43 protein-coding genes are annotated in these 57,243 nt (G+C 72.7%); 17 read left to right on the top strand and 26 right to left on the bottom strand.

Going from position 1 to position 57,243, the window contains the following annotated elements:
- Positions 1 to 79: 79 nt before the first annotated feature.
- The 3 genes from ABZS66_RS26680 to ABZS66_RS26670 are packed head-to-tail and all read right to left on the bottom strand — an operon-like array spanning position 80 to position 4,121.
- Positions 80 to 1,324 (bottom strand): FAD-dependent oxidoreductase, encoded by a 1,245-nt coding sequence (locus tag ABZS66_RS26680; protein ID WP_354762151.1) that lies wholly within the window; start codon positions 1,322 to 1,324, stop codon positions 80 to 82.
- Positions 1,321 to 2,697, bottom strand: a complete 1,377-nt coding sequence (locus tag ABZS66_RS26675; protein ID WP_354762149.1) for an NAD(P)/FAD-dependent oxidoreductase — start codon at positions 2,695 to 2,697, stop codon at positions 1,321 to 1,323. The genes ABZS66_RS26680 and ABZS66_RS26675 overlap by 4 nt, the downstream gene beginning before the upstream one ends.
- Positions 2,694 to 4,121 (bottom strand): FGGY family carbohydrate kinase, encoded by a 1,428-nt coding sequence (locus ABZS66_RS26670; protein ID WP_354762147.1) that lies wholly within the window; start codon positions 4,119 to 4,121, stop codon positions 2,694 to 2,696. The genes ABZS66_RS26675 and ABZS66_RS26670 overlap by 4 nt, the downstream gene beginning before the upstream one ends.
- A gap of 60 nt (positions 4,122 to 4,181) precedes the next feature.
- On the opposite strand from ABZS66_RS26670, the gene ABZS66_RS26665 reads away from it, so the two are divergent.
- Positions 4,182 to 4,904 carry a GntR family transcriptional regulator gene (locus ABZS66_RS26665; protein WP_354762146.1) on the top strand — a complete coding sequence of 241 codons (723 nt, stop codon included), beginning with the start codon at positions 4,182 to 4,184 and terminating at the stop codon, positions 4,902 to 4,904.
- Positions 4,905 to 4,906: 2 nt separating this feature from the next.
- On the opposite strand, the gene ABZS66_RS26660 is transcribed toward ABZS66_RS26665, so the two are convergent.
- A complete protein-coding gene (locus ABZS66_RS26660) occupies positions 4,907 to 10,180 on the bottom strand; it encodes a hypothetical protein (RefSeq protein WP_354762144.1) in 5,274 nt (1,757 codons plus the stop codon).
- 512 nt (positions 10,181 to 10,692) lie between these two features.
- Here ABZS66_RS26660 and ABZS66_RS26655 point away from each other — a divergent pair.
- On the top strand, positions 10,693 to 12,015 hold the full coding sequence (locus ABZS66_RS26655; protein ID WP_354762142.1) for a ricin-type beta-trefoil lectin domain protein: 1,323 nt from the start codon (positions 10,693 to 10,695) through the stop codon (positions 12,013 to 12,015).
- Between the two features lie 96 nt (positions 12,016 to 12,111).
- On the opposite strand, the gene ABZS66_RS26650 is transcribed toward ABZS66_RS26655, so the two are convergent.
- Positions 12,112 to 12,561, bottom strand: coding sequence for a hypothetical protein (locus ABZS66_RS26650; RefSeq protein ID WP_354762140.1), 450 nt, complete (start codon positions 12,559 to 12,561; stop codon positions 12,112 to 12,114).
- Between the two features lie 80 nt (positions 12,562 to 12,641).
- On the opposite strand from ABZS66_RS26650, the gene ABZS66_RS26645 reads away from it, so the two are divergent.
- Both ABZS66_RS26645 and ABZS66_RS26640 read left to right on the top strand, forming a co-directional pair.
- Positions 12,642 to 13,691, top strand: coding sequence for an LLM class flavin-dependent oxidoreductase (locus tag ABZS66_RS26645; RefSeq protein WP_354762138.1), 1,050 nt, complete (start codon positions 12,642 to 12,644; stop codon positions 13,689 to 13,691).
- Positions 13,688 to 15,001, top strand: coding sequence for an NtaA/DmoA family FMN-dependent monooxygenase (locus tag ABZS66_RS26640; protein ID WP_354762136.1), 1,314 nt, complete (start codon positions 13,688 to 13,690; stop codon positions 14,999 to 15,001). Before ABZS66_RS26645 ends, ABZS66_RS26640 begins: the two co-directional genes overlap by 4 nt.
- Here the strand turns inward: ABZS66_RS26640 and ABZS66_RS26635 are convergent.
- Genes ABZS66_RS26635 through ABZS66_RS26625 form a run of 3 tightly spaced genes read right to left on the bottom strand, consistent with a single transcriptional unit; the run spans position 14,994 to position 18,735 of the window.
- Complete coding sequence (locus tag ABZS66_RS26635; protein ID WP_354762134.1) at positions 14,994 to 16,397, bottom strand: AMP-binding protein; 1,404 nt, start codon at positions 16,395 to 16,397, stop codon at positions 14,994 to 14,996. The genes ABZS66_RS26640 and ABZS66_RS26635 overlap by 8 nt on opposite strands.
- Positions 16,394 to 17,218: an enoyl-CoA hydratase gene (locus ABZS66_RS26630; protein ID WP_354762157.1), complete on the bottom strand. Its 825-nt coding sequence runs from the start codon at positions 17,216 to 17,218 to the stop codon at positions 16,394 to 16,396. The genes ABZS66_RS26635 and ABZS66_RS26630 overlap by 4 nt, the downstream gene beginning before the upstream one ends.
- A complete protein-coding gene (locus tag ABZS66_RS26625) occupies positions 17,218 to 18,735 on the bottom strand; it encodes a carboxylesterase family protein (protein WP_354762132.1) in 1,518 nt (505 codons plus the stop codon). Before ABZS66_RS26625 ends, ABZS66_RS26630 begins: the two co-directional genes overlap by 1 nt.
- A 138-nt stretch (positions 18,736 to 18,873) precedes the next feature.
- On the opposite strand from ABZS66_RS26625, the gene ABZS66_RS26620 reads away from it, so the two are divergent.
- The 3 genes from ABZS66_RS26620 (at position 18,874) to ABZS66_RS26610 (ending at position 20,352) form a co-directional block, all read left to right on the top strand.
- A complete protein-coding gene (locus ABZS66_RS26620) occupies positions 18,874 to 19,467 on the top strand; it encodes a QsdR family transcriptional regulator (RefSeq protein WP_354762130.1) in 594 nt (197 codons plus the stop codon).
- A 224-nt stretch (positions 19,468 to 19,691) separates the two neighbouring features.
- Complete coding sequence (locus ABZS66_RS26615) at positions 19,692 to 20,033, top strand: nuclear transport factor 2 family protein (protein WP_354762155.1); 342 nt, start codon at positions 19,692 to 19,694, stop codon at positions 20,031 to 20,033.
- Positions 20,034 to 20,118: 85 nt separating this feature from the next.
- Positions 20,119 to 20,352, top strand: coding sequence for a hypothetical protein (locus tag ABZS66_RS26610; protein WP_354762128.1), 234 nt, complete (start codon positions 20,119 to 20,121; stop codon positions 20,350 to 20,352).
- A 147-nt stretch (positions 20,353 to 20,499) separates the two neighbouring features.
- Here ABZS66_RS26610 and ABZS66_RS26605 read toward each other — a convergent pair whose 3' ends face one another.
- From ABZS66_RS26605 to ABZS66_RS26590, 4 genes are all read right to left on the bottom strand, one after another.
- A complete protein-coding gene (locus ABZS66_RS26605; protein WP_354762126.1) occupies positions 20,500 to 21,003 on the bottom strand; it encodes an SMI1/KNR4 family protein in 504 nt (167 codons plus the stop codon).
- A gap of 138 nt (positions 21,004 to 21,141) precedes the next feature.
- Complete coding sequence (locus ABZS66_RS26600) at positions 21,142 to 21,729, bottom strand: hypothetical protein (protein WP_354762124.1); 588 nt, start codon at positions 21,727 to 21,729, stop codon at positions 21,142 to 21,144.
- A gap of 131 nt (positions 21,730 to 21,860) precedes the next feature.
- Positions 21,861 to 22,805 (bottom strand): hypothetical protein, encoded by a 945-nt coding sequence (locus ABZS66_RS26595; RefSeq protein WP_354762122.1) that lies wholly within the window; start codon positions 22,803 to 22,805, stop codon positions 21,861 to 21,863.
- A 35-nt stretch (positions 22,806 to 22,840) separates the two neighbouring features.
- On the bottom strand, positions 22,841 to 23,161 hold the full coding sequence (locus tag ABZS66_RS26590) for a hypothetical protein (protein WP_354762120.1): 321 nt from the start codon (positions 23,159 to 23,161) through the stop codon (positions 22,841 to 22,843).
- Positions 23,162 to 23,298: 137 nt separating this feature from the next.
- Between ABZS66_RS26590 and ABZS66_RS26585 the strand changes: the two genes are divergently transcribed.
- Both ABZS66_RS26585 and ABZS66_RS26580 read left to right on the top strand, forming a co-directional pair.
- Positions 23,299 to 23,610 (top strand): hypothetical protein, encoded by a 312-nt coding sequence (locus tag ABZS66_RS26585; protein WP_354762118.1) that lies wholly within the window; start codon positions 23,299 to 23,301, stop codon positions 23,608 to 23,610.
- A 124-nt stretch (positions 23,611 to 23,734) separates the two neighbouring features.
- Positions 23,735 to 24,547 carry a hypothetical protein gene (locus tag ABZS66_RS26580; protein WP_354762116.1) on the top strand — a complete coding sequence of 271 codons (813 nt, stop codon included), beginning with the start codon at positions 23,735 to 23,737 and terminating at the stop codon, positions 24,545 to 24,547.
- A gap of 56 nt (positions 24,548 to 24,603) precedes the next feature.
- Here the strand turns inward: ABZS66_RS26580 and ABZS66_RS26575 are convergent, their stop codons facing one another.
- The 3 genes from ABZS66_RS26575 to ABZS66_RS26565 form a co-directional block, all read right to left on the bottom strand.
- Positions 24,604 to 25,452, bottom strand: a complete 849-nt coding sequence (locus ABZS66_RS26575) for a hypothetical protein (protein ID WP_354762114.1) — start codon at positions 25,450 to 25,452, stop codon at positions 24,604 to 24,606.
- Positions 25,453 to 25,537: 85 nt separating this feature from the next.
- On the bottom strand, positions 25,538 to 28,384 hold the full coding sequence (locus ABZS66_RS26570) for a TIGR03767 family metallophosphoesterase (RefSeq protein ID WP_354762112.1): 2,847 nt from the start codon (positions 28,382 to 28,384) through the stop codon (positions 25,538 to 25,540).
- A gap of 120 nt (positions 28,385 to 28,504) precedes the next feature.
- Positions 28,505 to 30,073 carry an HD domain-containing phosphohydrolase gene (locus ABZS66_RS26565; RefSeq protein ID WP_354762111.1) on the bottom strand — a complete coding sequence of 523 codons (1,569 nt, stop codon included), beginning with the start codon at positions 30,071 to 30,073 and terminating at the stop codon, positions 28,505 to 28,507.
- Between the two features lie 40 nt (positions 30,074 to 30,113).
- On the opposite strand from ABZS66_RS26565, the gene ABZS66_RS26560 reads away from it, so the two are divergent.
- Positions 30,114 to 31,205 (top strand): NADAR family protein, encoded by a 1,092-nt coding sequence (locus tag ABZS66_RS26560; protein ID WP_354762109.1) that lies wholly within the window; start codon positions 30,114 to 30,116, stop codon positions 31,203 to 31,205.
- Between the two features lie 38 nt (positions 31,206 to 31,243).
- On the opposite strand, the gene ABZS66_RS26555 is transcribed toward ABZS66_RS26560, so the two are convergent.
- Positions 31,244 to 33,952, bottom strand: a complete 2,709-nt coding sequence (locus tag ABZS66_RS26555) for a putative Ig domain-containing protein (RefSeq protein ID WP_354762107.1) — start codon at positions 33,950 to 33,952, stop codon at positions 31,244 to 31,246.
- Between the two features lie 197 nt (positions 33,953 to 34,149).
- On the opposite strand from ABZS66_RS26555, the gene ABZS66_RS26550 reads away from it, so the two are divergent.
- From ABZS66_RS26550 to ABZS66_RS26540, 3 genes are all read left to right on the top strand, one after another.
- The gene (locus tag ABZS66_RS26550) at positions 34,150 to 34,305 is read left to right on the top strand and encodes a hypothetical protein (RefSeq protein WP_354762105.1); all 156 of its coding nucleotides are present in this window, start codon (positions 34,150 to 34,152) and stop codon (positions 34,303 to 34,305) included.
- A 66-nt stretch (positions 34,306 to 34,371) separates the two neighbouring features.
- Positions 34,372 to 38,376, top strand: a complete 4,005-nt coding sequence (locus ABZS66_RS26545; RefSeq protein ID WP_354762103.1) for an RHS repeat-associated core domain-containing protein — start codon at positions 34,372 to 34,374, stop codon at positions 38,374 to 38,376.
- 130 nt (positions 38,377 to 38,506) lie between these two features.
- Entirely contained in the window at positions 38,507 to 39,583 is a 1,077-nt protein-coding gene (locus ABZS66_RS26540) for a hypothetical protein (RefSeq protein ID WP_354762101.1), read from the top strand.
- 48 nt (positions 39,584 to 39,631) lie between these two features.
- Here ABZS66_RS26540 and ABZS66_RS26535 read toward each other — a convergent pair whose 3' ends face one another.
- The gene (locus ABZS66_RS26535) at positions 39,632 to 40,915 is read right to left on the bottom strand and encodes a phosphatase PAP2 family protein (RefSeq protein WP_354762099.1); all 1,284 of its coding nucleotides are present in this window, start codon (positions 40,913 to 40,915) and stop codon (positions 39,632 to 39,634) included.
- 172 nt (positions 40,916 to 41,087) lie between these two features.
- Positions 41,088 to 41,939 carry a helix-turn-helix transcriptional regulator gene (locus ABZS66_RS26530; protein WP_354762153.1) on the bottom strand — a complete coding sequence of 284 codons (852 nt, stop codon included), beginning with the start codon at positions 41,937 to 41,939 and terminating at the stop codon, positions 41,088 to 41,090.
- A gap of 119 nt (positions 41,940 to 42,058) precedes the next feature.
- Between ABZS66_RS26530 and ABZS66_RS26525 the strand changes: the two genes are divergently transcribed.
- A complete protein-coding gene (locus ABZS66_RS26525; protein WP_354762097.1) occupies positions 42,059 to 43,006 on the top strand; it encodes an SDR family oxidoreductase in 948 nt (315 codons plus the stop codon).
- Here the strand turns inward: ABZS66_RS26525 and ABZS66_RS26520 are convergent.
- Positions 42,975 to 43,778: a helix-turn-helix transcriptional regulator gene (locus ABZS66_RS26520; protein WP_354762095.1), complete on the bottom strand. Its 804-nt coding sequence runs from the start codon at positions 43,776 to 43,778 to the stop codon at positions 42,975 to 42,977. The two genes, ABZS66_RS26525 and ABZS66_RS26520, sit on opposite strands and share 32 nt — an antisense overlap.
- A gap of 80 nt (positions 43,779 to 43,858) precedes the next feature.
- Here ABZS66_RS26520 and ABZS66_RS26515 point away from each other — a divergent pair, with 80 nt between their 5' ends.
- Positions 43,859 to 44,275, top strand: coding sequence for a nuclear transport factor 2 family protein (locus ABZS66_RS26515; RefSeq protein ID WP_354762093.1), 417 nt, complete (start codon positions 43,859 to 43,861; stop codon positions 44,273 to 44,275).
- 129 nt (positions 44,276 to 44,404) lie between these two features.
- Here ABZS66_RS26515 and ABZS66_RS26510 read toward each other — a convergent pair whose 3' ends face one another.
- The 6 genes from ABZS66_RS26510 to ABZS66_RS26485 form a co-directional block, all read right to left on the bottom strand.
- The gene (locus tag ABZS66_RS26510; RefSeq protein WP_354762091.1) at positions 44,405 to 44,725 is read right to left on the bottom strand and encodes a PepSY domain-containing protein; all 321 of its coding nucleotides are present in this window, start codon (positions 44,723 to 44,725) and stop codon (positions 44,405 to 44,407) included.
- A 49-nt stretch (positions 44,726 to 44,774) separates the two neighbouring features.
- Entirely contained in the window at positions 44,775 to 46,118 is a 1,344-nt protein-coding gene (locus ABZS66_RS26505) for a HAMP domain-containing sensor histidine kinase (RefSeq protein ID WP_354762089.1), read from the bottom strand.
- Positions 46,108 to 46,785 (bottom strand): response regulator transcription factor, encoded by a 678-nt coding sequence (locus ABZS66_RS26500; protein ID WP_354762087.1) that lies wholly within the window; start codon positions 46,783 to 46,785, stop codon positions 46,108 to 46,110. The genes ABZS66_RS26505 and ABZS66_RS26500 overlap by 11 nt, the downstream gene beginning before the upstream one ends.
- Positions 46,786 to 46,832: 47 nt before the next feature.
- Positions 46,833 to 47,456 carry a hypothetical protein gene (locus ABZS66_RS26495; RefSeq protein ID WP_354762085.1) on the bottom strand — a complete coding sequence of 208 codons (624 nt, stop codon included), beginning with the start codon at positions 47,454 to 47,456 and terminating at the stop codon, positions 46,833 to 46,835.
- A 92-nt stretch (positions 47,457 to 47,548) separates the two neighbouring features.
- Positions 47,549 to 50,536, bottom strand: coding sequence for a glycosyl hydrolase (locus ABZS66_RS26490; protein WP_354762083.1), 2,988 nt, complete (start codon positions 50,534 to 50,536; stop codon positions 47,549 to 47,551).
- A 26-nt stretch (positions 50,537 to 50,562) separates the two neighbouring features.
- Complete coding sequence (locus ABZS66_RS26485; RefSeq protein ID WP_354762081.1) at positions 50,563 to 53,340, bottom strand: family 78 glycoside hydrolase catalytic domain; 2,778 nt, start codon at positions 53,338 to 53,340, stop codon at positions 50,563 to 50,565.
- A gap of 321 nt (positions 53,341 to 53,661) precedes the next feature.
- Here ABZS66_RS26485 and ABZS66_RS26480 point away from each other — a divergent pair, with 321 nt between their 5' ends.
- Positions 53,662 to 54,561 carry a LysR family transcriptional regulator gene (locus ABZS66_RS26480; RefSeq protein ID WP_354762079.1) on the top strand — a complete coding sequence of 300 codons (900 nt, stop codon included), beginning with the start codon at positions 53,662 to 53,664 and terminating at the stop codon, positions 54,559 to 54,561.
- On the opposite strand, the gene ABZS66_RS26475 is transcribed toward ABZS66_RS26480, so the two are convergent.
- Positions 54,528 to 55,757 carry an MFS transporter gene (locus ABZS66_RS26475; RefSeq protein ID WP_354762077.1) on the bottom strand — a complete coding sequence of 410 codons (1,230 nt, stop codon included), beginning with the start codon at positions 55,755 to 55,757 and terminating at the stop codon, positions 54,528 to 54,530. The genes ABZS66_RS26480 and ABZS66_RS26475 overlap by 34 nt on opposite strands.
- 82 nt (positions 55,758 to 55,839) lie before the next feature.
- On the opposite strand from ABZS66_RS26475, the gene ABZS66_RS26470 reads away from it, so the two are divergent.
- Positions 55,840 to 57,048 carry a hypothetical protein gene (locus ABZS66_RS26470; RefSeq protein ID WP_354762075.1) on the top strand — a complete coding sequence of 403 codons (1,209 nt, stop codon included), beginning with the start codon at positions 55,840 to 55,842 and terminating at the stop codon, positions 57,046 to 57,048.
- Positions 57,049 to 57,243: the final 195 nt, after the last annotated feature.

Raw genomic sequence — 57,243 nt, 5'->3', positions numbered from 1 at the left:
ACCTGGCCGCCGTCCGCGAGATCCTGCCGGCGGGTGGCTTCGGCGCCCGCTACCAGGAGGCCGCCCTGCCGACCTGGGTCTAGACGCTCAGCCCGAGGTGCACCGGGCCGTCGCCGGGGCGCGCCGCCCGCACCACCGAGAACGGGATCCGCAAGGCGCGGCCCGGTGCCGCGGGCCAGGCCAGGCGGGCCGAGCCGATGCGCCGGCCGTCCTGGTGGGCGGTCACCCCGGGGAAGCGGTGGAACTCGTCCGTCCAGGCCAGGAGCCGGCCGCGGGCGGGTGCCGGGCCGCCCGGGCGGAGCAGCTGCGGCGCCACCCAGCGCAGGGGTGCATCGGCGACGAGCTCGATCGGCGGGCCGGGCGGCGCGGCGGTGCCGGACAGGTGAGCTAGGACCGCGGCGGCGACGTGCCGGCCGTCGAGGGCGGCCACGTCGGCGGTGTCGACCGGGTGCAGGAGGTTCCCGGCGGCGAAGACCCCGGGCCGGCTGGTGGCCAGCGCCGTGTCCACCTGGGGCCCGAGCGTGGCCGGGTCGAGGGCGAGGCCGGCCAGCCGGGCCAGCTCGTGGTCGGGGATCCAGTCGGCGGTCGTGATCACGGTGTCGCATGCGACGCGGGAACGCCGGCCGGTGCGCAGGTCCTCGACGTCGACGGCGGTGACCCGGTCGCGGCCGTGGATGGCGACGACGCGGGTGCGGGTGCGGACCGGCACGCGCAGCGCGAGCCGGCCGGGCAGGTGGAACGCCGCATACGCCTCGGGCCTCGGGAACTCGCTCGTCATCAGTACCGTGCGGCAGCCCGCCGCGCGCAACGTGAGCACGGCCGACCAGCTGACGAGCTCGGCGCCGACCACGACCGCCCGGGTGCCGACCGTGCGGTGGTGCAGGTGGACGAGCTGCTGCAGCTGCCCGGTGGTGAGGACGCCGTCGGGGCGGTCGCCGGGGATGAGCCGCGCGGCGCGGGGGCGTTCCCGGGCGCCGGTCGCCAGGACGACGGCGTCGGCGGTCACGGTGCGCCGCCCGCGCGGCGACGTGATCTCGAGCGTGCGGTCGCCGGCCCAGCCGGTCACCATCGCCTCGGTCTCCAGCGTCGCGCCGGCCGCGGCGGCCCGGGCGGTGAGCCGCCGGCCGTACTCGGGGCCGGAGACGAACCGGTGCAGGTCGCGCATCCCGTACCCCAGGTGGTCGCTGTGCCGGGGGATCCCGCCGGTGGCGGCCTCGCGTTCGAGGACGAGCACCGGCCCGTCGACCCGCGGGGCCAGCGCGGCGGCCGCGGCGAGCCCGGCCGGGCCGCCGCCGACGACCGCCACGCGGACGTGGCCGGTCATCGCGGGCCCCCGTGCGCGACGCGGGCGCTCACCTCGGCGCCGCAGAAGAAGCCCTGGCAGCGGCCGTTCATCGCGCGGGTGCGCCGGCGCAGCCCGGCGAGGTCGGCCGGCGGGATCACCGAGGCGTACGCGTCGCGGATCTCGCCGCGGGTGACCCGTTCGCAGAAGCACACGATCCGCCCGTACTCCGGGTCGGCGGCGATCGCCGCGGCGTCCTGGTACGGCCGCGGCCCGGCCTCGCCGAGGTTCGGCATGCGTGGCGGCGCCGGGAGGCCGTCGCGTTCCGTCAGGTCCAGGTGCGCCGCGAGCAGGCCGCCGACGTGCTCGGCGATGGCCATCCCGGCGGACAGGCCGGTGGAGCGGATGCCGCCGATCAGCACGTACCGCCGGTCGTCGTCCACGTCGATCAGGTAGTCGTCGCGGTCGATGGCGGCGCGCAGCCCGGCGTACGCGGCGGTGACCTCCTCGCGCAGCAGCGCCGGCATCAGCTCCATGCCCTTGGCCCGCAGGAACGCGAAGCCCTCCGCGGTGGTGCCGGTGGCGGTGCGGTCGTCGAGGTCCTCGGCGGTCGGGCCGAGCATGACGTTGCCGTAGATGGTGGGGCTGATGAGCACACCCTTGCCGGCCTTCGACGGCACGGGCAGGACGATGCGGGGCGCCATCGGGCGGGCCAGCTTGTCGAAGACGAGCAGCTCGCCGCGGCGCGGGGTGACGGTGAAGCGGTGGTACCCGAAGAGGCCGTCGACGATGTCGGCGCCGAGCCCGGCCGCGTTGACCACCCAGCGCGCGCCGACGTCGCCGGCCGTGGTGGTGAGCCAGGTGGTCCCGCCGTCGGCGCGGACACCGGTGACGCGGTGCCCGCGCAGCAGGGTGACGCCGCGGTTGACGGCGTCGGTGGCGAGGGCGAGGTTCGTGGTCCAGGTGCAGATGATCGACTCGCCGGGCACGGTGAGGCCGCCGAGCGCGCCCGGCCCGAGCGCGGGCACCTGGTGGTACACCTGGCTGGTATCTATCAACTCGCAGGCGGTGTAGCCGTTGCGCTCGGCCTTGGCCCGCAGGCCGGGCAGCGCGTCGAGTTGCTCCCGGGTCCAGGCGACGAGCAGCGCCCCGGTGCGCTCGACCGGGATGCCGGTGGCCGCCGCGTAGTCGCCGAGGAGGTGGTAGCCGCGGGCGACGAGCCCGGACTCCAGCGTGCCGGGCGTCGCGTCGAAGCCGGTGTGCAGGATCGCGGTGTTGGCCTTGCTGGTGCCGTCCCCGACGTCGGCGCGCCCCTCGATGAGGACGGTGGAGCATGCCGTACCGCCGAGGAGCCGGGCGACGGCCGCACCGACGATGCCCCCGCCGATCACGGCGACGTCGTAGGTGGGACTCACGACGGCTCCTTGCTGAGGCAGGCCCGGGCGGCGGCGCGCCAGCGCCCGAGGTGTTCGGCGGCCCGGTCGGCGGACCAGGCCGGCTCGTAGGTGGCTGCGGGCCGCCAGCCGCCGGTCACGCCGGCCGGGGTCGCCGCCGGGTCGAGGGCCAGGCGGGCGCAGGCGGCGGCGCCGAGCGCGGTCGCGTGCGGCGACGGGTAGACCTCGACCGGCAGCTGCGCCAGGTCGGCCTGGGCCTGCATGAGGACCCGGGAGCGGGTCAGCCCCCCGTCGACCCGCAGCCGGGTCAGCGGCGCCCCGAGCTCGTCGCCGGTCAGCGTGACGAGCTCGGCGACCTGCGCGGCGACGCCCTCCAGCACGGCCCGCACGAGGTGCCCCGGCCCGGTGCTCAGCGTCATGCCGGTGAACGACGCGGTGGCCGACGAGTCCCACCACGGCGCCGCCAGCCCGGCGAGGGCGGGCACGCAGAGCACGCCGTCGTCGGCCGGGGCGGCGACCGTGTCGAGCTGGCCGGCGCCGGTGATCAGGCCGAGCTCGGCGAGCCAGCGCACCGCCGAGGCGGCGGTGTAGACCTGGCCGTCGACGCAGTACGCGGTCTCGCCGCGCAGCCGCCAGGCGACCGAGGTGGCCAGGCCGGCCCGGGAGCGCGCCGCTGTCGTGCCGAGCTGGGCGAGGAGGAACGCTCCCGTGCCGTACGTGCACTTGGCCGTGCCGGCGTCGAGGCACTGCTCGGCGAGCAGTGCGGCCTGCTGGTCGACGATCAGGCCGGTGACCGGCAGCTCGCCGCCGAAGGCCGTGGTGGTGCCGACCACGGCGTCGCTGGCGACGATCTCCGGCAGCTCCTCGCCGCCGAGTCCGAACACGTCGAGCAGCTCGCCGGACCACCGCACCGCGTCCAGGTCGAGCAGCAGCGAGCGGCTCGCCGTGGCGGCGTCGGTGACGAACGCGCCGCACAGCCGGTGCACCAGCCAGGTGTCGGTGGTGGTGACCACGCCCGCGGTGGTGCGGTGGTCGCGCAGCCAGCGCATCTTCGGCGCGGAGAAGTACGGGTCGAGGACCAGCCCGGTCAGCTCGGCGACCCGGCCGGCGGCGGCCGACCGGTCCGCGCACACCTGCTCGGCCCGGCGGTCCTGCCAGACGATCGCCGGCCCCAGTGGCTCGCCGGTCGCGCGGTCCCAGGCCAGTACCGTCTCGCCCTGGTTGGCCAGTGCGACGGCGGTGAGCGGCACCCCGGCCGCGGCGGCGGCGCGGCGCCCGGCCTCCAGGACCGAATCGAGCAGTTCGCGCGGGTCCTGCTCGACCCCGCCGCCGTCGAGATACCTGGGGTGCACCTGGACCTCGACCGTCGCCAGGACCCGGCCCGACCCGTCGGTGACGACGGCCTTGGTGCCGGACGTGCCCTGGTCGATCGCGAGGATGTGCATGGGTCTCCCTTCGGATCGACGTGGTTGATGGTATAGACCGTGTGGCCTAGGCTGTCAACGGTGACGAAGGAGAGCCCTCGGTATGTCGTCATCGCCGCCGAGCTGCGCGACCGCATCACGGGCGAGGGGCTGGCGCCGCACACGCTGATGCCGTCCGAGCGCGAGCTCGGCGAGGCCTACGGGGTGAGCCGGATGACGGCCCGGCAGGCTTTGGCCCTGCTGGAGAACGAGGGTTATGTGTACCGCCGCCCGCCCCGCGGCACCTTCGTCGCCGAGCCGCGGGTGCCGTTCCACATCGGCAGCTTCTCCGACGAGATCATCCGCGTCGGCCGCCGCCCGGCCGCGCAGCTGCTGTGGGCCGAGGAGCGCGAGCCCACGGCGTCGGCCCGGGCCGCGTTCGACCTGGGTTCGTCCGCCCGCGTCCACGCCCTGCACCGCCTGCGCTTCGCCGACGACGAGCCGATCGCGCTGGAGACGACCTACTTCCCGGCCGTCCTGACGCCGGGCCTGCTGGCGGAGCCGCTGACCGGCTCGCTGTGGCGGCTGCTGCGCACCCGCTACGGCGTCGTCCCGGTGAGCGCCCAGGCGACGATCCAGTCCGTCGTCATCGACGACGCGTCCTGCGCGCGGCTGCGCATCCGCAGCGCCTCGCCGGGCATCCTGCTGACCCGCTGGACCTTCGACGACGCGGGTCGCTGCGTGGAGTTCGCCCGCGACGTGTACCGCGCGGACCGCGCGTCGTTCCAGGTGGAGGCCCGCATCCCGATCCCCGTCGACGAGTAGCGTCAGCGGGTGGTCGAGGCGGTGGCAAGGTCGGCCGCCGCTTCGTCGGCGACCTTGCCGAGTGCTTGAGGTTCCAGCGCCGCGATGTGGTCCAGTGGCAACGTCCACGAGCCGACGACGAGCGTAGTCGCCAACAAGCGGCGCCGATTGTCGGCGTCCGGTGCGGCGAGCACCGCGTTGACAGCCGCGTCCAGCGCCGCCGCCTGCCACGAGGAGTCGGATATCTGCGCGAGGAACTGCTCGGCCCGGTCCAGGTCCCCGCCTCGCGCGGCGGAGCCCACGAGCGCCGTCATGGCCGCCGCACGGCGTGCCGTGTTGCCGACGCGGCGGGCCATTCGCTCGGCGCGGTCGAGGTCGCCGAGGTAGGCAAGCGCCTCGGTGAGCTTGCCGAGTGCCGTCTCACGCTCGGCAATGGCGTCGATGGCGTCCGCCTCCTGCTCGGCGCACTCGGCCAGCCGGATCGCCCGCTCGTCGTCGCCCCTGGCCGCGGCCGCGATGGCAAGCCTGACGTAGGCGGACGAGCGTGGGCCACCGCGTGGCATCTTGGTGACGATTCGGGCGGCCTCGTCGTAGTCGCCGTCGGCGGCGAGCAGGTAGGCGAGCGTGCTGCGGGCCTTGACCGCCGCGCCGCTTGCCCTGACCCACGACACGTCAGACAACCGCTGCCGGGCCCCTCGCATCGGGACCTTGACGCGCCGACTGCCGAACGTACTCGGCGCGCTGGCATGCGCCCCGTCGTGCAAGCGGTCGATGTCGATGACAAAGTCGAAGGTCACGGTCGGGTAACCTCGGGCTGGCGCGGCGGGCTCGACATCGGCGGCCGGCCGAGCAAGGATGTCCTCCGCCACTCGGCGGGCGAGCTGCCGATTGCCGCTGGCGAGCACCGCGTCGAGCACCTCGGGAAGGCGCCGGGCGCGACCGTGGGATCGTTCGATCAGGAGCGCGGCCTGCCGGGCGGCCTCGCCGGCGCGGACGGTTGCGTCGTTCTCCCCGGCCGCGGTGGCAGCGCGCAGCAGCCGCAGCGCCGCCTCCAGCTGCTGGGCCGGGTCATGGATCATGCTCTTGACGAGATGGTCGGCCACAGGGTAGGCGCCGGCGCGGGTGAGCACTTCCGCGATGTCCACGTACACGCGGAACCGGCTCTCCCTCTCGGCCGGGCCGTCCTCCGCCTGACGAAGTGCCTGCTCCAGGAATCGCCGGGCGGCGTTCGGGTGCCCGGCATCCACCAGCGCAGCCGCGGCGTCGATGCGCGCCGAGACCTGGCGTCCCGGTGTGTCGATGCCGGCGATGACCTCGTCGGCGGCAGGTATGTGGCCGGCGCGGGCCAGGGAACTTGCCAATGCGCTCGCCGCTGCCCGGCGGCCTGATAGCGATGGTTGCGCCGCGGCGAGGATAGCGGCCCGATCGCCGACGCTGCAACGCACCAACAGGTCGATCACGTCGCCCACCGCGGCGGCGCGAGCGTCCGGGTCGGAGATCTCGTCGACGCGGCGCTCCATCAATGTGGCGGCGGCCTGTGCACCGGTGATGTCGCCTGCGGCGCGCCGGGCCTCGGCCACCTCTCGCAGGCCGGCGAAGAGCGACTGGGCGGCGCCGAAGCCGGCGTGGCACATCCGGTCGACCAGCCGGGCCACGCGGAGCGGCTCCCGCGCGCCGGCGGTGACCCGGGCGAGCCGGGTCAGGTGCTGCAGCCGCGTCGACGGATCGTCGATACGCATGATGACCGCTTCCAGCAGGTCGGCCAGTCGCTGGAACCGCCGGGTGTCAGTGGGCAGCAACAGCCCCGCGAGCTGGGTCAGCGGTGCGACCCGGCGGTTGACGTCGTCCACGACGCGCGCGGCGCTCTCGGCAGCACCGGCCAACTCCCGGGCACCGGCCCGGTCGCCGACCCGTAGCGCGGCGGCCGCCGCGTCGGTGAGCCCCTCGGCCCGCAGCGACGGATCCTCGATCGTTTCGGCCACGCGCTGGACGTAGGCGGTGTGGCCGCGGGCCGCGAGTGCTGCGGCGAGGGGCGGCCAGTGCGAGCGCTGGGTCATAGGGTCGTCGACGTGGCGCAGCAGCCGGTCGCGGCGGTCGACGTCGCCGGTGTCGGCGACACCCGGTACGAGGGCCAGCAGCGCCGCCAGCCGGCGGCCTGGTTGGGGCACGGCGTGCGCGATCCGTTCGGCGCCGTCCGGGTCGCCGCCCTCGGCGACTGCCGCGACCAACGTGGACAGCATGGTCGCCGGGGCGAGCGACGGTGTGATCGTGACCATGGCTGCGAGCGCGGCGGTCCGGTTGATGCTCGCCGTTGCGTGCACGACCGTGGCCCACGTCGGCAACCTCAGGGCATGCGCGATCATGTCCGACCGGGTGCGGCGGTCGGTCCCGGCCGCGACGGCGAGCGCGGCGTACACCGCGCTCGGCAGGTCGAATCCGTGGATGGCCGCCGCAACCCGCAAGGCTACGTCGACGGCACCGGCCGCCGCGGCGGCGTGCACGATGCCCAGTCGCGCCGCGTCCTGCCGGCGTTCGTCGGTGATCTGCTCCACGATTCGCTCGGCGTCGGTCAGGTCGCCGCTAGCGACGGCAGCCTGTGCGATGCCGACCAGAGCCGCGGCCCGCTGCATCGGCTCATCGATGGTGCCGGCGATCCGCACCGCCCACGAGGAGTTCCCGGCGCCGGCCGCATGTTCCGCCACGGTTGACAGCACCGAGATCTGGCCGTGCCGGCGCTCGACGGCACGGGCGACAGTGATGGCCCGGTCGTAGTCGCCGATCGCGGCGAGCATGCCGGCGATGCCAGCCGAGATGGGCAGGCGAAGTTCTGCACCGGTGGTGGCCGACGCGTCGGCCACCGCTCGTTCCACGCACGCGGCCGCCCGAGCGGGGTCCGGCACGCGTAGCCACGCATCGACGACGCTGGCGGCCATGGCGATGCGTTGGTCGACGACGCCCAGCGTGGGCACGAGGCTCTCCGCCCGGTCGATCAGCGCCGCGGCGCGGATGCCGCGCCCGCCGGCGCTCATAGCCTTCGCAGCGGCGATCAACGCGGCGGCCTGCGCGCCTCCGGGCCGCAGTCGACCGGCGATGCGGACCGCCCGTTCGTCGGCGCCGCCGGCGGCGAGCGGCACCACGATTTCCGCGAGCAGCGCCTGGCGGTCCGGTCCCTCCGGAACGTCGGCGGCGCACCGCTCGGCGGCATCGGAGTCACCGGCTTCGGCGTGCAGATGGGCGAGGCGGCGTAGCGTTCGGAAGCGCGCTGCTGGATCGTCGATGCGGTCGATGAGGCGCCGGGCGCGGTCGGCCTCCCCGCGGGCCGCCAGCAGCGCCGCGAGATCCGACAGGATGGCCGAGCGTCCGACCGGGTACCCGACGCTCCTGGCCGCCTCCTCGGCTCGGGTGGCGAGGTCTGCGAACCGGTCGCCGTCTGTCGTCGACGCGATCGCCTCCAGTATGTACATCATCGACAGCGCGTGCCGGTCCGGGTTTGCGATGCTGTCGGCGAGTGCTTCGGCGCGGTCGAGTTCGCCGAGGCCGGCCCATATCCCCGGTAGGTGGGCCGGCGTCCGGGCCGAGCGGTCGCGGAGCACGTCCCTGCGGTACGCCAGCTGTAACAGGTCGGCCAGCGGCGGTACCGTGCCGGCGAGCAGGTGACGCTGGGCGGCCCGGATCTCGGCGAGCGCGGCCGCGTCGGTGTTCGTTGCGGCCAGCAGACGTTGATGACGGCGGGTGTCCAGCGCGAGGGGCACCAGGCGCTTGAGGTCCGCGTGGGCGTCGAGCATCCGGGAATAGCCACGGAACAGGTAGCCCGGCGTCGACTCGGGCCAGCCGGCGTCGGCGTAGCGGCGTGCCCAGTCGTGCACGCGCCCGAGATAGGCGTCGACCTGTGACGGCCCGATCTTCCGGAGAGCCTCGACGCGCAACGTCTCGTGAGCCAGGAGGTACACGTGCCGGTCGTCCACGGCGGCGGGATCCGCACGGCCACGGACCGTTCGCCCGAACACCCCGCGCAGCAGGTCCTCGACCTCGTCCCGAGGACGGTCGGTCAGATGCGCCAGGTCGTCGAGGGTCAGACCACCGCCGGACGCCGTGATCAGCCCGACGATGTCACGCTGGACGCCGCCTGCCGCCAGGCGTCGGCTCAGCTCCAGCTGCGCATCGTGCCTGATCTCGCGGGCCCACGGCGACGGCGTCAGCACGTGGGGACGGCATCGCCGGATCGGATGCCTGTCCGGCACGTCGAGCGGGATCGGTGGGTGGTGGCGCCCGGCGAGGATCACCTTCATGTCGTCCGGGCACCGGGCCGGAAGTAGCGAGGCGATGCTGGGCAGGTCGGCGTCCGGTGCCGACCCGGTGTCCTCGTCGATGCCGTCCACCACGAGGACCAGCCGCCGCCCATTGCGTCGGCAGGTCCTCGCCGCATCCGCCAGCAGCCGCCGGCGGTGCGCGTCGCGGCTCGCCTGGCCGCTCAGCGCGGGCAGCGGCTGGTTCAGCAGTCCACACAGCTGTTCGAGCAGGACGTCAGTGAAGGCGACGCTGTCCGTCTGGCCGGCCAGACGGGCGGTAATGAAGAAGGCGACCACGTCGACCCCGTCGGGCGGGTCGAGGACGAACGTCGACAGCAGCGCGGTCTTGCCCGCCCACGCGTCCGCCTGCCACCACAGGTAGTCGGCGTCACCATGGCAGAACTCTGCCATGTACCGCCGCTCGGCCTCCCTGCCGATCAGCCCGTCGACCGGCGCGATGTCGCGCACCCGCTCCAGGTAGGCATCGCGAGGCGGCGGCGCTGCGCCGTCGTGCAGTCGCAACTCGATCCGGTCCAGCTGACCGGAGATGCTGTCGCGCCACAGCCAGTGCGCCAGCCCGCGCAGCGGGCCGTTGCGCCGGGCATCCTGGTCGATCCCGCGCACGATCGCGTCGGCGAGCCCGACCGCCAGCTCGGCGCGCCGCACTCCGAGCGCCGTCAGGTAGCCGTCGCCGCCGAACTGCGGCTCGTCCAGACATTCGATCCAGTCGGCCACCGCCTGTCGCAGCTCCGTACGGGAGGTGACGGCGATGTCAACGCTCGTCTCCGCGGCCGGGCCGTCACCGAGCACGTCGGCCAGATGTTGCCGCTGTGCCGCATCTAGGCCGTCGACCTGCTCGGTGACCTCCTCGATCGCGGCCGAGACCACCGAGGCCAGTGCGGCTCGCTGCGGGTCTCCGGCGACAAGCCGGCGGCCGCTGCGCAGCGCTGCCCCACCCCCGCCGGCGACGAGCCAGCCGAGCACCGCGTTGCCCAGTTCGAGCGCCATCGTTCTCCGTCGCGTCCGGCAGTGTGCACCCACGGTAGCGGAAGGTGACTACCCGTCGGCCTCCGCTGACGGCCCGGGACTCCTTGGGCGTACCAGTGTCGTCGCCCACCGCTGGCCGGCCGGCTAGGTCAACGCCTTGATGATCGCCTCGGCGGTCTGGGTCGAGACGGCGCAGTGCTGGTCCATCGTCCCGCGCGTGCCGAAGTAGCCTCACCCGAAGCGTCTGCGTGTCGGACAGTCCGACGTAGAGGCTGCAGCCGCCCCGTCGAAGCCTCACGAGTTCGGATCTGTGGCCTCTTGTGTGAGTCCGTTGCCCGGAACGCGGCGGCCGGCAGTCATTGACAACAAGCTTTCCAGTAACGCACGATGCTGAGAGCGCTCTCACGCCGCCACGTAAGGCGCGAACAGGCATGTCTGTCACGTGCTCCGTCTCCGCCCACTGCTCGAGAAGGGCAACATCCGCTGTGGAGATTCAACAAGAACGCACAGGCCGCAGGCTCCGCGGCCGCACCATGGTGCTCGCCGGGGCCGGCGCCGCCGTGGTGCTCGCCGCGTCGATCGCGGCGCTGCCCGACGCCGGCGCGTCGGTTCCGGCCACCCCGGCGGGCTGGACCCAGATCTTCGCCGACGACTTCAACGGCTCCGCGAACACCGGCGTCAACACCGGCAACTGGCTCTACGACATCGGCCACGGCTACCCCGGCGGCGCGGGCAACTGGGGTACCGGCGAGATCGAGTACATGACCAACAGCACGCAGAACGTCTACCTCGACGGCGGCGGCAACCTCGCCATCAAGCCGATCCGCGACGGCGCCGGCAACTGGACCAGCGGCCGCATCGAGACCCAGCGCACCGACCTCGCCGCCCCGGCCGGCGGCAAGCTGCGCGTCGAGGCCCGCATCCAGCAGCCGAACGTCAACACCTCCAACGGCGCCGGCTACTGGCCCGCGTTCTGGATGCTGGGCGCGGCGGCGCGCGGCACCGGCGCGACCGGCTGGCCCGGCATCGGTGAGATCGACATCCTCGAGAACATCAACGGTCGCCCCTCCGTGTTCGGCGCCCTGCACTGCGGGACCAACCCGGGCGGCCCGTGCAACGAGACCACGGGCATCGGCAGCGGCGAGCGCGCCTGCGGGGGCTGCAACACCGGCTTCCACACCTACGCCGTGGAGCAGGACCGCAGCACGTCGCCGGAGCAGATCCGCTGGTACCTCGACGGCAACAACTTCTTCACGATCAACGCCAACCAGGTCGACGCGACCACCTGGAACAACGCCACGCACCACGGGTTCTTCATCATCCTGAACGTGGCGATCGGCGGCGGCTTCCCGGCCGCGTTCGGCGGCGGCCCGTACGCCTCCACCGTCTCCGGCGTGCCGATGATCGTCGACTACGTCGCGGCGTACACCGCCGGTGGTGGTGGCGGCGGGACCACGCCGCCCCCGACGACCGGCAAGGCCGTCAAGGGCCCCGGCGGCCTCTGCCTCGACGTGCGCTCCTCCAACAGCGCCAACGGCACCCCGGTCCAGCTCTGGGGCTGCAACGGCACCGGCGCCCAGCAGTGGACCTACGTCGAGGCGGGCAGCACGCTGCGCGCGCTCGGCAAGTGCCTGGACATCCCGGGCGGCTCCACGGCCAACGGCGCGAAGGTCCAGCTCTGGGACTGCAACAGCACCGCGGCCCAGGTCTTCATCCACCGCTCCGACAACACCTACTACAACCCGCAGGCCAACAAGTGCCTCGACGACCCGAACGGGTCGACGACACCGGGCATCCAGATGCAGATCTGGGACTGCAACGGCACCGGCGCGCAGAAGTTCACGCTGCCGCAGTGACGACAGCCCCTGGGCCGGCCCGATCCGGCGCCGGCCCAGGGACCCCTACGGCTCGGGCGGGAGCGGCACGAGCCGCCGCGGGCCGGGCGCCGTCGGTCATCCGGCGGCCTCCGGCGATCCGAACCGGCTCTGCTCCCATCGGTACGGGTCGTCGAGGAGCACCACGGTGGTCCAGCCACCGCCCATGCAGCGCGGACCGTCGCGCAGCAGGGTCAGCAGCTCTCCCCACAGCTCCGGCTCCTCGTGGCGGAGCAGGTCGCACGCGTCGACCACCACCACGATCTCCCGGGCGGAGACCGGCCGCTCGCCGAACTCGTCGAGCAGGTCGCCCCAGCCCCGGCTGGCCGCGAACCGCAACTGGAGCGCGACGCTCAACTGGTCCACCGTCCGGGCCGCGGTCGTGCACGCGCCGCCCAGCACCATGCGCACCGCGACGTCCGAACGGCGAAGCTCGCCGAGCAGGTCGTCGTACTCGTACCGGTGCACGGCGAGCGCGATCAGCGCGCCGGGCGACTTCGTGATCCGTGCAACCAGTTCGGCAATCACGGTCCCATTGTGCTCAACGGTCGGGCTCGTGACGTACGCCACCTTGAAAGCATATCTAAAACATCGGAATAGTAGGGGGCATGACGCCGATCGTGCTCGCCGTCGAGATCGACGGCGCCGGTGCCCATCCCGCCGCCCACCGGCCCGCGACGGACCCGCAGCGGGTCCGGCACGTCGCCGAGGTCGCCGAACGGGCCGGGTTCACCCTGGTGACCCTCGACGACGACCTGCTCCCGCCGGACGGCGGGGCGGCCCGGATCGGCGCCGTGGAGCGGGCCGCGTTCATCGCCGCGTCGACCAGCGTGCTGTCGGTCGCCCCGGTGGTGTCCACGACGTACAGCGAACCGTTCCACGTCTCCTCGCAGCTCGCCTCCCTCGACCACATCTCGGCCGGCCGGGCCGGCTGGGTGGTCGGGACCAGCCCGCGGCCCGAGGCGGCGGCCGCGTGGGGCCGGCCGGCGGCCGATCCGCGTCAGGAAGCGGCGGATGCGGTACCCGTGGTGCGCGCACTGTGGGACTCGTGGGAGGACGACGCCGTCATCCGCGACGTCGCCGGCGGCCGCTACCTCGACCGCGAGCGGCTGCATTACGTCGACTACGCCGCCGCCACCTACACCGTGAAAGGCCCGGCCATCGTGCCCCGCCCGCCGCAGGGCCAGCTGATCGTCCTCGCCCCGGCCGGCCTCGTGCCCGACGCCGAGGTCGACGTCGCGCTGGTCGGCGGCGCGGACGTCGCCGCCGTGCGGGAGGCCGCCGCGGGCGCGGCGACGCCGCGGACGTTCGCCGAGGTCGAGGTCGCCCTCGACACCGCCGCCGCCGACGGCGCGGACCGGGTGGCGGACCTCGACCGGCACGCGCCGTGGCCGGCGCGCGGGCGCCTGCGGTACACCGGAAGCCCGGGCGGCCTCGTGACGCTGCTGCGTGACCTCCGCGAGCGCGCCGGGGTCGACGGCGTCCGGCTGCACCCGCTCGTGCTCGACGAGGACCTGGCCGTGCTGTCGCAGTACGTCGTGCCCGCCCTGATCCGCGGCCGTGACGCGGCCCGGCCGCTGCCGGGCGGGTCGCTGCGCCAGAGCCTCGGGCTGTCCCGCCCGCAGAACCGGTTCGCGCCCGCTGGAGGAGTCGCATGACCCGCACCGACCCCGCCGACGTGCCCCGCCCGCACGCGAAGCTGCACTTCGGCGTGTTCTTCCAGGGCGTCAACTACTGGACGATCTGGTCCGACCCGGCCAGCGGCTCACAGATCTCGCCCGAGTCGTACCGCCGGGTTGCCCAGACGGCCGAGCGCGGCCTGTTCGACGCGTTCTTCCTCGGCGAGGGCCTGCGGCTGCGCGAGGTCGGCGGCCGCATCCACGACCTCGACGTGGCCGGCCGGCCCGACGCGATCACCCAGCTGTCGGCCCTCGCCGCCGTCACCGACCGCATCGGGCTGGTCTCGACGACGAACACCACCTTCAACGAGCCCGCCGACCTGGCCCGCCGGCTGTCCGGCCTGGACCTGCTCTCCGCCGGCCGGGCCGGCTGGAACGTCGTGACCACCGACAACGCCTGGACCGGCGAGAACTTCCGCCGCGGCGGGTACCTCGACCACGCCGACCGGTACCGGCGGGCCGAGCAGTTCCTCGCCGCCGCGCGGGCCATCTGGGACGCCTGGCCCGCCGCCGCGCCGGTGCGCATCCGCAGCGAGCAGTTCAGCATCGACGTCACGCCCACCCTGCCGCGCAGCCGCCAGGGTCACCCGGTCATCTTCCAGGCCGGCGACTCCGGCGAGGGCCGCGACTTCGCCGCCCGCAACGCCGACGTCATCTTCTCCGCCCACGGCACCGACTTCGACGACGCGCTCGCGTTCGCCGACGACATCCGGGCGCGGCTGCGCACCGCCGGCCGCCCGGAGGACGACCTGCGCATCCTGCCCGGCACGTCGATCGTCGTAGGTGCCACCGCGGCCGAGGCCGAGGAGAAGGCGGCCTGGGTCCGGCGGGAGCAGATCACCCCGGCGACCGCGCTGGCCCAGGCCGGGCTGCTGTGGAACCTCGACCTCAGCGACCACGACCCGGACGGCCCGCTGCCCAAGGAGGACCCGCGGCCGCAGGACACCAGCGGCGCGTTCGGCGCCGCCCGCGTCGCCGACGCCGAGGCGGTCATCGCGCAGTGGCGCGCGGCCGCCGACGCCAACGGCTGGTCGCTGCGGGAGACCGTCATCCACCTCGGGCAGCGCGCCCGCGGCCACGTCGGCACCCCGCAGGCGCTCGCCGACAAGTTCGCCCACTTCGTGCGGCACGGCGCGATCGACGGGTTCAACATCTCCCCGTACCTCGTGCCGCACGGCCTCGACGACATCGTGGACCTGCTGGTGCCCGCATTGCAGGAGCGCGGCCTCTACCGCACCGAGTACACCGGCACGACCCTGCGCGAGCACCTCGGCCTGCGCATCAGCTGAGCTCCCGCGCGCGCAGCGCGGCCCGGCGGACCTTGCCCGCGTCGTCGCGCAGCGGGGTGTCGACGAAGCGGAACGTGCGGGGGATCTTGTACCGCACGAGCCGCTCGGCGAGGAACCCCCGCAGGTCGTCGGCGGTGACGCCGGGCGCCTGCACCACCGCGTGCACGCGCTCACCCAGGTCGTCGTCCGGCAGGCCGATCACCGCGCAGCTGACCACCTCCGGGTGGGCCAGCAGCGCCGCCTCGACCTCGGCCGGGTACACGTTGGCGCCGCCGGTGATGACGAGGTCCGCGCGGCGGTCGGCGATGTAGAGGTACCCGTCCTCGTCGAGCCGGCCGATGTCGCCCAGGGCGTCCCAGCCGTCGCGGGTGCGGGGCTCGGCGCCGATGTACCGGTACGTCGGCGCGGCGGACCGGGCATACAGCTCGCCGGTCACTCCCGGTGGCACCGGCGCACCGTGCGGATCCAGGATCCGCACCTCCCCGAGGAGGGGCCGGCCCACCGAGCCGCGGTGCCGGATCCACTCCTCGCCGTCGATGAGCGTGGTCAGCTGACCCTCGGTGCTGGCGTACATCTCCTTGACGGCGGCGGCCCCGACCAGGCCGAACCATGCCTCCTTCAGCCATTCCGGGCATGGCGCGGCGCCGTGGAACACCTCCTTCACGCTGCTGAGGTCGTAGCGGCCCGGACTCGCCTCCAGGTGCCGCCAGATCCGGACCATCATGGTCGGGACGAGGCCGACCCAGTCGACGCGGTACCGCTCGATCGCCTCCAGGGCGGCCACGGCGTCGAACTTCGGCAGGACCACGAGGTGCTGCCCGCCGAAAAGCCCGTACATGGAGAAGTTGAACGGCGCGTTGTGGTACAGCGGCCCGGTGACGAGCTGCACGCCGCCGTCGTGCTGGCCGAGCAGGTCGGCGACCTCGGTCGGCACGATCGCGCCCGGCAGCTGCGACACGATGACCTTGGGCCGGCCGGTGCTGCCGCCCGAGGTGGGCGCCTTCCAGGCCGGCGGCACGCGGTCGGGCTCGATCGGCGCGTCGCTGAGGGCGGGGTCCGGCCGGAAGTCGGGGTCGTCGACGACGAGCGCCGGGCGGGTCAGCTCCAGGATCGCCGCCAGCTCGCGCTCGGGCAGCTGCGCCGACACCGGTGCCGGGATCGCCCCGAGCTTCCACAGCGCGAACGTGGCGGCGTAGAAGTCCACGCCGTTGGGCAGGGCGACGGTCACGAAGTCGCCCTGCCGCACGCCCCGCGACTCGTACGCGCGGGCCAGCCGGTTCGCCCGGGACTCCAGCTCGGCCCGGGTCACCGTCTCCGGGCCGCAGGTCACGATCGGGCGGTCCGGCGCGGCGGCGGCCAGGTTCGTCAGGATCCGGCCGAGGGGGACGACCGTCACCGGGCACCCACCCGGCGGAACAGCGCGGGTGCCACGACCGTCCCGTGGACCTGCATGTTGTGGCTGTGGGCGAGCTGGTGCAGGCCGAACGCGGTCTGGATGGCCTGCGGCCGGCCCTGCGCGTCCTGCGCGGCGTTGACCGACATCTTCGCCAGCTTCAGCGCGAACGGCGGCATACGGGCGATCCGCTCGGCCAGTTCGAGGGTCGTCGCGGTGAGCGCCTCCCGCGGTACGACCCGGTTCACCATGCCGATCCGCTCGGCGTCGCGGGCGGTGAGCGCGCCGCCGGTGAACAGCAGCTCCTTCGCCCGGCGCACGCCGAACTCCCACGGATGGTTGAAGAACTCGACGCCGTTGGCGCCGCCCTCGACCACGTTGTCGAGGAACTCGGCGTCCTCGCTGGCGACGATGAGGTCGCACGGCCAGACCAGCATCAGGCCGCCCGCGATGACCTTGCCGTGCACCTCGGCGATGGTCGGCTTCGGGATGTTGCGCCAGCGCTCGGAGAAGCCGAGGTAGATCTCCTCCTCGCGGGCCATCAGGCCCTCGGCCGCGGCGCGCTGGAAGCCGCTCGACGTGCCGACCGTGCGGTGCCGGTCGAGCGCGCCGAACGGGTCGTCCTCGCGCAGGTCGTGCCCGGCCGAGAAGTGCGGGCCGTCGGCGGCGAGCACGATCACCGCGATCTCCTCGTCGTGCGCCGCCCGGTCGAACGCGTCGTTGAGGGCGTACAGCAGGTCGGTGTCCTGCGCGTTGCGGCGCTCAGGCCGGGCGAGCACGATCCGGGCGACCTTCGGGATCGGCGTCTCGTAGCGGATGACCATCAGCGGTGCCCTTCCCACAGGTGCAGCTCGGTGCCGTCGGGGTCGTCGACGACGGTCAGGGTGCCGTCCGCGCCGATGACCCCGGTGGCGCGGACGGTGGTGTCGTACGGCGCCCACCCGGGGTCGCCGCCGGTGATGAAGCGGACCCAGGCCGCGTGGGTGGTGTCGGCGACGGCCTGCGGCGGGTTCGGGCCGATCAGCCGGGTCAGGTCGGGCGCGCTGATCGTGTCGAACACGAACGGGAACTCGATGCCGTGCGCCGCGCCGAAGCGCCCGTCGTAGGTGGGGGAGCGCCAGTCGAAGCGGTACATCCAGGTCGGCGCGCCGGCCCGGGCCTCGGCCACCCGCACGGCCGGCACCCGGAAGAACCAGTCGGTGACGACCGCGGCGAGCAGGTCGCCGGGGCTCGCGCCGGGGCGGGCGGCCCGGTAGGCGGCGACGGCCTCCTCGGCCTTCTCGGCCGGCAGGCCGTACCCGGCGGTGGCCGCGTGCAGCGTCGCCTCGTCGATGAGGTCGACGGCGCCGGAGGCGACCAGCATCAGCCGCGCCTCCTCGAGGTTCGTGCCGATGAGCAGCGGGACGTCGGCTGGCCGCGCGTCGAGCGGGTGCGCGGGCACGATGTCACCGTCGACGACGGGCGCGAACGGCAGGAGGCTCTGCACGAGCGCGCCCCACTTCGCCGGGTCGCCGGCCGTCTGGACCTCGTTGAGCAGCGCGCGGGAGGCGGTGACGAGCTCGTCGGGGTCGACGCCGGCGAACCCCTCGCGGGTCGGCGCGACGCCGACCGCCTCGGCGAGGTGCCGCGAGACCAGCAGCGCCGTCTCGGGGGCGAGGGTGTTGGTGGCGGCGCCGCTCTGCGCGACCGCCCGCTGGAACAGCCCGGCGGCGCGCGGCGTGGCCAGCAGCGTGACGACGCTCATCGCCCCGGCCGACTCGCCGCCGATGGTCACCCGCCCGGGGTCGCCGCCGAACGCGGCGATGTTGTCGCGGACCCACTCCAGGGCGGCGATCTGGTCCAGCAGCCCGAGGTTGGCCAGCTCCGGCCCGGTGTACAGGAAGCCCTCGGCGCCGAGGCGGTAGTTGGCCGACACCAGCACCACACCGTCACGGGCGAAGGCGGTGCCGTCGTAGGCCGAGACGGCGTTGGAGCCGTTGGTGAACGCGCCGCCGTGGAACCACACGAACACCGGCAGGCCGGCGGCGCCCGGGTCCGGCGTCCACACGTTGAGGTTGAGGCACTCGTCGCCGGGGATGATCGGCTCGGGGAACAGCCCGACGTACTGCGGGATGTAGTCGGCGCGGGTCGCGGTCGGCCCGAACGCCACGGCGTCGCGGACGCCGTCCCAGCCCGGGTGCGGCTGCGGTGCGCGCATGCGGCGGGGACCGGTCGGCGCCGCCGCGAACGGCACGCCGAGGAACGCGGCGACGCCGCCGCTGACGCCGCCGCTCCGCCGCCCGCGGAGCGTTCCCTGTGCCACCGTGACGGTGGCGGTGTCCGGTTGCAACGAAATGGCCATGCGTTTCTCCCTTGAAACATCAGCGCCACGATGTTGCATCAGCGTGTCGCCGCCGCTTCGGATGTGTCAAGAGCGACCCGGTTTTGCATTCCTGCAACACCTTGCCCTCTGTGTTGCATTGCGGGTAACGTCCGGACCGTGCCCGACCGGACCCCGCTGCAGATCCAGCTCGCCACCGCCGACCGCCGGCCGACACCACTGGACGCGTTCCGCCTGGCCCGCGCCGACTTCCTGACCGGCCGGCGGCTCGACATCCAGTCACTCGCGACGCGGCTGGGGGTCAACCGGGTCACGCTGTACCGCTGGGTCGGCACCCGCGAGCAGCTGCTGGTCGAGGTGGTGTGGGCGCTGTCGAAGCAGACCCTCGACGCCGAGTGGGCCAGACTGCAGCCGCGGCCCGGCCCCCGGGTGCCGGAGCTGGTCGGCCGGTTCCTGCACGCCTGCTGGGGCCAGCCGGGCGCGCGGCGGTACCTGGAGCAGGAGAACGAGCTGATGATGCGCCTGCTGACCCTGACGTCCCACGGCTTCCAGCCCCGCCTCGTCGCCCTGCTGCGCGAGAAGCTGGCCGACGACATCGCGACGGGCCGCATCAGCAGCCCGCTGCCGCTGGACGAGCTCGCCTACGCGACCCTGCGCATCGCCGAGTCCTTCCACTACCGCCCCACGATCACCGGCGAGCCGGCCGATCCGGACGGCGCCACGCGCGTCCTGAGCGCCCTCCTCCGCCCGTAGTTCCGGGCGCCCCGCCCGTTGCTACGAGCTGGTCGAGTGGCCGGCGATGCCGGTGCGCAGCATCGCCACCAGGCGGCGGGCGTGGGTGGCGTCGGTGGTGAGGGCGGCGCCGCTCGCGAGGGTCAGCACGTCGGTGGCCGTGAGGCCGGCGCGCAGCCCGGGCCGCGCCCGCCGTACCAGACGGTCCGCGATCGAGGTGATCGACGCGTGCCACTCGTCGCCACCTGACCGACCGCGGCGACTTCGCGGGGCAGGCGGCGCTGTTCACGCAGGACGTGGTGTACGACGTGTCGGCCCTGGGCGGCGGCCGGCTGGTCGGCCTGGCGACGATCCGGGAGGCGGCGCTGACGCTGGGCGACGCCAACCCGGTCGCGCACCACGTGACGAACATCGTGCTCCGGGAGACCGCGGACGGCCGCGTCCACGCGGTGTCCAAGGGCCTGGGCGTCATGGCGGACGGCTCGACGGGCAGCGTCACGTACGAGGACACGGTCGAACGCACGCCGGCCGGCTGGCGCATCACCCACCGCGTGGTCCGTCCGCGTCGCACACCGCTGCGCGACTGACCTACGCTGCGAGGCATGGCTGTCGCCGGCGCCGCCGCACACCCCCCTTAGGTGGCCACATCCGTGGCCCCGAAAGGGGAACACCGTGTCCCGCACGGACAAGGACGCTCCGCGTCATCTGCAAACTGAACTGCGCCGGTGGGCCGTCGGCGCCGGCCCGACGCGCCAGTTCATCAACGACAACTGGACCAGCCGGGAACGCCAGGCCGCGCGGCTCGCCTGCCGCGAGGCCGCGAAGGAACATTGCGGCAACGGAACTGTGGACATCATCCCGACCACCCGCCAGCACCGGCAGTGTGCCCAGTGGTCGTGGTGGTGAACCAGCCTCGTCGCGCCGGGACCCGATCAGCGGTCCCGGCGCCCCGGTGCTCGCCGACCGGGCCGACGTCCGGCTGACCGACCACGAGGACACGCAGACCCTGCCCGCCGAGGGCGTCCACGTCCTGCTGAACGGACGGCCGCGCCGTCAGCTGACGCGAGATCCCGGCACGAGCCGCTCGACGAAGGCGCGGAAGTCGGGTGCGAGCCGCAGTTCGTGGCCCAGCTCGTTGTCGATCCAGGCGACCGACGGCACGCCCGTCGGCCCGCACGCGCGGTAGTCCAGCGCGACCCAGAAGTGCCCCTGACCGCTGAGCAGCACGCACGGCGACGGCAGCTCCCATTCCCGCACGAGGTACGGGGTGTCCAGCAGGGTCAGCGCTCCCGGCCGGTCGGCGAGGTCGAGGCCGAACAGGTGCTCGAACGGCACGTGATCGTCCGCGTAACCGTTCACTTCGGCAGGGCAGGCGTCCCACTGCTCGGCGACGCCGCCGCCGTTCTGGATTCGGAGCAGCCGCAGGAGGTCGTCGGGCAACCGGACGCCCAATACGCACTCGGCCGTGGCAACCAGATCGTCCGTCAACGGCGGCCGCCTGCCGTGTGTGCTGGTCGGGTGCCAGAAGCTCGCCACGATCTCGTCGAACGGTGCCACGCCGCGCATGCTAATGCAGTGGCCGTTGCCTGGCCGACTACTCCGCCTCCTCAAGCTCGTATCCGTGACGCTCCCGCACGTGGGAGCACTTGGCGTCAGCATCCGTGCGGCCCGCCCGATGTTGGGCAAGTGGTCACTTCAGGCTTGAGGCGTTCGTTGCGAACCGGACGGCGCGCCGGCGAGTTTCTCGAGGTAGGTCCCGTAGCCGGGTGCGTGGCGCCGCGTTGCCTGGATGAATGGCCCGGCAATGTGCCACACCCTGCGCGGTGAGTACCGGAAGAAGGTTGTGACCACGTCAGCATCGATGAGCCGGTGATGCACCAGGATGCCGAGAAACTCGAGCTGGTCGACCACCTCCTCCAGCGTCGCCAGATCCTCGGGCGAAAGCTGTGTCACGTCGAGGATGTCGCCGGTGTACAAGCGGCGCCTGAAGTCACTGACTGCGGGCGCTTCGTGCCATCGTCGGAACTCCATGAGCACCGAAGCGGTACGCGCCCGCCGGACTTCGCGAACCTGCAGGTGCGCATAGACGGCCGCAGCCAGAACTACTGCCGTGCTGACCACGGCAGCCAGCGCGCTGACGGCTGCCCAACCTGCCCCCGACATGACTCCTCGGTAGCACACCGCCGCCATGTTGGTCTTGGGCACCGGCTTGCGTTGCCGGTGCCGACACTCCACGAACGCGCGGCCGGGCTGGGCGGGCGGCACACCGTCACCGTCGAGCACCGTCGAGGTGGACGGCGGCGTCGTGTGGCCGCCTGCTACATCGGCTCCGAGGCGCTGACCAACGTGGTCCCGCCACGCGACCGCGACCGCGACTTCACTGTGGCGACCACCTGCCGGTCGGTGCGTGGAGCCTAAGCCTGCACCGTCGGCAGGATGCGGGTCACGTCGGTGCGGGTGGCGCCCTCGACCTCGATCTCGCCGGCCACGGTGAGGGTCAGGTGGGCGAAGGCCGGGGCCAGCGCGCGTAACGCCGCCAGGGGGTCGCCGTCGGCCGCGTGGTCGGCGATCCGAAGGGTCTTGATCGACAGGGTCTCCAGCTGGGGCAGGATCGGGGAGTCGGCGAGGGCCTGGAGCGTGCCGAGGTCGCCCGGGTCGAACTCGGAGCGGCTCAGGTCGAGGTGGCGCAGGCTGGGGAAGCCCGCCGGGTCGAGCTCCTCGAGCTGCTCGGCCGGGCAGTCGGTGCCGAACACGTCCGAGGTGATCTCCAGGCGCAGCGTCACGAGGCTGGGCGCCTTGGTCGGGAAGACCGCGCCGTGGGCCAGCAGCGCGCCGCGCAGGCGTAGGTCGGTGAGGGTCGCGCTGTCGATGTCGTCGAACAGCAGACCGCCCTCGGCGGTCAGCTCGCGCAGCGCCGGCAGCGCCTGCCACATGCCGGTGAGCGCGTCGTCGGTGAAGCCCTCGTGCAGGCGGCTCAGCGGGTCGATGGTGGCGCCGGTCGAGGTGCGGTGGTGCTCGTAGAGGTGCTCGAAGTCGTGCCCGAAATACAGGCTGACGAGCCGCCGCCAGGAGCGCGTGGCGAGGGCCTGCGCGGCGCGGCGGGCGGAGTGGTGGAAGTCGGTGAGGTGCAGCTCCAGCCGGCGCAGGCCGGCCGCGGCCGGGTCGGTGAGCAGGGCCTCGACGAGTGCGGCCTCCCACTGCTCCGGGTCGGTGGTGTCGGCGCCGAGCCGCTCGACCAGCGCCCCGCGGTCCTCGGCGGTGCCCGGCGCCAGCCGGAACACGGCCTCGTCGAGGTCGTCGCCGGACCAGGTGAGCTGCCACGAGCCGTCGGTGCGCAGCTGGTCGATCCTCTTGGTCACGCCGGCATCGTAGGCGCCAGGTACGACAGAAACGGTCAGCGGCAGACCACCGCGACGGTGGCGAACAGCCAGCACGAGCCGATGACCGACAGCAGGACGGCGACCGCGGCGCGGAAGGCGCTGCGGCGGGTCACCGACCAGGCCTGCTCCACCACGACCGCCGTCATCCAGACGAGCAGGACGAGCGGGAAGCCCAGGTCCCAATTGTCGTTGCCGAACGCGCTGGCGTTGCCGTTGGCCTGGTAGTTGGGGCAGTCCTCGTGGCGCGTGATCGGATCGAGGATCACCAGCAGTACCACGATGAGCGCCCCGCCGACGATGAGTGCCCAGAGGCCGCGAAGCCGGTTGTGGATCATGATCGCAGCCTAGCGGCGGTTCGGGCGGGACCTGCGGTGATCGTGTGCGGCAACGGTGAAGGCCCGGCGGACGCGGAGGAGGCCGTTGCGGCCGGCCGGTACGGTGACGGTGACGGTGACGGCGGAGGGACGGGGCTGTGGACGCGGACGGCGGATACGACTCGTACGGCGGCGCGACCGACGATCAGCAGTCGTTCGACCCGGCCACGGCGTCGGTGTTCGAGCACCCCGTGATGAACGCCCTGCGAACCGTCTCCATCCTGGTCATGTTCTTCGGCTGGACACCCTTCACGCTCCTCGGCGACGGCGAGCACTCGTTCTCCGGCCCCAACCACCGCTGGTGGCTGACCCTGCTCATCGTCTGGCTGTCCTGCACCGCGTTCGTCGGCATCGTCGCGCTGGCCGAGAAGCTGGCAAACCGGCCGGTCAGCCGTGGGCGTGGCCGGTGAGCGTGGCCTCGGCGAAGTAACCGAGCCGACGTGTCTGTCCGGTTGCGGACCCAGCCGGGAGGACCGCGGGACCAGGGTCCACCCTGGGCGCCCTTGCCGCGTGCATCCTCCAGGAGGTTCGGCCATGGCTCGAACACGCATCAGGTCGTTGCTCGTCATGTTCACCGCGCTGGTCACCACCGCGGTGGCCGTGCTCGTCTGCCCGGTTCCGGCGCTGGCGTACCCGTCGGGGGCCGGCTGGTCGGCGTACTGGTCCTACTACGACACCAAGAAGGCCCAGCTCGACGCGAAGATCCCGGGTGTCGACCTGCACGTGATGGTCGACGACACCGGCTCCGGCTACCGGTACCTCGCCGGGCAGGTCACCGACACCGCCGGCGACTCGAGCTGCGCCCGGGTCCAGATCTACGGCACGGTCACCGGTGGCCAGATCGAATACGTCGTGTGTGGCTCCGGTCAGTACCACCTGTTCGTCGCCTTCACCTCGGCCGAGCCGCTGCTGTTCGTCCTGCAGCGCATCCCGAACGGCACCACGACCGTCGCCAGCGCCGCCGACGTGCTGCTCCCCAGCCCGGCCACCGACCCGGGCGTCGGCGCTGCCGGCACCAAGGCCGGTTGGTGGTACACCAGCAGCGTCTACTACCAGTTCACCCTCGCCCGCAGCGGCGTCGAGGTGAACGGCGCCGGCCTGCACTTCTCCGGCCAGAACGCCCGGACCGTCGCCGCGAACGTGCAGAACCTCAACTCGCTCGGCTGCGCGAGCGCGTCGCTGAACGCCGCCAACGCGAGCACCTCGCAGCAGGCGTGCGGCACCGGCACCGCCGTGCCGCTCGACATCCCCATCGCGACCGGCAACATCGCCGTCTCCGCCTGCTGGCGCTCCACCATGACCCTGACCACCCGCTGCGTCACCACGAAGGTCTACGCCCCGAACTAACGGGAGACGAGACGGGGTCGGCCATGGTGACCGCGTCCGGGGACGGGTGAAGCCGTTCATGGGGTCATCGTCAGGGCCGGGTCCGTAGCGATCTCGATCATCTGATCGAGGGTGAGCGGGAGCTCGGGGCGGTGCTTTGCCGGGGCGTCGTCGCCGTTGCCCAGGCCCCAGTTGCGGACCTCCAGGACGATGCCGGTGCCGTCGATCTTGGTCACGTCGATCCGGGCGATCCACTTGGCGCCGTCGTGCTGGAAGTTCGGCATGGCCACGATCCGTTCGCCGTGCGGGCCGGTGGTCTGGGTGCAGTCGGCGTCGGGGCACGTCTGGAACTGCCCCACGCCGTAGCCGGACGGCCACCGCCGGCCATCCGGGGCGAACGCCGAGATGGGCTTGCCGATGCGGAACACGACGTTGCCCGTGCCGGACCGGTCGCGCAGGTCGGGTCCGACGACGAAGCTCTCCGCGTAGCGGCCGGTGTCCTGCGCCGCGAACTCGAACGGGCCGGCCGCGGCATCGTTGACGCCGGTGTCGAGGAACGTCGTTCCCCGCGGCGCCGCGACCCGCAGGCGCCCTTCGAGCGCCGCGCTCAACCGTTCGATCTGAGCCCTGTTGTACTGCGGCGGCGGCACGCTCGGCGTGGCCGTCGTCCCGTAGTCGGGGGAGGGCGTCATCTCCGGCCGGGACACGCAGTCGACCGCGCCGGGGGAGGGCGACACCGCGGCGCACCCGGAGTAGGCCACGGATGTCTCGGGTGCCGGGGCGGCCGGCGTGGCGCCGCCATGCCCGCCGGCCAGGGCGGCCGAGACCAGCACCACCGCCACGGCGAACCCGCCGGCCGCGACGGCCGGCCCGCGCCCGCGCCGCCGCCGCTCGCCGAAGTCCCCGAAGTCCCCGACCTCCGTCATGGCCGCCTCCCACGGATGAAGACAGCCCAGTGGACCACAATGGTTGCTCCGCCGCCGACCCCGGCGGCGGAGCATCGCGGCAAGGTCAGCGGTTGCCGCCCCGGAACACGCCGGTCCAGACGTTCACCGGGGTGTCGACCGCCACCATCGCGCCCTGCTGAGGGCTGTGCCGCAGGATGTCGCCGGCGAGCGGGCTCTCATGCACCTCCTCCAGGGTGTTGGTGCCCAGCCGCAGGAACGCCGCCCGCAGCGCGGCCTGGGCCTCCAGCAGGTCCATGCCCCGCAGGTCCGGCACCGGGACCGGCGTGGCCGCCATCGCCGGCGGGAACGGGCTCCAGCCCGTCCACGTGCCGTCGAGGTACTGGGCCCGGGCCCAGATCTCGCCGGCGCTGTTCGTCGCCCAGAGGTCCATCCGGCCGTCGGCGTTCGTGGCGGCCGCCACCGACAGGACGTACCCCGGCGCCGACGTCCCGGTGCCGCCGCCGAACGCCGCCAGGTCGGTCCAGGCGGCCGCCCCGGCGGCGGTCTGGGTGGCGAGCCAGACCTTGCCCATCGCGTCGGCACCGACGAGGTTGAGCCGGTTGCCGACGCCCATCCCGACGGCGATGGAGCTGAGCCGGCCCGGGACCAGCGACCAGGGGGTCCAGCCGGTCGGCGTCCGCGACCGGTGCCAGATCTGCCCCTGCTTGTTGAGGCCGAAGAACCAGGCCCGCCCGTCGGCGTTGGTCTCGGCCGCGACGGCCCGCAGCTGCCCGTCGATCCACTGCCAGGGCGTCCACGAGGTCGACGAGCCCTCCGTCTGCTGCCGGCGGTGGAACACCTGGTCGATCGAGTTGCAGCCGAACGCCTCCAGCTGGCCCTCGGCGTTGCGGGCGAGCGCGACCGAGCGCAGCTCGCCGTCGACCGGCAGCCAGTCCGACGCCGACCACGCCGCGTCGCGCTGCTGCTGGAACCGGTGCCAGATCCGGCCGGCGCGGTTGACGCCGAGCATCTCCAGGCGCCCGTCGGTGTTGGCCTCCACGGCCAGCGACACCACCTGCGCGGTACCGGTGTTGAGCTGCAGCCACGGCGACCAGGCGGACGAGCCGGCCGAGGCCTGCCAGCGGGCGAAGTTCCGGCCGAGGGTATCGGCGCCGACCATGGTGAGGCGCCCCTGGTGATCCTTCGCGCCGGCGATCGTCGCCGTGCGGATCGGCAGCTCGAACGGGGCCGGCAGCAGCAGGCAGGTGTTGCGGTCCTTCTCGGCGCCGCTGCGCACGTCGTGGCCGGTCAGGCGGACGCTCTCCTGGATGTCGTTGAGGGCCACCTCCCGGCCCAGCGACGCCAGCCGGGCCGGGTCGCTGATGTCGCCGCCGAAGTCGACCGGCGCGTCGATGTCGATCATCGTGGTGAAGATGGACAGCACGCCGGCGCTCTCGGCGATCTCGATGATCCGGCTCTGGATCGGCCAGTCGATGTGCGAGGCGGTGTTGACCTCCCAGAAGCCGCCCGGGAAGGTGAACTCGGCCGCCCGGCGGTGCGCGATGATCTCGTTGCGGTGGGTGTGGCCGTTGACCATCAGGATGACGTTCGGGTAGCGCAGCAGCAGCCGCTTGAGCTCCTCGCCGTTGTCGATGCTGGCGATGGTGTGGTGGCAGTAGACGACGACGAGCTTGTCCGTGACGTGGTCCTGCGTCACGATCGTGCCGCCGGCCTCGTACTTCGAGTGGCACTTCTGCAGCTCCCGCTCGAGCCACTCCAGCTGCGACGAGCCCACCCTGCCGTCGGACGAGTCGCTCTTCGTCGTGTTGAGGCAGATGAACTTGAACAGGTCGTCGGGCTGCGACGGGATCGTGTAGTAGGTGCCGAGGAACGGGCTGATGCCGTTGTCGACGAAGCCGTGGCCGGAGGGCAGCCCGGTGGTGGTGAAGTGCTCTCGGATGAACTGCTGGTGGGAGATGATCCGCCGGTTCCAGTCGGCGGTTACCGGGTTCGTCTCGATGTAGTGGAGCACGTTGTACATTTCTGTGGCAGTGGGCTGGCCGCTGGGCGGTGCCTGGTGGTTCAGGTAGAAGGTGCTGCCCTTGGGCTTGGCGTCGCCCACCGCGTAGTCCTGGGCGAGGTTCCCGGCCCAGATCTTGTCGGGGCTCAGGTTGCCCTGGACGTTGACGTCGTGGTTGCCGAAGGCCGTGTACCACGGCATTCTCAGCCCGTGCGCCTGGTATCCGCGGCGAGCGGCCGCCAGCAGGCCCGGGATCTCGGGGTAGCCGGCCTCGTGGTACATGTCGCGGCGGTTCGGCTCCCACGGGGCGGTGGGGAGTTCCGGGTGCCAGATCGAGAGGTCGTAGCGCAGGATGCTGCCGTGGACGCTGTGCTCGTCGAAGCCGCCCGAACGGGGCTCGACCCAGTTGCCGTCGAGCAGGTCGATGTACCAGCGGGTCTCGTTGTACTGGCAGTTGTCGATGGAGTCGCCGGTGACCAGGGTCATGCTCAGCGGAAGGCCGGTCGCGGGTCCGCCGTCGAGCCGGGCGATCGCGCGGCACATGGCGTCGGTCAGGTGGGTCGACAGGAACTCGTTCGGCCGGTACGAGGATTCGAAGTCCCAGCCGAACCGGCTGTACCAGTCGAGGAACTCCAGCCGGGCCGGGGACTTGTCGTCGACGATGTGCAGGTCGGACATCTGCGCGAACGCGATCAGCGGGCGGTCGCGCCGCGCGATGGTCGCGCTGACGAAGTCGGTGCGCAGGACGCGCTCCTCGCCGGGGCCGGTGACGACCTTGCGGTAGCCCAGTTCGTTCGGCGGCCCGGGCCGTACCGTCCCGTGCACGGTCGTCAACGAGGAGCCCGGCCCGGCCGCTGCGGCCGGCTCCGGTTGCTCGGTGCCGAGGTCGAGCGCTGTGCTCATCGCGGCCAGGCCGGTACCGACGATGACGCCGCGCCGTGAGATTTCCATGATGGTGCCCTTCCGAGCAGGTCGAGGTTGGTCCCGGCCATGCTGCCGAAGGGTGCGGGCACGGTTCATGAGGCGAGCGCCCCACGTTTGCCGGCGAGGGCGGTCGGATGCCGGACTGTGCTACTCGGCCAGTGGGGCGGGCAGGATGCCGTGGCTCAGGGCGTACAGGCTGGCGCCGGTGCGGTTGCTGACGCCGATCTTGGTGTAGATGTGCTGCACGTGGTTGCGGACCGTCTTCTCGGTGATGTGCAGGGCGGCGGCGATCGTCGCGTTCGGCTGGCCGCTCGCCACCATCCGCAGGACGTCGGCCTCGCGGGCGGTGATGCCGTCCGGCCAGTGGCCCCGGCGGGAGACCCGGGCGCCGGCCGCCTCCAGCACTGCCCGCACCGCGTCGGCGTCCAGGCGGGCCGCGCGGGCCTCCTCCCGCAGGCGCCGCGCGGCGTCGTCGGCGGACATCGCCGGGCGGTAGTGGCGGTCCTCGCGCAGGCCGACGTAGACGTCGGCGGCGGCGAGGAGCCGCTGGGGGCGGCGCAGCGACACGGCGTCGAGGCCGTGCGGGTAGCCGGTGCCGTCGAGGCGCTCCTGGTGGGCGCCCGCGACCGTGGCCACCTCGCGCAGCGCGGGCACCCGGCCGAGGATGCGGGAGGTGAGGTACGGGTACAGCCGCACCCGTTCGCGTTCGCTGTCCGACAGCGGGCCCGGCTTCTCCCAGATGCCGTTCGACACGCCCATCCGGCCGAGGTCGTGCACGAGCCCCGCCCGGCGCACCAGCCGGATCTCGGCGGCGTCCAGGCCGAGGCTCTGCGCGGCCCCGGCGGCGAGGGCCGCGACGGCCCGCGAGTGACCGGTCGCCGCCGGGCGCTTCAGGTCGGCGAAGTCGCCCACCGCCTCGAGCAGCTCGTCGAGCTCGTCCTCGGTCAGCTCGCCGGCGGCGCCGCGCTCCGGGGCGCGGTCCAGCGCGGCCCGCCACACGTCCTCGGCGGCTGCCTCCTCGGCCAGCTCGGCGGCGCCGGCCGCGAAGGCGGCGACCACCGCCGGGTCGAACTGGGTGCCGCTGCGGGCCCGGACCATCGCGAGGGCGTCGGCGACGCCGGAGCGGTGGAGGTACACCTCGGCGGTCTCGGCAAGATGGACGACCCGCATCTCGATCGGGACCTGTTCGCGTGCGGCACCGCCGGGTAGGCCGCCGCCGTCCCACCGCTCGAAGGCGAAGCGCAGCGCCTCGCTCACCGCGTCGCCCAGCCCGGCCCGGCGGGCCAGCGCGCTCGCCGACGCGCAGTGGGACTGGATCAGGTCGCGCAGGCGGGCCCGGGGCGCGACCAGCATCGCGGCGGCGCGCGCCGCGCGGGTCACCGGCGGGTGGCCCCGGCCGGCGCGCGAGACGAGCAGCCGCAGGAACGGCAGCCCGGACCAGTCGACGTCGTACGTGTCGCGGCGGAACGCGATGTCGTCGCCGAACCAGTCGGCGACCTCCCGCGAGTCGGCGTGGCAGCCGATCCAGGTCACCTGGGTCGCGTAGTACACGGTGGCCTGCGCGCGCTCGTCGAGCCCGAGCCGCCGGGCGAGCCCGGTCGCGAGCAGCGTCGCGCGCAGCATGTGCTCCATCGGCAGCCCGAGGCCGAGATCCACGGCCAGCGACAGCGCTGCGAGCACCTCCGCCCGGCTCGTGCCGGACCGTGATCGACCCACGCCCACCACTGTGCCAGGCGTCGGCGACTACACTGCGCCGGTGTTGTCGAACCGCAGGACCTATCGGATTGTCGACGGCGAGCAGATCGAGGGCACGTGGCGGCCGATCTTCATCCGCAACGGCTCGAGCTACTTCCTGACCGACCTGCTGATGTTCGCGGACGGGGCGATCTACTGCTGGGACTGGGTCGACCTCGACGGCCTGCGCGAGAAGCTGCGCAGCGGATGGGTCGCCACGCAGCTCGAGCCCGGCGTGCCGGCATCGGCGCACCACCTCGCGAGCTGGCGGCTCGACGAACCGCGCATGTGGGTGACGGCCGAGGAGCTCCTCGGGGAGGTCGCCGACGAGATCGACCAGCTCAACGACCGGCCCGACTCCACCGGTCGGTGTCTTCAGGCGCTGGACCGGTACCTCGGAACCCGGTCGGAGCAGGACCGGGCGACGCTGCTGACGGCGTACCTGGCGATTCCCGAGCACCTCCGGCACTACGCCCTCGGCGACATGGACGCCAAGGACTGGCCGCTGCGCGTGCTGTGCGCCCCGATCGGCGAGCACACGACCGACGGCGTCCTCGTGACCGAAGAGATGCACGCCGAGGCACACGAGTACTTCGCGGAGCGCGACCGGTCGGTGCAGGCGTGGCATGACCACCGCCCGGTCGACGCCCCGGAGCAGGCGCAGGACCCCACGGTCAAGCTCGCGACGATCCCCGGGGCGCCGGGCGTCGAGTGCCTGCGCAACGAGTACTCCACGACGATCGACATCGCCGGCGACACGTACGCCAGCGCCGTGCACGCCTACTGGGCCCTCGCCACCACCGACGAGGCCGCCCGGGCGGCGATCCGCGCCACCACGTCGGCGCTCGCCGTCGAACGCGCCGTCGGCCCGGCCCCGCTCAGGCCGGACTGGCCCCACCTCCGCCTGGCGGCGATGCATGCGGTACTGCGCGCCAAGTTCAACCAGCACCCGGACCTCGCCGACGTCCTCGTCGCGACCGGCGACGGCCGCATCGACTACAGCCTGGCATCGCCCTACTGGAGCGGCGGCGCGAAGGGTCGCAACTGGCTCGGCCGGCTGCTCGAACTGGTGCGCTCGGAGCTCGTGGCCGAGCGGGCCGGCTTCAAGCCGTAGCCGCGGCGCAGCTCCTCCAGCCGCACCCGTCCGGCTGGTCAGCCCGGCATGGGTACCCCGAGCAGGCTGCCGCGCACCGGGCTGTCGTGCACGAGCCACAGCCGGCCCCCGGCGACCAGGATCAGGTGCTGCACGCCCGGCCGGCCCTGCACCGGGGCGAGGAGGCCGAGGAGGGGCGGCTGCACCGGCAGCGAGAACGGGGACTGCAGCGTGTCCGGGCCGGCCGTGGCCTGGAAGGTGTACAGGCCGGTCGGCGACACCCTCCCGGTGGTGTCCATGCCGATCGCCCAGACCGTGCCGTCGGTGAGGTCGGAGATCAGCGGCTCGACCGGGTCCGCCATCGGCGTCGGTCTGCCCTGCGTCCCGTTCGCCGCGACCGGCGCCGAACAGTACTGGGAGAGCTTGAGCGGGCACAGGCCGACCTCGATCACGGCGGAGCCGTCGCCGACGACTCCGGTGGTGCCCAGGCCGTTGGAGTCCGGGTACAGCGCCTGCCGCCCGTCCCTGGTCACCTGCAGGATGCCGCCGGTGCCGGGCGCGGGCGCCCAGACCGATCCGTCCGCGCCGGCCGCCAGTGCGTTGGTGTTGACGACGCCTGCGGCGGTCAGCGGGATGCGGGTGGTGGTGCCGTCGGGGGCCATGCGGACCAGGGCGTTCGGGTCACCCGTGACCGCGGGGACGCAGCGCATCCAGAGGTACCCGTCGGAGGCCCGGAACAGCCCGTGCACGTTCCGGCAGCCGGTGGGCAACGGGAACTGGGCGATCGCCCGGGTGGCCGGGATGAAGCGCACCAGCACCTGCGTGCCGACCGCGGGCGTGCGGGAGCTGCCGACCATCCACAGGTGCCCGGCGCCGTCGAAGGCCAGGTCGTTGCCGAGCGCGGAGATGGTTGTCGTGCCCGCGGCCAGCGGCGCGTAGGTCTGCACCTGCATGGTCCCGGTGTCGACCGCCTTGATCAGGGTCACCGGCTGCGTCAGCGTGTCCTCCCACGCCGTCACCCAGATCCGCCCGTCCGGCCCGGCGGTCGCCATGGTCGCGTTGAGCGGCAGGTCGACGACGGTGGTCGGGACGGCGGGCCGGATCGTCAGGCTCCGCGTGGCGGTCGCGGTGAAGCCCAGCCCGTCGCGGACGGTGAGGGTCACCGTCGTCGTGCCGGCCGTGGCCGGGGTGCCGGTGAGCCGGCCGCCCCGGTCGAGGGTGAGCCCCGCGGGCAGCCCGGTCGCCGACCACGAGTACGGCGCGGTGCCGCCGCTCGCGGTCACCAGGAACTCGGGGTACACCTTGCCGGTCGTGCCGTCCGGTAGCGCGGCCGTGGTGATGGCCAGCGGCGGCGTCTGCTGCGCGCAGCCGGCGGGCTGGTCGTGGGTGAGCACGCAGATCGCCGTCCGGACCGTCGCGCGGGCCACCGGGTCGGAGCCGGCCCGGTCCAGCATGAGCTGCTGGAGCAGGCGCCAGTGCCGCAGCGTCGCCTCCCGGGCGACGGCCTTGGCGGTGTCCAGCCCGGCGCGCCGGGAGTACAGGGCCCGGGCCTTGTCGAAGCGGGTGTCGTCCTTGGCGAGGGCCCACGGCTCGGGCAGCCCGGTGGTCCTGGTGGTGCCGTGGTACAGCAGCGCCGTGCAGTCGGGACGGCTGTCGGTCGGGTAGCAGCCGGTGACGAGGCCGCGCTCGATGACCGGGGCCGCGCCGGTGTACGCGGCGGCCGGGTCGAACAGGTCGGTCGGTGTCGTGCGGTTCAGGCCCGCCGGGAGGAGCAGCAGCGGCTGCCCGGGGACCCCGGGCGGGTCGACCCAGTTGGAGTGGGCGTAGAAGTCCTGGATCGTGTGCAGCGCGCGGCCCAGCTGGTACAGCGCGGTGCACTTGGCGGTGCGTGCGGGCAGGGCCGGGCCGGCGTCGCCGGGGTTGAGGGCCGCGATGTCGGTGCAGCTCGGCCCGACGCCCGGGCCGGCCGGCGGGTAGGTGTCGCCGGCCGCCGTCGTCGCGGCCGTCACCGCCGACCTGGTCCGGGCCCGCGTCCGCGTGACGCAGTCCGCGATCGCCGCGGCCGCGCTCGCCTCGCTCTGCCCGACGCCGTCGTACGGCGGGCGGCTCCACACGCCGAACAGGATCGTCAGGGTCCGTTCGTCGGCGGGTCGGCTCAGGTCGGCGAGGTACTTCGCCAGGCGGGTGCGCTGACCCTGCTCGGACCGCAGCTCCGCCGGGATGCCGGGTGCGAGCCACAGGCGCAGCAGCGACTGCGGGAACACGAACCGCGGGCGCAGCGTGATGCGCGCGAACCGCGAATACTTGGCGAGGAACGCGCGGACCGTGTCGTAGATGAGCTGCCGCCGCTGGCTCATGGTGCCGCGGTTCCCGGGCGCGTCGCTCAGCCGGGGATCGGTCCAGATCCGGCGCAGCAGCGGCACGACGGTCTCCGGCGCGGCGGCGTCCGCGGCCGGCACGTAGTCGCCGTTGTCGCAGTGCGCGGAGCTCTGGGTCTCCCCGGACAGCAGGCTGTCGGGGGCGGCGACGGCGTTGAGCAGCACCTGCAGGCTCTCGGGCTGGAAGCAGTCGGTGAACGGCCCCGGGTCGGGCGGACAGCCGAGGACCGAGGTGATCTCCTGGTGCACCTTGTAGTCCAGCGCCGACGAGAACGCCGAGGCGCGCTCGGGCGACACAAGCACCGCGCCGCCGGCCGCCACGACGAGCGTGAGCGCGGCTGCCGTGATACGCCGGTAGGCCTGTCTTCCACCGTGCGGGAACCGCCACATGGCGCCGAGCCTAGGAGCGGCCGCCGATTCCGGCATTGGGCCGACCGGATGAGCCGTTCCGCTTCGACCGTGTGTCTACTGAGGATTCGCGCTGCCCGTCCGCCGCAGCATGAGCTGACCACCAATGGCCCGCGGGGCCAGGAGGTGAAGCTCGTACGAACGACCGAGAACGTCGCTCGCTCGCCGTGGACACCAATGTGGACGGTCGCGTGGCGATGGTCGGCGTCAACGCGCAGGGCCCGGCGGCCCGGGAACTCCAGCTCGCACGGCAACGACGGACGCTGCTCCTGACCGCCGGGGCTCCCGGTGCCCACCAGGAGCCCTTCCGGCGCTGCCCGGAACGGGGCGGCTGAACGGTCGCCCGGTAGGCAACCTTCGGCGGGCGTGCCGCGGTACGCCTCTGCCGGATAGTGATCGGCGTGGCCCTCCACGCATCCCTCCGTTCGGGCAGGCGGTTGCTCGCCGCCCTGACCGCGGCGCTGGTCCTGTTCGCGACCGGCGCCGCGGAGCCGCGGCCGGGCCACGACCGGCCCGGCCGGCCCGCCGGGCCCGCCTATCCCGTCGCGGCGACGCCGGCGCACCACACCGCCGTGTCCGTCGCCTATGCGCGCGGGTGGCAGGCGCAGGAGGGCATGACCGCGCAGGCCGCCGGCACGCGCGCGCCGTTCGGCGAGTGCCCGGCCGTCGGCGCGGCGACCGGCTGCGCCACGCTGGTCGTGGTCGGCGGGGACGGGCGGGTGGCCGTCGTGGCCGACCCGGCGCAGGAGCCGTTCGACGGTGCCACCGGCGCGACGCTCGTCGGGATGCGCAACGCGACCCCGGCGGCGGTGCGGGAGCTGCGCATCGTCGCGGACGCGCCGGTGTTCGCGTTCGGCGGCCCCGGCCTGTGCGGGCGTTTCGAGGGTGTGGCGCCACTGGGCTGCCCGTTCGGCGGCACCGGGTTCGAGGGCCCGGGCGTGACGTTCGCGCGCATCGGCGACGGCGGGCGCAGCGGCGTCGTGCGGTTCAACCCGGCCGTCCCGCCGGGCGGCAGCGTCTGGTTCGCGCTGGCCCAGGCGCCCGCGCCGAGCGTGCTCGACGCCGCCGCGCCAGCCGTCGAGGCGCAGGGCGGCGCACCGAGCGCGTCGCAGCGGCCGGGTGTGGCGTGCGGCGACGGGCTCACCGTGAACTGCGCGACCGGGGCGTATGTCCAGCAGTACACGGACATCTCCGTCCCCGGCCGCGGCGTGCCCCTGACGTTGACCCGCACCTACAGCTCCACCCGCTCCACGTCCCCGTCGCGGTTCGGCTACGGCTGGACCGACAGCTACGCCATGGCGCTGACGCTGACGGGGGACGCGGCCACGGTGCGCGAGGAGAACGGTGCCGAGCTGCGGTTCCGCCGCGACGGCGACGCGTTCACCGCCCCGCCCGGCACGCTGGCCACCCTGGTCGGGGACGGCGACGGGTTCCGGTTCACCCGGCGCGGCACCGGCGTGCGCTACCGGTTCGACCCCGGCGGCCGGCTGGTGGGGGAGACCGACGCCAACGGCACCCTGACCCGGCTGGCCTACGCCGGCGACCGGCTGACCGAGGTCGTCGACGCGGCCGGGCGGAAGCTCGTCTTCGAGTACGACGGCCCCCGGGTCAAGCGCGTCACCGGCCCGGCCCGGCAGGTCTGGACGTATGCGTACAGCCCCGCCGGCGACCTCACCGAGGTCACCGAGGTCGCCGACAAACGCACCCGCCGGTTCGAGTATCAGGACCACCGCCTCGTCCGCGAGGTCAGCGGCGAGGGCGGCGAGTGGCGCACCGCCTACGGCGCGGACGGCCGGGTGACCGACCGGATCGACCCCACCGACGGCAAGACCCTCATCTCGTACCGTGGTGACGGCGCCACCGCCGGCGGCGGCACGACGACGGTCACGAACCCGGCCGGGGACGTCATCGAGTACGTCTACCACGGGCTGCGCCTCACCGAGACGACCCGCGGGCACGGCACCGCCGACGCCGCCACCACCCGGTACGGCTACGGCACCGACGGGTTCGTCGCGACCGTCACCGACGCGGGCGGCGGGCGCACCCGCTTCACCTACAACGGCGCCGGCGACGTCGCGAGCGTGACCGACGCCGAGGGCCGCACGACCGCGTACACCACCGACGACGAAGGCCGCACGACGAAGGTCGTCGACCCCGTGCAGCAGCTGACGCAGTACGAGTTCGACGGCGGCAACCTCGTCGGGACCACCGACGCGACCGGCAACACGATCGAGTACGAGCACGCCGACGCCGCACACCCCGGCGACGTGACGAGCATCCGCAACGGGGCGGGACAGCGCACCGAGCTGCGGTACGACAGATGGGGCAACGTCCAGCAGCAGATCGTCTTCCCCGCCGAGGGCAGGTCGGTGGTGACGGCCCGCGCCTACGACGAGGCCGGCCGGGTCACGGTCCTCGGTGGCCCCGGCGGCGGCAGCGGGACATCGGTCACCTACAACGGCGCCGGCCAGCCCCTCGTCGTCGAGGACGCGGCCAGGCACACGACGACGATCAGGTACGACGACGACGGCAACGTGCGCTCGACGCTGGACCGCAACAACAACTTCACGCAGTTCGAGTTCGACCGGGCCGGCCGCCAGCGCAAGGTGACCAGGGCGGACGGCAGCGTCGAGGAGGTGGAGTACGACGCGGCGGGCCGGCCGCTGCGGCAGATCGACCCGGCGGGCAACACCACCACGTATGGCTACGACCCGCTCGGGCGGATCTCGTCGATGACCGACCCGCTGGGCCGCACGACCCTGCTCGGCCACGACCGCACCGGCAACGTCACCAGCATCACCGACCCGTCGGGCCGGGTCACCCGCCTCGCCTACGACCGGACCGGCAACCTGCTGTCCATCGGGTACTCCGACGGGACGACCGGCGTGCGGTACGGCTACGACCAGGCCGGCCGGCGCAAGACCATGGACGACGCCAGCGGCCACACCGGCTACGACTACGACGCTGCGGGCCGCCTCCAGGAGGTCGTCGACGGCGCCGGGCACGCGGTCGGCTACCACTACAACGGCGCCGGCGACATCGACCGGATCCGCTACCCGGCCGGCGTCGTCGAGCGCGGGTACGACGGCGCCGGGCGGGTCGTCGAGGTCAAGGACTGGCTCGGCCACGCGACCGCGTTCACCTACGACGACAGCGGCGCGCTGCAGGAGGCCCGGTTCCCGAACGGCGTCGCGACCACCCACGGCCAGTCGATCGTGACCGGTCACGACGCGAAGTTCGACTACGAGCGGGACTGGACCGGGCAGGTCATCGCCGCCACCACCACGTTCGGCGCCGGCCCGCCGCAGCGCACCGAGTACGGCTACGACAAGCACAACCGGCTGGGCAGGGTCGACGGCCAGGAGGTCGGCTACGACAAGGCCGGCAACCTGGTGCGCTTCCCCGACGGCACGACCCAGGAGTTCGACGAGGCCGGGCAGCTGCGCGGCGACGGCTACGACGCACAGGGCAACCGCACCCGCAGCGGCGCCGTCGCGCTCCAGTACGACCAGGCGAACCGGCTCACGCGGTACGGGCCGGACATCACCCACCAGTACGACGGCGACGGGCAGCGGACCTCGACCCGGCACGGCACCGCGACCGCTAGCTACACGTGGGACCACGCGGCGGCGACCCCGCTGCTGCTCGGCGACGGCACAAACGTCTACGTGTACGGTCCCGACGGCGCCCCGATCGAGCAGATCGCCGCCGACGGCACCGTCACGTATCTGCACACCGACGCGCAGGGCAGCGTCCGCATGCTGACCGACGAGCACGGCGCCGTCACCGGCACCCGCACGTTCGACGCGTTCGGTCGCACGGTCCGCTCCACCGGCGCGTCGTCGCCGCTGGGCTACGCCGGGCAGTACACCGACCCCGGCAGCGGCCTGCTGTACCTCCAGGCGCGCTACTACGACCCGGCGACCGCCCAGTTCCTCACCCGCGACCCCCTCGCGGCCACGACGCTGCACCCGTATGCGTACGCCGGCAACAACCCGCTGAACCACGCCGACCCGTCCGGCCTCGACTTCTGGGACTGGCTGGGCCGCGTCGCCCGGGCCGCCCTGGACGTCGTCGTCGACGTCGTCGTCTGGGCCGCGCACGAGGTCATCGACATGGTCGCCGAGGCCGTCACCGAGGGCTGCGAGCGTGCCGTCGTGCGGTACATCGGCCCGTTCGCCCCGGGCGTCTGCGGCGCGTTGGGCGGCGCGCTCGGCGGTGCCCTCCACTACCTCGTCGGCGCGGTCGAGACGGGAAACTTCTCCTGGTCCGGCTTACGCGGCGCCGCCGTCGACGGCGCCTGGCAGGGCGCCCTGGAGGCCTACGGCGGCAAGGTCCTGTCGGGCGCCGCCCGCAAGCTCGTCCGCCGGATGCGGTGCTCCCCACCGGCGCCCTGCACCGCATAGCGCCGCCGGCACGGTGCTCGCGCGGTCGCGGTCGAAGACATCGGCCTCGGTCACGACCCGACCGTAACGGTCGCGGGCTCCGGACCGCCCTATTGTCAGGTTTCTTTCCTGATCGATGAAGGGCTCTCCGATGCGCCGAATCCTCGCGGTACTCGCCCTGATCGCCACCGTCCTCGTCGCGCCGGCGCGGCCCGCCGCCGCGGCGGTGACCCCGCTGCAGATCTACGGTGCCTGGCACTGCGGCAACGACTTCTGCACGTGGGGCACCGCGCGCACCGTGGCCGAGTTCGACTCCCAGAACCATTGGCTGGTGGACCGCGGCGACGGCCGCCCGTCGGTCAACGTCGTCGTGCTGAGCTTCGTCGACCCGCTCAAGCTGCTGCACCTGACCGGCGACGCCACCACCGTCGCCGGTGTCCCGCGGGGCATGACGCCGGAGATCGTCGGCTACTTCACCGCGCGCGGCATCCGGGTGATGCTCTCGATCGGCGGCATCACCTACACCGACGCCTGGAACGCCGCGCTCGCCGAGAACGCCGCGCAGCTCGGCCGCAACGCCGCCGCCGTCGCGCGGCGGCTGGGGGTCGGCATCGAGATCGACTACGAGGAGAACACCGACCCGGACCTCGTGGGTCTGCAGGCGTTCATCGACGCGTACCGCGCGGCGCTGCCGTACGACGCGACCGGAGCCGACCCGGCGGCGCGGCTGACCATCGACGTCGCCGCCGGCGCCCGCTGGCTCATCGCCGTCAACCGCAAGGCGACCGCCGACTGGCTGCGCACCGACCGCCCGGTCCTGGACTACGCCAACGCGATGGTCCCGGCCCGCCAGCCGTCGGCGAGCGCGGCCGTCGGCAACTGGCAGGAGCACCTCGACGGCAAGCCGCAGTACGCGCCGCCGGTGCCGCCGCTGGCCCCGGCCAAGTTCACCGGCGCGCTGTACGTCGCCTACGGCAACCGGCCCCTGCCGGAGTGCACCGACTTCGCCGCGTCGCTGCAGCGCACCACCGGCACGTTCGTGCAGTCGGCGGCACCGAACGGCGCCGGCACCACGGCGGGCCTGCTCGGCTACATGTTCTGGGCCGCCGAACGGCCGGCCACCCGCGGCATCGGCACCGTCCCGCCGAACACCTGCGAGGGCGGAATGGGCGCCGGCGCCACGGCCTACCAGATCCCGATCCCGATGCCGGCACTGCGCCAGAGCTGACCGGCCACGGGCCGGAGAGGAGGACCGCTCCTCTCCGGCCCGGACCGGCTATCGACGGGGCTGGAAGTAGTGGGTGACCGCGTACGCCGTCGTCTTCAGGCCGATCTTCGCGCCCTCGACGTCGGCGGTGCGAGTGTGGATGCCGCCCCAGATGCGGGCCTCGATGACCTCGGCGATCGCCCCGGAGAAGCTGGTGAACGTGCGGGTCGTGCCCGACGCCGAGCTGAACGCGCTGAACGTGATGTCGTTGCGGCCGAAGAAGAAGGCCAGCGCCGACATGCTCGCCGCGGTGAAGCAGGTGTGCCCCGACGTGAAGTCCGGGTGCGGCGGGGTGACCAGCAGCGGCATCCACGCCGGGTCGGCCGCGGTGGCCGGGTTGCCGTCGGTGTCGGCGAGCTGGACCGCGGTGACCGGCCGCCAGAACAGCCAGGCGCCCTTCTCGTTGTAGCAGGCCGACGTCGCGTCCGCCTCGGCCAGGTCGACCAGGGCGAACATGCGCGCGGTCTGCATGGTGCTGAGGCGCTGGCCCACGGCGAGCTGCCGCTTGATCTCCCACTCGCCCAGGTGCCGGTCGTGCCACCAGACCGCCGCCTGCGTCTGGTCGAGGGTGCGGGTGGTGCTGTTCACCGCGCCGATGGTCTTGACCTCGTTGAAGTCGCGGGCGTACTGCGCGCTGGTGAGCGCCGACGGGCCCGACGAGCGGAACATCGACACGCTGGGCAGCAGGAACGGCTTGAGCTTGCCGACCCACGCCGTCGCGTTCGCATTGGTCGGTGGCGTCGGGCGCCACTGCCCGGGCTGGGTGCCGACCGGCCAGGCCTCGTCGCCGAAGGCGCCGTCGCGCTGCCGGGCGTTGATCATCGCGGCCGCGGTCTGGCTGCCCACGTTGCTGCCGCGGACCTTGGCCAGGCCGGCCGGGATGCCGGCCATGTAACCGTCGTACTGCTGCTGGAGCCGGTCCCGCTGGTCCGGGAAGAGCCAGGTGAGGACCTTGAAGGCGGCGGTACCGACGGCGGCGTCGGTGGACTCCCGCCCGTTCGCGGCCGGCGCCGTGAGGTACGGCTGATAGGGCTTGCCGGCGATGGCGTTCACGGCGTCGTAGACGGCACCGTGCACCATCGCGAAGCTGCGGGCCTGCACCTGCGGTTGCTGCTGGGCGTAGTCCCAGATCGCGGTCTGCGCGTTCTGGTCCCACACGACGACGGCGTTGACGGGTCTGGCCGGGTCGGCCGCGTAGGCGCTCGTCATGCCGCTGAGCACCGGCGCGCCGGCGCCGATGACGCCGGCGACGACGAGACTGACGATTCTGCGAGTGGAGATGTGCACTGTCACTGACTGACCCCCATGCCGGCGTTCGCGGGCCGGCTCGTTGTCGCATCGACAAGGTTCTCCTGCAATGACGCAAGTTACCGCCCCTTGCCGGGCGATCAAACCGGCCGAACAGCCGCAGACTTCGTCCTGTCGTCAGCGCCGGGCGGCCCGACGGGATCGGCGGGCGTCGCCCTCACGCACGCTGTGCGGGGGTGACGGGCTGGTTGCCGATGACGGCGAGCAGCTGCAGCTTCTCGTGGCTCTCGCTGCCCGGGACGGCGGTGTAGACCAGCAGGGAGTGCGACTGCTCCGGGTCGAGCAGCGCCTGGCAGGTCAGTTCGAGGACGCCGACCTCGGGGTGCACGAAGCGTTTGACGTGGCCGTAGCGGACGCCGACCTCGTGCTCGTCCCACACGGTCCGGAACTCCTCGCTGCGGGCGAGCAGGAGCCGCTGGAGGTGGGCGGCCCATGAGTCGGGGCCGCGGAGCGTGACCGTCGCGCGGAGCCCGGAGGCGAAGACGCGGGAGTGCAGCGCGTGGTCGTCGGCGTGGTACAGCGCCCGGCAGGCCGGGTCGGTGAACCACCGGTAGCCGATGCTGCGGGCCGGGCCGGTGTATCCGGTGAGGTCGCCGGTCAGCGCGACGCCGAGCGGGGTCTGCCGCAGTGTCTCGCCGAGCTCGGTGACGACCTCGGCCGGGGTGTCGGTGAGCCGGTCGAGGATGCGCAGCAGGCCGGGGCTGATGTGTTCGCTGGTCGTCCCCCTCGTGGGCGGATGGTGACCGGCGAGCCGGAACAAGTGGTCGCGTTCGTCGAGGGACAGGTGCAGGCCCTGCGCGATCGAGGCGATCATCTGCTCGGAAGGGCGGGGTCCGCGCTCCCGCTCCAGCCGGCTGTAGTAGTCGGCGGAGAGGTGGCAGAGCGTGGCGACCTCCTCGCGGCGCAGCCCGTTGGTCCGGCGCCGCCGCCCGCGCGGGAGGCCGACGTCCTCGGGCTGGAGCGACTCCCGGCGGCGGCGCAGGAACTCGGCGAGCCCGGCTCGATCGATCATGTTTTTCGTTGTACCACCGGCGCCTGAGCGCAGCCTGGGATCGACAGGCCGTGGATAACCCGGCGGATCGGGCGCAGCCTGGGGTGGCATCGACCACGAGGAGCGAGGAAGCACCCATGGCACGAACCCGGCCGGACACCACCGTTCCCGACCTCACCGGGAAGCTCGCCGTCGTCACCGGCGCCAGCGACGGCGTCGGACTGGGCCTGGCGGCCCGTCTCGCCGCTGCCGGCGCCGAGGTCATCATGCCCGTGCGGAACCATCGCAAGGGCGAGGCCGCGGTCGCCCAGATCAAGCGGCGGTACCCCGGCGCCGCCCTGTCCCTGCGGGACCTCGACCTGGCGTCGCTGAGCTCGGTCGCCGCGCTGGGCGCCGCACTGCGCGGCGAGCACCGGCCCATCCACATCCTCGTCAACAACGCCGGCGTGATGACGCCACCCGACCGGCAGACCACCGCCGACGGGTTCGAGCTGCAGTTCGGCACCAACCACCTGGGGCACTTCGCGCTCGTCGGCCACCTGCTGCCACTGCTGTGCGCGGGCCGCGCGCGGGTGACCTCGCAGATCAGCGTCGCCGCCAACCGCAACGCCGTCAACTGGGACGACCTGAACTGGGAACGGTCCTATGACGGGTTCCGCGCCTACAGCCAGTCGAAGATCGCGTGCGGCCTGTTCGGGCTCGAGCTGGACCGGCGCAGCAGCGCGGCCGGCTGGGGCATCACGAGCAACCTCGCGCACCCCGGCATCGCGGCCACCAGCCTCCTGGCCGCGCGGCCCGAGGTCGGCCGGGCCCGCGCCACCGCGGGCGGGCGGGTCATCCGCGCGCTCGGCCGCCGCGGCATCCTCTTCGGGACGGTCGAGACGGCGCTGCTGCCGGCCCTGTACGGCGCGACCTCCCCGGAGGCGCGTGGCGCCCGTGTCTATGGTCCCGGCGGTTTCCAGCACATCTCCGGCGCCCCCGCCGAGCAGGCCGTCTACTCCCGGCTGCGCGGCGAGGACGACGCGCGGCGCATGTGGGAGGTCTCCGAGCGCCTCACCGAGCTGTCGATGACCCCCAGTTCCTGACGCGGGCCTCCTCGAAGTAGGACGCGCTCTCGGCGTCGGCGGGGTAGTACGACTCGACTGCGATCTCGTCCAGGGTGATGTCCATCGGGGTGCCGAACGTGGTGATCGTCGAGAACATGCGGATCTCCCGCCCGCCGACGCGGAGGATCATCGGGATCACGACGTCGGCCTCGACCCGCTCCTCCGTGGCGTCCTGCGGGCCCGGCGCCAGCAGTTCCTCGTACAGCGCGGTCAGCTCCGGGTCGGGTGCCACGGCCAGCTGGCGCGTGATGCGGGCGCGGAACACGGCACGCACGTCGGCCAGGTTGACGACCAGCTGGGCGAAGCCCCGCGGGTGCAGGCCCAGCCGCACCAGGTTCACCGGCGGGCGGAGCAGGTCGGGGGAGACCTGGGCGAGGAACGGGGTGACGGCGCGGTTGGTCATCAGGATGTTCCAGCGGCGGTCGAAGACCAGGGCCGGGTACGGCTCGTGTGCGTGGAGCACCCGGCGGACCGCGTCGCGGGCGGCCCCCAGGGCCTTGTCGTCGAGTGGGCGCTCGGCGAACCTGGGTGCGAAGCCGGCGGCCAGCAGGAGCCGGTTGCGGTCGCGGAGCGGTACGTGCAGCTGGTCGGCGAGACGCAGGACCATGTCGGCGCTCGGGCGCGACTTGCCGGTCTCGACCAGGCTGACGTGCCGGGCCGAGACGTCCGCGGCGATCGCCAGGTCCAGTTGGCTCAGGCCCCGGCGGTGCCGCCACTGCCGCAGGAGCTCGCCGACCGTGTACACGATCATGCAGCGTACCCATCGTCCCGCGGTACGCCATGAAATCCCGGTTCATCGACAGGCCGGGCGTTCGCGGAAACACTGCGTCCATGACCAACGAGAACACGGGCATCGTCCAGCGGGCGCTCGCCGGGCTGATCGAGACGGGCGACGTCGACGCGCTCGGCGCGCACCTGAGCGACGACTTCGTCCACCACCGGCCGGGTGCCGTCACGTCGACCAAGGCGGAGTGGCTCGCCGCCGTCCGGGCCGCGCTGGTGCCGCTCGCCGGCATGCAGGTCGAGATCCACCAGGTGCTGGCCGACGGCGACCACGTCGTGATGTACTCCCGCCGCTGGCTCCCGGCCGGCGGGCCGGAGATCGCGGTCGTCGACATGTGGCGGCTCGGCGACGGGTTGATCACGGAGGGATGGGAGATCATCGAGCCGACGGCCCAGGTGGCCGCCAACCTGGTCTGGTGGGAGGCCGTCATGTCGCCTCGACCAGGCGGCTCTCCGGGAACGTGAAGCCGGGCACGGCGCCGGCCAGGTCGTCGGTCTGGTTGCGGATCTCCTCGGGCTGCTCATTCGGATGCCGGTTCCGTTCGCCGGCTGGGGGCGGCGGCCGGGTGAGGGAGGCCGCCGCCCCCAGTCTTCTCAGCTCCCTGCGCCGTCCGGCGTGTCGGCGTTGGTGCCGACGACGGCAAACTGCTCGTCGAGCTGGACGTCGACCTGGCTGCCGTCGGGCCGGGTCACCTCGACCTCGTAGTAGCTGTCCTCGTCGCCGATCTCGGTGTCGGTGACCTTGCCGCCGCCGACGTGGGCGAGTGCCACAGCCGACGCCTTCTCCAGGGCCGCACCGGTGATCGGTGCGTCGCTCTCACCCGTCGGGCCGGCGATCGCGACGCCGCCGACGGCGCCCGACGCGATGATCCCAGCGGCGACCGATCCGAGGATCCATCGTGCTCGCCGTTGCATTGCACCTCCAGTTGGTTGTCGCGTACGGCCAGAGCTTGCGCCGTGTCCCCTAACGCGACGCTGAAGTCGGGAGGCGAACCGTCGCGCGGGCACCTCCTGCCGGACTGTCCTCGATCACGACGGAGCCGTGGTGGGCGGTGACGATGTCGGCGACGATGGCCAGGCCGAGGCCGCTGCCGCCGGTCTCCCGATCGCGGGCGTCGTCCAGGCGCACGAACCGGTCGAAGATCCGGACGCGGTCGTCGGCCGGAACGCCCGGCCCGTCGTCGTCGACCCGCAGCACCGCCCACTCGGACTCGGTGGCCAGCGTGAATGTGACCCTGCGCCGGGCGTGACGGGCGGCGTTGTCGCCGAGGTTGCGCAGCAGGCGGCGCAGTGTCGCCGGGTCACCGTCGACCCACGCGGACGACGCACCGGCGGTGTCGACGGTGAGCCGGCCGGTCGCGTCGCGCAGCCGGTCGGCCTCGGCGGTCACCAGACCGGCCAGGTCGAACGTGCGGCGGCGGAGTCCGAGGCTGCCCTCGTCGGCCTGGGCGAGCAGGAGCAGGTCCTCGACGAGGGCCTGCATCCGCAGGCTCTCGACGTGCGCGGTGGCGGCCAGCGTCGCGGCGGGGATGGCGGTGGGATGGCGGAGCGTGACCTCGGACTGCTGGCGGATGGCGGCGATCGGCGAGCGCAGTTCGTGTGCGGCGTCGGCGATGAAGCGGCGCTCGCGGTCGCGGGCGCGTTCGAGCCGTTCCAGCATCCGGTTCATGGTGTCGGCGAGGCGTCCGACCTCGTCGTGCGACCGGGGCCGGGTCACCCGGCGGTCGAGCCGGGACCGGGTGATCTCGTCGACCTCGGTCCGGATGGCCTCGACGGGTGCGAGGGCCCGTCCGACGGCCCGCCACGCGGCCGCGCCCACGACGATCGTGAGCAGCGGCAGGCCGATCGCCAGGAGCGCGGCCAGCGAGCGGGTCGACGCCTTCACGCCGTCGAGGCTGTGCCCCAGCAGTACCCGCCGGCCGTCGCGCGCGTCGGCGGTGACGAACAGGACGGGGTCGTCGTCGAAGGGCACCGTCACCGTCCGTGCCCGGCCGGGTTCGAGCCGGGTCAAAGCCGGGAGGCCGCGTGCGTTCGGGGTGGAGCTGAGCACCTCGCCCGACGGGCCCAGCACCTGCAGGACGATGTCGTCATCGGCCGCCAGCCCGGCGGCCGGGTCGCCGCCGCCGTCGACCAACCGCGCCGCGTCCGCGGCGCGGACGGCGACGGACGCGTGGAGCTCGCGTTCCAGCAGCGCGCCGAACGCGGCGACCATGACGACCGCGCCGGCCACCATGACGGCACCGACCACTGCGACCACCGCGGCCGTGGTCCGCCACCGCATGGAGCCGCGCAGCCGGTCACCCGCCATCGGCGGCCAGCCGGTAGCCGAAGCCGCGGTGGGTCTCGATCGCCTGCCGTCCGAACGGGCGGTCCACCTTGTCCCGCAGCCGCCCGATGTGTACCTCGACGACGTTCGTGCCGCCGTCGAACTCGAAGTCCCAGACGTGGTCCAGGATCTCGCGCTTGCTGACGACCTCGCCACGGCGGCGCAGCAGCACCTCCAGCAGCGCGGCCTCGCGGCGGGTGAGCGTCAGTTCGGTACCGCCGCGGGTGACCCTCCCTGACGCGGGATCGAGGCGCAGGTCACCGGCCGACAGGATCGCGGGTCGTTCCCGCGCGCCGCGTCGCAGCAGCGCGCGCAGCCGAGCCACGAGCACCGCGTGCGAGAACGGCTTCGTGAGATAGTCGTCGGCGCCGGTGTCGAGGGCCTCCACCTCGTCCCACTCACCGTCCTTGGCGGTCAGGACCAGGACGGGTGTCCAGTTCTCCTCGTCCCGCAGGGTGCGGCACACCTGGTAGCCGTTCTGTCCCGGCAGCATGAGGTCCAGGACGATCGCGTCGAACGGCACCTCCCGCGCCAGCCAGAGCCCGTCGGTGCCGGTGTGCGCGACGTCGACGGCGAACCCGTCCGCGACCAGGCCGGCCCGCAGGCCCTCGGCGAGCCGCGGCTCGTCCTCGACCACGAGTACCCGCACGGCCACCTCCGATCCGGGCTCAAAGCTCCTACGAGTTGTAGGAACTGTCAAGTTTGACGACGGCGGACCCGGACCGCGGGCACCGGCCGCAGCCCTACCGTCGTGCGGACCGCTGCGACCAGCGGAGGCGGTGCCGGTTGTCCACAGTCGGGCCGGCGGCCCGGACGGCCGCCGTCCAGGCTTCGCGGCCGATCCGCGGGATGCTCGTCGGGTCGTCCGGATGTCGGGGCGCTGCCTGCCAGTCGAGTCCGGTGGCGATGACGGTCCTGGCGTTGTCGCTGGTGAGGTTGAGCTGACCGAGGACCGAGGACCGAGGCGGCCGGGGTGCCGTCGCTGTCGCCCCGGTGACGACCGACGACGAGGAGCATCTCGTTGAGGTCGGGTGCGAGGAGTGCGGTGATGTCGTACTGGTAGACGTCGGGGACGGTCGTTCCGGCGTCCGTTCCTGTGCCGCCGGCCCAGGTCCCGTTGACGAACACCTGGTGCGGGCCGTGTGCGGCGGCCGTGAGCACGGCGGTGTCCGGCCGCCGGGAGAGGATCATCCGCCGGCGCACGACGAACGCGGATGGCGTCCGGCTCAGCGGCGCCGCGCCGATGCTGATCCAGGTGGCGTCCTCGAGGAAGCGTGCCGGTGGGCGGGTGGTGCCGGCCGGCCGTGCGTGCGGGTCCATCTGTTCACCTCGGATGGTCGTGGTGCGGCAGCGCTCTCCGGCGGGCGTGACTGCTGCCCGCCGGAGAGCGCTCGATCGGTGGCGGCGCCCGGTCAGGTCCTGATCTGCGTCTCGCGGTACGGGGTGAGCATGGCCGGGCCGACGAGGCCGTATGCCTGCCGGGACTGGCCGCCCCACGGGGTCGGGCGGGTGATCCGCAGGCGGTTGTTGAGGGTGGTGGCGACCTCGACCGTGATGGTGTTGGCGCCGGGCTTCAGCCACCGCCCGATGTCGACGGTGGTGCTGAGCTGGTTGACCGGGCCGACCGGGGTGCCGTTGACGGTGACGCGGAACGTGTCGAGGACCTCGCCCAGGGAGAGCGTCGCGCCGAGGTCGGCGTTCCAGTCGGCCGGCAGCGTGACGGTGGTGGTGTACGTGCCGATGCCGGACGCGTCCTGCAGGTCGGCGAGCTGCGGCCAGGGCTGCAGCGAGTTGAGGGTGAGCGTCGGCAGGGTGGTCTTCGTCGTGAGGGTGGCGGCCATGTCGTCGGCGGTCGGGTTGGTGGGTTGCCAGTCCTCGACCGAGAGTCGCCATGACGTGAGTGGGATCGGCGCCGGTACCCCGGGCACGGCGACCTTCGCCGTGCGTCCCTTCGGCAGGGTGACGGTGAACGTGCCCGCCGTCGAGGACCGGGCGACGAGCCGGTCACCGTCGTACCGGACGTCGACGTCGGCGGTCACCGCGTGGACGGACGGGGCCTTGCCGCGCTCCTGCAGCGCGACGAGGATCGCGTCCTTCGGGCCGATGCGGACGTGGACGGTGACCCGGCCCCGCTGGGTGTCGTCGTAGCGGGCGATCGGGGTGATCGCGCCGGTCCACGGATCCAGCGTGTGCGGTACACCGTCGCCCTCCAGCGAGACGTCGAGCTCCTCGGCGGCGGCGGAGATGTTGTGCAGGAAGTAGTAGTCGGCGTGATCGTCACGGCGGCGGACCGAGTAGACGTCAGCCGCCCGGGCATTCGCGGCAGACGGGCGGACCCCCAGGCTCTGCAGGGCGGCCAGGACGTCGCCGGACGCGGCGGCCTGCTTGACGGTGGGCTGGGCGAGCAGCTGGGCGACGACCAGCTGCAGCGCGGCGTCATCGGCGGCGGCGTGGAAGTAGCCGGGGACAGCGCCCGGCGGGGTGCCGACGACGATGATCGGCAGGCCGTCGCGGGCGAAGGACAGGATCTGCTTGGCGACCTTGAGCGGCATGGTGGCCTGGTTGTTGACGATGAAGGCCTTGTATGAGGGGCCGGCCGGGGCGAGGCGGCGCTGCCGGACGACGGCGGTGGGGAGGTCCAGGACGCCGTGGCTGAGGTAGCCCGTGCTGTAGCCGGCGCGCAGCAGGCTCGTGTCGGTGAAGTAGCCGCCGGAGCGGTTGAAGTCCTGCCGGTAGAACGCCAGATCGACGGTGTTCTTGCCGGCCTGCAGGACGGCCTGGGTGCGGGCCAGGTAGCCGGAGACGTCGCGGATATGTTTCCAGGTGGGCTGGCGCGGGCCCCACGCCTCGGCGAAGCCGATGGAGGTGTTGTTGCGGAACGGGGAGAACGCGGCGAAGCCGGGCCACAGCGTGCCCGGTGCGGCGGCGTAGGCGAAGCCGTGCAGGACCGCCTCGTTGACGCCGCTGACGAAGTTGCCGTTGGCGGTCTCCAGCATGTCCTGCCACGTGGTGCGGTAGCCGCGGTTGCTGAACGCGCCGAGCTCGTCGGAGATCTTGCGGTCGGGGTGGCCACTGAGGTCGCGGCCGGAGGCGAGCGCGCGGAAGCCGTCGGAGACGACCCCGAAGCCGAGCGACTCGCCCTCGGCCTGGCCGGTCAGGGCGGCCGACAGCACCACGTCGACGGTGGTGCCGTAGCCCTGGTTCTTGTAGAACAGCCCGCGCGACTCGGTCCAGTCGACGAAGACCTTGAGCCGGTTGTCGATCCACAGGTCGCTCAGCGTCTGGTCGTAGTCGCGGCGCACGCGGGTCGTGTCGACGCCGGGGTAGGTGAACTGGGGCGTTGCCGCCAGCACGATCGGCAACAGCGGCTCCACGGCGTAGCCGCGCCGGCGCTGGAACTCCTTCGGCAGGCCCGGCGTCCAGTGTTTGACCGTCTTGAGCTCCAGGGAGTCCTCGAAGATCGAGCCATGGGTGTCCCTGAGCAGGCGCAGGATGCGGGCGGTGAGCAGGTCGCGCTCCCAGTGCCGTACGACGACGTCGGCGCCCTCCCGGCCGAAGTGGTCGACGACGTACGCCTGGGGTACGGACACCGGCGAGTTGTTCGGGTTGCCGTCGAACATGTTCACGATCTGGCCCGTGCCGCGCTGCCAGATCGCGATGAGCACCCACGGGTTGCCGCCGGCCGGCGCGGTCCATGAGACGGCGCCGTTGGCGACCCGGCCGGTCAGGTCCGTGAGGCTGCCCTGGACCAGCTCGACCGGCCCGCTCGCGGGCAGCGTCGCGGTGGTGACCTGGGCGGCGAACAGGCGGACGAGGACCGGGCTCACGGGCGGGTTCGGGTTTGCGGTCGAGGTGCCGCTGGGGCTGGTCGTCGGCAGCGGCACGGGGCCGGAGAAGGACGCGCCGGCCTCGACGGTGGCCCGGCCGTGGGTGAGCTCCTTGGCGCCGGCGGCCGAGTCGGGCAGCACGCCGGGCACGGCGGAGGGCCAGTGCGGGCCGATGGTGATGCTGGTGAGGAGGCCCCGCTGCTTGGCGGTGGCGAGGGCGGTTTCGACGGCGGCGTTCCAGCGCGGGGTGCCCCAGCCGTAGACGGCCGGATCCATCGGTGCGCTGACGCTGTCGTAGACGTCAGCGATCTCGAAGCCACCGAAGCCGGCGTCGGCGATCTGGTGGACCTCGCGGGCGATCTCGTTGGTATCGACGTGGGCGCCGGGCCACCACCAGCGGAACTGGGCGCGGGTGGCGGCGTCCGGCGCCGTGAACCAGTCAGCGGACCGGCCGCCCGAGCCGGTGTGTGCGAATGCGGGGACGGCGGCGAGGCCGCTGGTGCCGAGGAGCGTGGCGCCGGCGGTGGCACCGCCGGCTTGTAGCAGCCGACGTCGGCTGATGTTGCTGGACATGCGGGAACTCCTTACGTGGGGTGTCTTCAGCGACGCTTGGCTGCGGCTGTGAATGTGTAGTCGCCGGAGCCGACGCGGTAGGTGGCGTAGCCGTCGCGAATGTGGAGGGCCTTGGCGCCGCCGGTGGCGGAGGCGGTCTGCCCGTCCGCGATGGGGAGCAGGACGTCGGCGGTCGCGCCGACCGGGACGTGGACGCGCAGGGTGAACGTGCGGTCCGTGCGGGTCCAGGCGGAGCTGACCTTGCCGAGCGGGCTGGTGAGGTACGCCGACGCATGGGTCATGCCCGGGACCGGGTAGGGCTTGACCTGTACCTGCCGGTACGCCGGGGCGGTCGCGCGGATCCCGGCGACGTACTCGTAGAGCCAGTCGTCGATGGTGCCGCGGAACGCGTGGTTGTGGGATCGGGAGGAGTCGGTGAGGCAGTTCGTCGAGGGGAACCAGCACCACGCCTCCCACATCGTGTCGACGATGAGGGTTTCGGCGCCCGTGTTCAGGCCGTCGACGGTCTGGAACCACCATCCCCAGCCCGGGTAGGTGGGATTGACCGATGCGCGGTAGGCGAGGTCGAGCTGGCCGCATTCGGTGAGCACGGGCATGAACAGCTTCGTGCCGACGGCACCGGTCTCGAGGTGGTCGGCCCACGCGACGTGGACGTCGTCGGCGAGGTTGGCGCAGACCGCCGGGCGGTCGGCCTCGGGAACCAGGCCGAACGCGAGCGGGACGAGGTTGTCGGTCTGCCGGTACTCGGGCGGGTTCGCCGAGTACAGCTTCGTGGCCGGGTTGTAGAGCGCCGCGTTGTAGGCCGTGCGGATGGTCCGGGCGAACGCGTCGAATCCTGCGGCGTCAGCGGGTCTGCCGAGGACCCGGGCGATCTCGGCGAGCTTCGTCGCGGTGAGGTAGATGAACGCGGTACCGACGGCGCGGTTGTCGGCGGTACGCGGGAACGTCGCGTTGCCCGGGTTGTCCGGGCCGCCGCCGGCCGGTTCGTGGTCGCCGTAGGTGGTTCCGGTGTAGAGGTAGCCGGTCGCCGAGATCACGCCCCGGTAGTAGTCGAGCCAGCGTTTGAGCCCGGCGTAGTTGTCGGCCAGCACTGCGGTGTTGCCCCGCTGCTGGTACAGCGTCCAGTTGATGAGCACGTAGCTCGCGGTCCAGATCGGGTCGGCGCTGGGTGACCAGGTTCCCGGCACGCGGTCGGGCAACTGCCCGTTGGCGGACTGGATGTCGCGGTGGTCCGCCATCCACTTGGCCCAGAAGGCTTCGGTGTCGAAGTTCAGCAGGGCCGAGTCGGCGAACAGGTGCCCGTCGGCGGTCCAGCCGGCCTTCTCGTACATGGGGGTGTCGGTGGGGATCGAGTGCAGGTTGCTCAGGATCGAGGCCCGCATGGCCGCGTGGTAGCGGTTGTAGAGCTCGTTCGAGCTGGTGAAGCCGCCGGTGGAGGCCACGTCGGAGTTGAGCGTCCGGCCGGTGACCGCGGTGACGGTGACGCCCGCGGGGGCGGTGATCTGCAGGTACCGGTACCCGCTGTAGCTGTAGCTCGGGGTGTAGGTCTCGGTGCCCTCGCCGCGCAGGGTGTAGGTGTAGGCCTGCAGCGCCGTTCCGCCGCCGCCGATACCGCCGGCGTTGGTGACGGTGCCGTCGGCGTTGAGCTTCTCGCCGTACTTCATGGTGACGGCTGCCCCGGCCGGGCCGCGCAGGCCGACCGTCGCCCAGCCGGCACGGGTGGTGCGGAAGTCGTAGACCGTGGTGCCGACGGCTGGTTGGCGGGTGACCGGCTTCGCGAGGGTGCCGGTGACTCGGATCGGTTCCTGGTCCTGGGCCTTCAGCACCCCGCCGGGGGCGGTGCGCACGAGCGCGGGATCCCAGCCGGTCGCGGTGAACCCGGCGCGGTCCCAACCGGGCTGGTATGCGCGGGCGTCGTAGGTCTCGCCGTTCATGACAGCGTTGGTCAGCGTCGGGCCGTCGTCGGTGCGCCAGCTGTCGTCGGTGATGATCCTGGTGCTTCGACCGTTGGTATAGGTGACGTCCAGTTGCAATTTGAGCACCGGGTAGCCGGTGTAGTAGCCGTGGCCGAGGCTGACGCCGATCGCGTTGGACCCTCGGCGTAGCTGGGTGGTCACGTCGTGGGTGACGTAGAGAACGGTCTTGTCGAAGACGGTGAACCCGGGGTCGAGCTCGTGGTCGCCGACACGGGCGCCGTTGAGATACAGCTTGTGATAGCCCAGGCCGGCCACGTAGACGCGCGCGGATGCGATCCGCTGGTCGGGGAGGTCGAACTCCTTGCGGAGCAGGACCTCGGGGGTCGCGGTGGCCGCCGCGGTGCTCTCCCGGCCGATCCATGCGCCGCCGAACTCGGCCGGGCCCAGGAAGGCGGTCTCGAACCAGGCGGTCCGGCTCCAGTCGGACGGAGTGGGGCCGCCGTCGGTCCAGACACGGACGGACCAGTGGTAGCGGGTGCGGGACTGCAGTGGCCGGCCGGCATAGGCGATGTCGAAGGACTGGGCGGAGCGGACCTTGCCGCTGGACCAGACGTCGCCGCGGGTGTCGGCCTGCGACGAGACCCGGATCTCGTACGCGGTCTGCGCGGCGCCGTTGTAGCCGGCGCCGACGATCCAGCTCAGCCGTGGCGCGGTGGCGTCGATGCCGAGGGGGTCGACGAGGTCCTCGGTGGTGAGGCTGCCGACGCTGATCTTGTCCGGCCGGTCAGCCCGGGCCTGCGACCACGGTGGGGCGACCACGGCGGCGAGCAACGCGGCGGCGGCGGCGATTGTGAGCGCCAGCCTGCGGTGTGGTGCGGTGGCGTGCATGCGGTCTCCTGCGTCTGAACGGTGTGGTGTCGCTGGGCAGGATGGTTCGGCGCGGACCTGACGGCCCTGCGCGGGTGTGAATGCGTGCGGAGTTCACCGGCGGTTGGGGTGGCGGGCCGGTGTGTGCTGAATCTATGAAACGTTTCAGGGGTGGGTGTGGGCTCAGCATAAGAACCGGCCTGTCGGAGCGTCAAGGGTGCACCGGTGTTCCGGGGTGTTCTATCGGCATATCGTTTCCATTGATAGGCCCATCAATGCATTCAATGATGTGTGGCCGGTGTGTCCGGAGCCGGGATCGTGGGGCGCCGTACGATACGGAGCGTGGACGATGTGGCCGGACTCGACCTCAACATGCTGACCGCGCTGCGGGCACTCCTGCAGGAGCGCAACGTCACGCGGGCCTCCGCTCGGCTCGGGCTCGGCCAGCCCGCGACGAGCGCCGCACTCAACCGGCTACGCGCGCATTTCGGTGATCCGCTGCTGATTCGCAACGGCAACACATTCGACCTCTCACCGCTGGCTGCCGACATTCTGACAATGGTGGAACAGGCGCTGGCGGCGGTGGCGGATGTCATGCTGCACACCGCGAGATTTGATCCCGCCGACTCCGGCCGGACGTTTTCGATAATGGTCGCTGATGTGGCGCTGCTGACGCTCGGTGAAAGGCTGATCCCGGCGATGGCCGACGCGCCCGACGTCAAGCTCGACTTCGTGGGCCTCACCGACGCGGCGATGCGGGATCTCGAATCGACGTTGCGGTCCGTTGACGCGCTTGTGGCACCCAGGGGAGTGGTCACGAGCTTTCCCGCTGCCGATCTCTGGACCGATCACTGGGTGTACGTGGTCGGCGAACGGTCGCCGTTCACCGACACCCCGCCGCCGGAACGCCTTGAGCAGATGACCTGGGTTACGTCCTTCCATGGCGCACCGACCCCGGTCGTCGCCGCACTCGAGTCCTGGAATGTGCGGCCACGCGTCAGGGTCACCGTTCCCACCTATGTGGCGTTGCCCGTCCTACTGGCGCAGACCACCGACCACATCGCGATCCTGCAGCACCGGGTCGCCCGGCGACTCGCTGCGCTCGGCGGCGTCCGCGTACTGCCGGGGCCGGTCGACGCGCCCGAGTTCCAGGTCGCGCTGTGGTGGCATCCGTCCCACGACCAGGATGCCGGTCACGCCTGGCTGCGTCAGCGGATCGCCGATGTCGCCGCGGCGGGCTGAAGCGCACCGTCCGGTCGTCGGAACGTCGACCAGGCGGTCACCAGACCCAGCGTGACCGCGATGCCGAGGCCGGTGTAGAGCCCGCGCGGCGCCCGCTCCAGGAGGCCCGGCGTTACCAGGGCGAAGCCGGCTGCCGCGCAGCGCCCGACCGCGATGACGATGCCCTGGGCCGAGGACCGCAGCAGCGTCGGGAAGGACTCCTGGGTCCACACCTTCATGATCGGCTCGAAGGCGAGGCTCGAACCGGCGGCGACGAGAACGCCGGTCGCCGCCGGTGACGTCACCGTGAAACCGGACAGCGCTGGCACCAGCGGTCCCGCTACGAGCAGGGCGCCGCCGATGGCGAAGTAGCGCATGCGGGCCGGACTGTCGGCCACCCGCATGAACCAGAGTCCGAGCGCGATCCCGATCGGCAGCACCGGCAGCGTCATCAGCACGCTGGTGCGCACGGTCAGTCCGGCAACATTGACAGCTACGTACGTGCCGAACTGGCCGAACGTGTTCGCGAAGAGGTTCGTGAGCGCGTAGAACGCAACCAGCGCCAGAAACGGCCTGCGGTACGGCGCCTGCAACAGCGTTCGGGCATCGACCCGCTGCTGCTGGTGGCTCCGCATCCAGCTCGGGGACTCCGGCAACGTCAGGCGGGAGAGCATTACGGCGACGGCGACGACCGCGATGTGGGCGAAGAGCACCTGCCCGCCGGTACGCCCCAGGTCGCCGGCGACCGCTGCGATGATCTTCGTGGCGAGGATGCCGGCGAGCCATAGCACGCTGGACAGGCCGATCATGGCGCCGCGCCGCCCGTCGCCGCTCAGCTCGGTGATCGTCGCGAGCGACGCGGGCAGGTCGGCGCCGATCCCGAGGCCCATGAGCGTCACGCCGGCCAGCAGCAGCGGAAGGCTCGTGGCCATGGCGAGCAGCCCGGCCGCAGCCGCGACCAGCCCGACGGTCGCGGTGAAGACGACCCGCCGGCCGAGCACGTCGCCCAGCCGGCCGCCGCTCAGTGAGCCGGCCGCGATCGAGAACGCCAGCGTGCCGGCCAGCAGGCCGACCTGGCTCGCGGTGAGACCGAGAGCGTGCTGATACAGCACCAACGCGACGGAGGTGGACACAATCGCCGCTGCGTCGAGGTATGAGGCCATCCCCGCGATGACGCCGACCCGCCATGCGCGGGGCAACGCGGGGCTGTCGTCCATCGGAGGCTCCCTTGGTGTGCGGCGGCCGAGTTCCGCAGCGTAGTGCACGTGCCGCAGTCATCCACAGCCTGCGCTTGAGAGCATGCTGCTCGGCTGGCAGCCCGAGGCGGGTCGCGACCGCGAGCCGCTGCACCACGTAGCTGAGAACCGGCTGAAAGCACCGGCGGGTGGGCCGTGCGAATTCTGCGGCACCGGCGTCACCGTGCCCCTACAGTTTGTAGGAGATTATGTGCGTCCGCCGGATGGAACTCGTTCGCTGGGCCTTGCGTGCCGGTCATTCGGGCACGAACGCCGGTCCGGCACAGGAAGGCCGCCGCATCGCCGAGGAGATGGGTTGCTGGTCGGTGGCCAGCGGGCGCGGAACGTCATCGTGCCGATGGTGGGTCTCCGTCCCGCCTCCGAGCCGATCTGGAGGTTTCTGATGCCCGCGAAAGCGATGCAGCCGACGTCGTCAGCGCCGACGGGCAGCGCGCGCAGGGTGAGGGCCGTGATACGAAAGCTGCCGGAGATCACCCTGGCCTTCTGGGTCATGAAAATATCGGCGACTACGCTCGGTGAGACCGCAGGGGATCTGTTCTCGCAGACGCTGAGGCTCGGGTACTTCCTGAGCGCGGTGTCGCTGGTTGCGATCTTCGTCGTGACGCTGGTGGTGCAGCTGCGCTCGGACCGCTACAACCCGGTCTTCTACTGGACGGTCATCCTGTCCACGAGCATGGCCGGCACGACCATGTCGGACTTCATGAATCGCGACGCCAGTGCTCAGTATTTGGCGAAGGGCGCCCATACGCTCGGTCGGGGCCCACAGGGCCTGGGTATGGGCTATCCGGTCGGTGCGGCGATCCTGGTCGCGTTGCTGGCGATCGTGTTTGTGGTCTGGCGGGCGACAGGGATGCCGTTCGACATCAATCGCATCGACACGTTCCGTGGCGAGATGCTGTTCTGGACTGCGATCCTCATCTCCAACACCCTCGGCACGTCGATGGGCGACTTCCTTTCCGACAGCTTCGGGCTCGGCTACCTCGGCGGCGCCGTGCTCATCACCGGCGTCCTCGCTGTCCTGGCGATCGCCACCCGGATCCGCTGGATCCCGAATGTGCTGATCTTCTGGCTCGCATTCGTGCTCACCCGGCCGCTGGGCGCGACCGTCGGAGACTTCTTCACCAAACCGGTCGCCAAGGGCGGGCTCGGCCTGGGCACCTACGGTGCCTCCCTGGCCCTGGTCGCCATCCTCGGCAGCCTGATGGTCTACTCTGCGGTCCGGGAGAAGCGGCGCCGACCATCGGTGGGGTGAAGCGGCGGGCGAGGCCGCTGACGGCCGCGTCGAGGCGCATCAGCGGCGAGCCCGTCGCGGACGGTCTCGGCGAGGCCGACCTCGTCGTCGACCAGCGGCAGTCGCATCTGTGAGCTCCTCTCAGAAGGCCCGCACGGGGTTGGCGTCGACGCGGCTGCGGGTCAGGTAGGCCACGAGCGCCATGGACGCGATGAG

The sequence above is a fragment of the Dactylosporangium sp. NPDC005572 genome (assembly GCF_040605515.1).
GTDB lineage: Bacteria > Actinomycetota > Actinomycetes > Mycobacteriales > Micromonosporaceae > Dactylosporangium.
This window is presented reverse-complemented; position numbering and strand designations above follow the sequence as displayed.

Excerpts from the sequence above, each read along its gene's own strand:
- ABZS66_RS26495 (WP_354762085.1), bottom strand. The coding sequence starts at position 47,456 with ATGGACCCGCACGCACGGCCGGCCGGCACCACCCGCCCACCGGCACGC.
- ABZS66_RS26490 (WP_354762083.1), bottom strand. The coding sequence starts at position 50,536 with ATGTCCAGCAACATCAGCCGACGTCGGCTGCTACAAGCCGGCGGTGCC.
- ABZS66_RS26590 (WP_354762120.1), bottom strand. The coding sequence starts at position 23,161 with ATGATCCACAACCGGCTTCGCGGCCTCTGGGCACTCATCGTCGGCGGG.
- ABZS66_RS26515 (WP_354762093.1), top strand. The coding sequence starts at position 43,859 with ATGACCAACGAGAACACGGGCATCGTCCAGCGGGCGCTCGCCGGGCTG.
- ABZS66_RS26655 (WP_354762142.1), top strand. The coding sequence starts at position 10,693 with ATGGTGCTCGCCGGGGCCGGCGCCGCCGTGGTGCTCGCCGCGTCGATC.
- ABZS66_RS26570 (WP_354762112.1), bottom strand. The coding sequence starts at position 28,384 with ATGGAAATCTCACGGCGCGGCGTCATCGTCGGTACCGGCCTGGCCGCG.
- ABZS66_RS26630 (WP_354762157.1), bottom strand. The coding sequence starts at position 17,218 with ATGGTCATCCGCTACGAGACGCCGATCCCGAAGGTCGCCCGGATCGTG.
- ABZS66_RS26640 (WP_354762136.1), top strand. The coding sequence starts at position 13,688 with ATGACCCGCACCGACCCCGCCGACGTGCCCCGCCCGCACGCGAAGCTG.
- ABZS66_RS26670 (WP_354762147.1), bottom strand. The coding sequence starts at position 4,121 with ATGCACATCCTCGCGATCGACCAGGGCACGTCCGGCACCAAGGCCGTC.
- ABZS66_RS26470 (WP_354762075.1), top strand. The coding sequence starts at position 55,840 with ATGCTGCTCGGCTGGCAGCCCGAGGCGGGTCGCGACCGCGAGCCGCTG.
- ABZS66_RS26525 (WP_354762097.1), top strand. The coding sequence starts at position 42,059 with ATGGCACGAACCCGGCCGGACACCACCGTTCCCGACCTCACCGGGAAG.
- ABZS66_RS26485 (WP_354762081.1), bottom strand. The coding sequence starts at position 53,340 with ATGCACGCCACCGCACCACACCGCAGGCTGGCGCTCACAATCGCCGCC.
- ABZS66_RS26660 (WP_354762144.1), bottom strand. The coding sequence starts at position 10,180 with ATGGCGCTCGAACTGGGCAACGCGGTGCTCGGCTGGCTCGTCGCCGGC.
- ABZS66_RS26505 (WP_354762089.1), bottom strand. The coding sequence starts at position 46,118 with ATGGCGGGTGACCGGCTGCGCGGCTCCATGCGGTGGCGGACCACGGCC.
- ABZS66_RS26645 (WP_354762138.1), top strand. The coding sequence starts at position 12,642 with ATGACGCCGATCGTGCTCGCCGTCGAGATCGACGGCGCCGGTGCCCAT.
- ABZS66_RS26580 (WP_354762116.1), top strand. The coding sequence starts at position 23,735 with ATGGCTCGAACACGCATCAGGTCGTTGCTCGTCATGTTCACCGCGCTG.
- ABZS66_RS26555 (WP_354762107.1), bottom strand. The coding sequence starts at position 33,952 with ATGTGGCGGTTCCCGCACGGTGGAAGACAGGCCTACCGGCGTATCACG.
- ABZS66_RS26680 (WP_354762151.1), bottom strand. The coding sequence starts at position 1,324 with ATGACCGGCCACGTCCGCGTGGCGGTCGTCGGCGGCGGCCCGGCCGGG.
- ABZS66_RS26625 (WP_354762132.1), bottom strand. The coding sequence starts at position 18,735 with ATGGCCATTTCGTTGCAACCGGACACCGCCACCGTCACGGTGGCACAG.
- ABZS66_RS26575 (WP_354762114.1), bottom strand. The coding sequence starts at position 25,452 with ATGACGGAGGTCGGGGACTTCGGGGACTTCGGCGAGCGGCGGCGGCGC.
- ABZS66_RS26540 (WP_354762101.1), top strand. The coding sequence starts at position 38,507 with ATGCGCCGAATCCTCGCGGTACTCGCCCTGATCGCCACCGTCCTCGTC.
- ABZS66_RS26510 (WP_354762091.1), bottom strand. The coding sequence starts at position 44,725 with ATGCAACGGCGAGCACGATGGATCCTCGGATCGGTCGCCGCTGGGATC.
- ABZS66_RS26475 (WP_354762077.1), bottom strand. The coding sequence starts at position 55,757 with ATGGACGACAGCCCCGCGTTGCCCCGCGCATGGCGGGTCGGCGTCATC.
- ABZS66_RS26520 (WP_354762095.1), bottom strand. The coding sequence starts at position 43,778 with ATGATCGTGTACACGGTCGGCGAGCTCCTGCGGCAGTGGCGGCACCGC.